The sequence below is a fragment of the Curtobacterium sp. ABR8 genome (genome assembly GCF_057812125.1).
In genome coordinates, this window is the sequence record NZ_CM173818.1 from 559,952 (window position 1) to 617,622 (window position 57,671).

General features: G+C 70.8%; 47 protein-coding genes (2 of these 47 running past the window's edge). 36 read left to right on the top strand and 11 right to left on the bottom strand.

Annotated features, from left to right (window positions below; translation table 11 throughout):
* The 3 genes in view from ACXKZB_RS02780 to ACXKZB_RS02790 are tightly spaced (at most 28 nt apart) and all read left to right on the top strand, a layout consistent with a single transcriptional unit that may run on beyond the window.
* Window positions 1-1,436: the 3' portion of an ABC transporter ATP-binding protein gene (locus tag ACXKZB_RS02780; RefSeq protein WP_488824612.1), read on the top strand. The gene continues 319 nt to the left of window position 1, outside the view; only the last 1,436 of its 1,755 coding nucleotides appear in the window; its start codon lies off the left edge, out of view; its stop codon occupies window positions 1,434-1,436.
* On the top strand, window positions 1,433-2,302 hold the full coding sequence (locus ACXKZB_RS02785; RefSeq protein WP_488824613.1) for an alpha/beta fold hydrolase: 870 nt from the start codon (window positions 1,433-1,435) through the stop codon (window positions 2,300-2,302). The genes ACXKZB_RS02780 and ACXKZB_RS02785 overlap by 4 nt, the downstream gene beginning before the upstream one ends.
* Before the next feature lie 28 nt (window positions 2,303-2,330).
* Window positions 2,331-3,521, top strand: a complete 1,191-nt coding sequence (locus ACXKZB_RS02790) for a glycoside hydrolase family 1 protein (protein WP_488825945.1) — start codon at window positions 2,331-2,333, stop codon at window positions 3,519-3,521.
* Between the two features lie 13 nt (window positions 3,522-3,534).
* Here ACXKZB_RS02790 and ACXKZB_RS02795 read toward each other — a convergent pair whose 3' ends face one another.
* Together ACXKZB_RS02795 and ACXKZB_RS02800 are read right to left on the bottom strand one after the other, a co-directional pair.
* The gene (locus ACXKZB_RS02795) at window positions 3,535-4,734 is read right to left on the bottom strand and encodes an ankyrin repeat domain-containing protein (protein WP_488824614.1); all 1,200 of its coding nucleotides are present in this window, start codon (window positions 4,732-4,734) and stop codon (window positions 3,535-3,537) included.
* A 9-nt stretch (window positions 4,735-4,743) separates the two neighbouring features.
* A complete protein-coding gene (locus tag ACXKZB_RS02800) occupies window positions 4,744-5,799 on the bottom strand; it encodes an acyltransferase family protein (RefSeq protein ID WP_488824615.1) in 1,056 nt (351 codons plus the stop codon).
* Between the two features lie 186 nt (window positions 5,800-5,985).
* Between ACXKZB_RS02800 and ACXKZB_RS02805 the strand changes: the two genes are divergently transcribed.
* Window positions 5,986-7,593 carry a GH39 family glycosyl hydrolase gene (locus tag ACXKZB_RS02805; RefSeq protein ID WP_488824616.1) on the top strand — a complete coding sequence of 536 codons (1,608 nt, stop codon included), beginning with the start codon at window positions 5,986-5,988 and terminating at the stop codon, window positions 7,591-7,593.
* A gap of 52 nt (window positions 7,594-7,645) precedes the next feature.
* On the opposite strand, the gene ACXKZB_RS02810 is transcribed toward ACXKZB_RS02805, so the two are convergent.
* From ACXKZB_RS02810 to ACXKZB_RS02820, 3 genes are read right to left on the bottom strand one after another with little or no spacing between them, the layout of a single operon-like run.
* A complete protein-coding gene (locus ACXKZB_RS02810) occupies window positions 7,646-8,563 on the bottom strand; it encodes a glycosyltransferase family 2 protein (RefSeq protein ID WP_488824617.1) in 918 nt (305 codons plus the stop codon).
* Window positions 8,560-9,639 carry a polysaccharide pyruvyl transferase family protein gene (locus ACXKZB_RS02815; protein ID WP_488824618.1) on the bottom strand — a complete coding sequence of 360 codons (1,080 nt, stop codon included), beginning with the start codon at window positions 9,637-9,639 and terminating at the stop codon, window positions 8,560-8,562. The genes ACXKZB_RS02810 and ACXKZB_RS02815 overlap by 4 nt, the downstream gene beginning before the upstream one ends.
* A complete protein-coding gene (locus tag ACXKZB_RS02820; RefSeq protein WP_488824619.1) occupies window positions 9,636-11,048 on the bottom strand; it encodes a tyrosine-protein kinase domain-containing protein in 1,413 nt (470 codons plus the stop codon). Before ACXKZB_RS02820 ends, ACXKZB_RS02815 begins: the two co-directional genes overlap by 4 nt.
* 90 nt (window positions 11,049-11,138) lie before the next feature.
* Between ACXKZB_RS02820 and ACXKZB_RS02825 the strand changes: the two genes are divergently transcribed.
* Genes ACXKZB_RS02825 through ACXKZB_RS02835 form a run of 3 tightly spaced genes read left to right on the top strand, consistent with a single transcriptional unit; the run spans window position 11,139 to window position 14,186 of the window.
* Window positions 11,139-12,494 carry a hypothetical protein gene (locus tag ACXKZB_RS02825; protein ID WP_488824620.1) on the top strand — a complete coding sequence of 452 codons (1,356 nt, stop codon included), beginning with the start codon at window positions 11,139-11,141 and terminating at the stop codon, window positions 12,492-12,494.
* The gene (locus ACXKZB_RS02830) at window positions 12,491-13,084 is read left to right on the top strand and encodes an arsenate reductase/protein-tyrosine-phosphatase family protein (protein WP_488824621.1); all 594 of its coding nucleotides are present in this window, start codon (window positions 12,491-12,493) and stop codon (window positions 13,082-13,084) included. Before ACXKZB_RS02825 ends, ACXKZB_RS02830 begins: the two co-directional genes overlap by 4 nt.
* Entirely contained in the window at window positions 13,062-14,186 is a 1,125-nt protein-coding gene (locus ACXKZB_RS02835) for a glycosyltransferase (protein ID WP_488824622.1), read from the top strand. The genes ACXKZB_RS02830 and ACXKZB_RS02835 overlap by 23 nt, the downstream gene beginning before the upstream one ends.
* Before the next feature lie 85 nt (window positions 14,187-14,271).
* Here the strand turns inward: ACXKZB_RS02835 and ACXKZB_RS02840 are convergent, their stop codons facing one another.
* A complete protein-coding gene (locus ACXKZB_RS02840; protein ID WP_488824623.1) occupies window positions 14,272-15,417 on the bottom strand; it encodes a glycosyltransferase in 1,146 nt (381 codons plus the stop codon).
* Window positions 15,418-15,515: 98 nt separating this feature from the next.
* Between ACXKZB_RS02840 and ACXKZB_RS02845 the strand changes: the two genes are divergently transcribed.
* A complete protein-coding gene (locus ACXKZB_RS02845) occupies window positions 15,516-15,983 on the top strand; it encodes a DUF3060 domain-containing protein (protein ID WP_488824624.1) in 468 nt (155 codons plus the stop codon).
* 132 nt (window positions 15,984-16,115) lie between these two features.
* Here the strand turns inward: ACXKZB_RS02845 and ACXKZB_RS02850 are convergent, their stop codons facing one another.
* The gene (locus tag ACXKZB_RS02850) at window positions 16,116-20,453 is read right to left on the bottom strand and encodes an Ig-like domain-containing protein (RefSeq protein ID WP_488824625.1); all 4,338 of its coding nucleotides are present in this window, start codon (window positions 20,451-20,453) and stop codon (window positions 16,116-16,118) included.
* 367 nt (window positions 20,454-20,820) lie between these two features.
* Between ACXKZB_RS02850 and ACXKZB_RS02855 the strand changes: the two genes are divergently transcribed.
* From ACXKZB_RS02855 to ACXKZB_RS02885, 7 genes are all read left to right on the top strand, one after another.
* On the top strand, window positions 20,821-21,048 hold the full coding sequence (locus ACXKZB_RS02855) for a hypothetical protein (protein WP_488824626.1): 228 nt from the start codon (window positions 20,821-20,823) through the stop codon (window positions 21,046-21,048).
* Window positions 21,049-21,307: 259 nt separating this feature from the next.
* On the top strand, window positions 21,308-23,170 hold the full coding sequence (gene dnaK, locus ACXKZB_RS02860; protein WP_488824627.1) for a molecular chaperone DnaK: 1,863 nt from the start codon (window positions 21,308-21,310) through the stop codon (window positions 23,168-23,170).
* A complete protein-coding gene (locus tag ACXKZB_RS02865) occupies window positions 23,171-23,812 on the top strand; it encodes a nucleotide exchange factor GrpE (RefSeq protein WP_488824628.1) in 642 nt (213 codons plus the stop codon).
* Between the two features lie 23 nt (window positions 23,813-23,835).
* The gene (locus ACXKZB_RS02870) at window positions 23,836-24,843 is read left to right on the top strand and encodes a DnaJ C-terminal domain-containing protein (RefSeq protein ID WP_488824629.1); all 1,008 of its coding nucleotides are present in this window, start codon (window positions 23,836-23,838) and stop codon (window positions 24,841-24,843) included.
* A gap of 184 nt (window positions 24,844-25,027) precedes the next feature.
* Complete coding sequence (locus tag ACXKZB_RS02875; RefSeq protein ID WP_488825947.1) at window positions 25,028-25,438, top strand: heat shock protein transcriptional repressor HspR; 411 nt, start codon at window positions 25,028-25,030, stop codon at window positions 25,436-25,438.
* A gap of 34 nt (window positions 25,439-25,472) precedes the next feature.
* Window positions 25,473-26,618 (top strand): class I SAM-dependent methyltransferase, encoded by a 1,146-nt coding sequence (locus ACXKZB_RS02880; RefSeq protein WP_488824630.1) that lies wholly within the window; start codon window positions 25,473-25,475, stop codon window positions 26,616-26,618.
* 156 nt (window positions 26,619-26,774) lie between these two features.
* Window positions 26,775-28,844: an Ig-like domain-containing protein gene (locus tag ACXKZB_RS02885; RefSeq protein ID WP_488824631.1), complete on the top strand. Its 2,070-nt coding sequence runs from the start codon at window positions 26,775-26,777 to the stop codon at window positions 28,842-28,844.
* Between the two features lie 64 nt (window positions 28,845-28,908).
* Here ACXKZB_RS02885 and ACXKZB_RS02890 read toward each other — a convergent pair whose 3' ends face one another.
* The 3 genes from ACXKZB_RS02890 to ACXKZB_RS02900 form a co-directional block, all read right to left on the bottom strand.
* Window positions 28,909-30,294: a GntR family transcriptional regulator gene (locus ACXKZB_RS02890; protein WP_488824632.1), complete on the bottom strand. Its 1,386-nt coding sequence runs from the start codon at window positions 30,292-30,294 to the stop codon at window positions 28,909-28,911.
* Window positions 30,295-30,405: 111 nt separating this feature from the next.
* Window positions 30,406-31,236, bottom strand: a complete 831-nt coding sequence (locus ACXKZB_RS02895) for an aldo/keto reductase (RefSeq protein WP_488824633.1) — start codon at window positions 31,234-31,236, stop codon at window positions 30,406-30,408.
* A 95-nt stretch (window positions 31,237-31,331) separates the two neighbouring features.
* On the bottom strand, window positions 31,332-31,751 hold the full coding sequence (locus ACXKZB_RS02900; RefSeq protein ID WP_488824634.1) for a pilus assembly protein CpaE: 420 nt from the start codon (window positions 31,749-31,751) through the stop codon (window positions 31,332-31,334).
* Window positions 31,752-31,988: 237 nt separating this feature from the next.
* Between ACXKZB_RS02900 and ACXKZB_RS02905 the strand changes: the two genes are divergently transcribed.
* The 19 genes from ACXKZB_RS02905 to ACXKZB_RS02995 all read left to right on the top strand — a co-directional run bounded on the left by ACXKZB_RS02905 (window position 31,989) and on the right by ACXKZB_RS02995 (window position 54,452).
* Window positions 31,989-34,742, top strand: a complete 2,754-nt coding sequence (locus tag ACXKZB_RS02905) for a glycoside hydrolase family 2 protein (protein WP_488824635.1) — start codon at window positions 31,989-31,991, stop codon at window positions 34,740-34,742.
* A gap of 112 nt (window positions 34,743-34,854) precedes the next feature.
* On the top strand, window positions 34,855-36,339 hold the full coding sequence (locus ACXKZB_RS02910; RefSeq protein WP_488824636.1) for a sugar transferase: 1,485 nt from the start codon (window positions 34,855-34,857) through the stop codon (window positions 36,337-36,339).
* 145 nt (window positions 36,340-36,484) lie between these two features.
* Entirely contained in the window at window positions 36,485-36,775 is a 291-nt protein-coding gene (tatA, locus tag ACXKZB_RS02915; protein ID WP_488824637.1) for a twin-arginine translocase TatA/TatE family subunit, read from the top strand.
* 149 nt (window positions 36,776-36,924) lie between these two features.
* Window positions 36,925-38,325: an MFS transporter gene (locus tag ACXKZB_RS02920; RefSeq protein ID WP_488824638.1), complete on the top strand. Its 1,401-nt coding sequence runs from the start codon at window positions 36,925-36,927 to the stop codon at window positions 38,323-38,325.
* Between the two features lie 53 nt (window positions 38,326-38,378).
* Window positions 38,379-40,547, top strand: coding sequence for an ATP-dependent Clp protease ATP-binding subunit (locus tag ACXKZB_RS02925; protein WP_488824639.1), 2,169 nt, complete (start codon window positions 38,379-38,381; stop codon window positions 40,545-40,547).
* An 82-nt stretch (window positions 40,548-40,629) separates the two neighbouring features.
* Window positions 40,630-41,190, top strand: a complete 561-nt coding sequence (locus ACXKZB_RS02930) for a DUF2231 domain-containing protein (RefSeq protein WP_488824640.1) — start codon at window positions 40,630-40,632, stop codon at window positions 41,188-41,190.
* Between the two features lie 41 nt (window positions 41,191-41,231).
* On the top strand, window positions 41,232-41,369 hold the full coding sequence (locus tag ACXKZB_RS02935; protein ID WP_488824641.1) for a hypothetical protein: 138 nt from the start codon (window positions 41,232-41,234) through the stop codon (window positions 41,367-41,369).
* A 7-nt stretch (window positions 41,370-41,376) separates the two neighbouring features.
* Window positions 41,377-42,030, top strand: coding sequence for a response regulator transcription factor (locus ACXKZB_RS02940; RefSeq protein WP_488824642.1), 654 nt, complete (start codon window positions 41,377-41,379; stop codon window positions 42,028-42,030).
* Between the two features lie 20 nt (window positions 42,031-42,050).
* Window positions 42,051-43,196: a sensor histidine kinase gene (locus ACXKZB_RS02945; RefSeq protein WP_488824643.1), complete on the top strand. Its 1,146-nt coding sequence runs from the start codon at window positions 42,051-42,053 to the stop codon at window positions 43,194-43,196.
* Window positions 43,197-43,213: 17 nt separating this feature from the next.
* On the top strand, window positions 43,214-43,732 hold the full coding sequence (locus tag ACXKZB_RS02950; RefSeq protein ID WP_488824644.1) for a hypothetical protein: 519 nt from the start codon (window positions 43,214-43,216) through the stop codon (window positions 43,730-43,732).
* Window positions 43,733-43,740: 8 nt separating this feature from the next.
* Window positions 43,741-44,811, top strand: coding sequence for a peptidoglycan-binding protein (locus ACXKZB_RS02955; RefSeq protein ID WP_488824645.1), 1,071 nt, complete (start codon window positions 43,741-43,743; stop codon window positions 44,809-44,811).
* Window positions 44,808-45,491 (top strand): ABC transporter ATP-binding protein, encoded by a 684-nt coding sequence (locus ACXKZB_RS02960; RefSeq protein ID WP_488824646.1) that lies wholly within the window; start codon window positions 44,808-44,810, stop codon window positions 45,489-45,491. The genes ACXKZB_RS02955 and ACXKZB_RS02960 overlap by 4 nt, the downstream gene beginning before the upstream one ends.
* Window positions 45,488-46,675, top strand: coding sequence for an ABC transporter permease (locus tag ACXKZB_RS02965; RefSeq protein WP_488824647.1), 1,188 nt, complete (start codon window positions 45,488-45,490; stop codon window positions 46,673-46,675). The genes ACXKZB_RS02960 and ACXKZB_RS02965 overlap by 4 nt, the downstream gene beginning before the upstream one ends.
* A 284-nt stretch (window positions 46,676-46,959) precedes the next feature.
* Window positions 46,960-48,285 carry a sugar ABC transporter substrate-binding protein gene (locus ACXKZB_RS02970; protein ID WP_488824648.1) on the top strand — a complete coding sequence of 442 codons (1,326 nt, stop codon included), beginning with the start codon at window positions 46,960-46,962 and terminating at the stop codon, window positions 48,283-48,285.
* A 3-nt stretch (window positions 48,286-48,288) separates the two neighbouring features.
* Window positions 48,289-49,320: a carbohydrate ABC transporter permease gene (locus ACXKZB_RS02975; RefSeq protein WP_488824649.1), complete on the top strand. Its 1,032-nt coding sequence runs from the start codon at window positions 48,289-48,291 to the stop codon at window positions 49,318-49,320.
* A complete protein-coding gene (locus tag ACXKZB_RS02980; protein WP_488824650.1) occupies window positions 49,317-50,183 on the top strand; it encodes a carbohydrate ABC transporter permease in 867 nt (288 codons plus the stop codon). The genes ACXKZB_RS02975 and ACXKZB_RS02980 overlap by 4 nt, the downstream gene beginning before the upstream one ends.
* A gap of 331 nt (window positions 50,184-50,514) precedes the next feature.
* Window positions 50,515-51,303 carry a DeoR/GlpR family DNA-binding transcription regulator gene (locus tag ACXKZB_RS02985; protein WP_488824651.1) on the top strand — a complete coding sequence of 263 codons (789 nt, stop codon included), beginning with the start codon at window positions 50,515-50,517 and terminating at the stop codon, window positions 51,301-51,303.
* On the top strand, window positions 51,300-52,295 hold the full coding sequence (locus tag ACXKZB_RS02990) for a 1-phosphofructokinase family hexose kinase (RefSeq protein ID WP_488824652.1): 996 nt from the start codon (window positions 51,300-51,302) through the stop codon (window positions 52,293-52,295). Before ACXKZB_RS02985 ends, ACXKZB_RS02990 begins: the two co-directional genes overlap by 4 nt.
* A gap of 90 nt (window positions 52,296-52,385) precedes the next feature.
* Window positions 52,386-54,452, top strand: coding sequence for a PTS fructose transporter subunit IIABC (locus ACXKZB_RS02995; RefSeq protein ID WP_488824653.1), 2,067 nt, complete (start codon window positions 52,386-52,388; stop codon window positions 54,450-54,452).
* A gap of 195 nt (window positions 54,453-54,647) precedes the next feature.
* On the opposite strand, the gene ACXKZB_RS03000 is transcribed toward ACXKZB_RS02995, so the two are convergent.
* Window positions 54,648-56,363 (bottom strand): beta-N-acetylhexosaminidase, encoded by a 1,716-nt coding sequence (locus ACXKZB_RS03000; protein ID WP_488824654.1) that lies wholly within the window; start codon window positions 56,361-56,363, stop codon window positions 54,648-54,650.
* A 36-nt stretch (window positions 56,364-56,399) separates the two neighbouring features.
* On the opposite strand from ACXKZB_RS03000, the gene ACXKZB_RS03005 reads away from it, so the two are divergent.
* Window positions 56,400-57,575, top strand: a complete 1,176-nt coding sequence (locus tag ACXKZB_RS03005; protein ID WP_488824655.1) for an ROK family transcriptional regulator — start codon at window positions 56,400-56,402, stop codon at window positions 57,573-57,575.
* Window positions 57,576-57,626: 51 nt separating this feature from the next.
* On the top strand, window positions 57,627-57,671 hold the 5' end (the start) of the coding sequence (locus tag ACXKZB_RS03010) for a DedA family protein (protein ID WP_488824656.1). Its footprint extends 708 nt past the window's final position; 45 of the gene's 753 nt are visible here — the first part of the coding sequence; the start codon lies at window positions 57,627-57,629; its stop codon lies off the right edge, out of view.

Sequence of the window (57,671 nt, forward strand, 5' to 3'; positions counted from 1 at the left end):
GCGGTTTCGCCATGGTGCTGCAGTCCGGCATGAACGCACTGAACCCGGTGCGCACCGTCCGGAACCACTTCATCGACATCTTCAAGGCGCACGGCCACGTGTCGCGCGACCGCTGGGACGCCCGGATGAAGGAGCTCATCGAGAAGGTGAAGCTGCCGACGTCGATGCTCGCCCGGTTCCCGGGGGAGCTCTCCGGCGGCATGCGGCAGCGCGTCTCGATCGCCCTGGCGTTGTCGCTCGAACCGCAGCTCATGGTGTTCGACGAGCCGACCACGGCGCTCGACGTGCTCGTGCAGCACGCCGTCATGGACACGATCATCGAGCTGCAGCAGTCCGAGGGCTTCACGGCCATCCTGATCAGCCACGACCTCGGCATCGTGCTCGAGGCCACCGAGCGCGTGCTCGTGATGCACGAGGGCCGCATCGTCGAGGACGGCGGCTCGAGGGAGCTCCTGCGAAACCCGCAGGACGCGTACACGCAGATGCTGTTGTCGCACTACGCCGACCCGCGGGCCGAGGTCGTGTCCCTGCCCGGGTTCCCGGACCGGTCGCAGCGTGCGACGTCGGGCGAGAAGCGGCAGGAGGCGACGTCGTCGTTCAGCACCGTCGGCTCGCGTGAGCGCTCGGCGGCGAAGAACCCGATCGTCGTCTCGAACATCGTGAAGACGTACCCGGCTCCGCGCCGCGGCGAGCAGCCCGTGCAGGCGGTGCGCGACGTGTCGTTCACGCTCGAACCGGGGCAGTCGCTCGCCCTGGTCGGCCAGTCCGGATCGGGCAAGTCGACGATCGCGAAGCTGCTGACCGGGGTCGAGAAGCCGACGACCGGTACCGTCCGGTTCGGCGACCTCGACGTCGCGCGGCTGGGCAAGCGCGGTCTGCGCGACCTCCGGTCCGAGGTGCAGATGGTCTTCCAGGACCCGTACGCGGCGCTCAACCCACTGCACACCGTGGAGTACACGCTGTCGCGCCCGATCGCGAACTACACGGACCTGAAGGGCAAGGACGCGCGGCACCGCGTGCTCGAGCTCCTCGAGACCGTGGGGCTGACCCCGGTCGAGCAGTTCGCGCAGAAGCTCCCGCACCAGCTCTCCGGCGGACAGCGGCAGCGCGTCGTCATCGCCAGGGCACTCGCGTCCGACCCGCAGGTGATCATCGCCGACGAGCCGGTCTCGATGCTCGACGTGACCCTGCGCGCCGGCGTGCTCGCCCTGCTCGAGGACCTGCGCGAGCAGTGGGGCGTCTCGCTCCTCTACATCACGCACGACCTGCTCAGCGCGCGGCTCATCACCGACGACATCATGGTGCTCCACGAGGGTGCCGTGGTCGAGCGCGGGCACACGGCCGAGGTGCTGCAGAACCCGCAGGACCCGTACACGATCGCCCTCCTCGACGCCGTGCCGAACCCCCGTCGCACGCTGGCGGAGGGGCGGCTGTGACCACGCTCCACGACTTCCCGGCGGTGCCGGCGTTCGGCCACCTGCCGACGCCGGACGGCGTGGACGTCGTCGGGATCGACCTGCCGGTCGGGCGGCTCACCGCGTACCGGATCGTGCCGTCCGGCCCCTCGAAGGGCACGGTCCTCATCGTCCCGGGATACACCGGCTCGAAGGAGGACTGGCGGACGTTCCTGCCGATCCTCCGCGACGCCGGGTGGTCGGCGGTGGCGATCAGTCGCCGCGGACAGGCGGACTCAGCGGCACCGGACGACCGCACGGCCTACTCGCTCGAGCACGAGGCCGCGGACGTCGTCCGCGTCGCCGGTCTGCTCGACGACGGGGCCCCGGTCCACCTCATCGGCCACTCGCTCGGCGGCGTGATCGTCCGCGCCGCGGCGATCGCGTCCCCGACGTCGTTCCGCGACGTGACGATGTTCTGCTCCGGCCCGCACGGCTGGCAGCACCGGAAGGCCGCCGAGAAGACCATCGTCGCCGACACGTGCTCCAACCGCGCGCTGTTCGACGCGCAGAACCCGCTCTGGGCCGGCCGTCCCGACGCGGAGCTGCCCGACGACGTCCGGATGGTCCGCGAACGCTTCGACCACACGAGCGTGCTCAGCGTGCTCGCCGGTGCGGCGATCCTCGAGGACCGCGCCGACACCACCGATGCTCTGCGTGCGACCGGGCTGCCGGTCCTCGTCGCGCACGGCGTCTGGGACGGCGCATGGCCGATCCCGTGGCAGGCGGACATGGCGGACCGGCTCGCCGCCGAGTACGCCGTCATCGCCGAGAGCTACCACGGCCCCCAGGTCGAGAACCCGCTCGGGACGGTCGCCGTCTTCGACACGTTCATGAGCAAGCACTGACACGAACGCCCACTGAAAGGACCCCGTCATCACCACGCTCGACTTCCCGAAGGGCTTCCTCTGGGGCGCCGCCACCGCCGCGCACCAGATCGAGGGCAACAACATCAACTCGAACTGGTGGGTGCACGAGCACGAGCCGGACACCACCATCGTCGAACCCTCCGGCGACGCCGCGGACAGCTACCACCGCTACCGCGACGACATCCGGATCGCCGCCGAGCTCGGCCTGAACTCGTACCGCTTCAGCATCGAGTGGGCGCGCATCGAGCCGGAGCGCGGGTTCGTCAGCCGTGCCGAGATCGACCACTACCGCCGCATGGTCGACGCTTGCCACGAGTTCGGCATCGAGCCGATCGTCACGCTCATGCACTTCACGGTGCCCCGCTGGTTCGAGCGCGACGGCTTCTGGCGCGCCCCTGACGCCGCCGACCTGTTCGCCCGGTACACGGAAGCGGCGCTCCCCGTGGTGTCCGACGGCGTCCGGTACGTCTGCACGATCAACGAGCCGAACATCGCGGCGATGCTCGCCGGCGGCGAGGACGCGTCGAACCTCGTTGCCTACGGCCTGCCGAACCCGGACCTCGGCGTCGCCGACGCCCTGCTGGCCAGCCACAAGCGGTCGCGCGAGGTGCTGGGACAGGTGTCGGGCCTCCAGTCCGGGTGGACCGTCGCGACCCAGGCCTTCACGTCGACCGGCGAGCCCGGCGCGGACGCGATGCTCCGCGAGTACGGGTACCCGCGCGACGACTGGTACCTCGAGAACGCTGCCGGCGACGACTTCCTCGGCGTGCAGGCGTACACCCGGACCTTCATCGGCGCTTCCGGTCCGTTGCCCGTGGCGGACGACGTCGAGACGACCCTGACCGGCTGGGAGTTCTACCCCGAGGCCTCAGCCGACGGGCTGCGCAGCGCGTGGGAGCTCTCCGGCGGCGTCCCGCTGATGATCACCGAGAACGGTATCGCCACCGCCGACGACACCCGTCGGCAGGCGTACACGCAGGGCGCCCTCGAGGGCATCCACCGCTGCATCGAGGACGGCATCGAGGTCCTCGGCTACCAGCACTGGTCGCTCCTCGACAACTACGAGTGGGCGTCCGGCTTCCGACCGACCTTCGGCCTGGTGTCGTGGGACCCGGAGACGTTCGAGCGCACACCGAAGGACTCGGCTCGCTGGTACGGGAAGGTCGCACAGGCGAACGCCCTCGAGACGGCGGAGTAGCCCGCGCGCTCGATCAGCTGCCCGAGTAGTAGTGCGCCAACTGCTCCGCGACCGCACGGTCGCGGAGCAGTTCTGCGCGCGCGGTGGCGGTCGAGCCCTCGTCGTCCTCGGCGTTCACGTCGACGTCGAGTGCGAGCACCGACCGCACGGTGTCCAGGTCGCCGGAGTCGACCGCGGCGATCAGCAGGGTCGCGCCCCGTGAGCCGAGCGCCCTGGTGTCCGCGCCCGCGGCGGCGAGCGACCGCACGATCGCGGCGTGGCCACCCCAGGCGGCGCGGACGATCGGCGGGTTGCCGTCGGTGTCCCGCGCCTCCAGGTCGGCACCCGCAGCGACGAGCACGTCGATCGCCCGACGTGCGTCGCGGTCGATCGCCAGCGTCAGCGGCGTCCGCCCCTCGGCGTCCGTGAGCTGCAGCGACGCACCGCGGTGGAGGAGCTCCTCGAGCATCTCGGGCCGGTCGAACCACGCGGCGGCGTGCAGCGGGGCGAACCCCCAGCGCGGGTCGACGTCGTCGACGTCGCTCGCGTCGTCGGCCAGGTGCAGCCCGCCCAGGTCGCCGTACGCGGCGGCACGCACCACCTCGGTGGCGTACTCGACCCAGCCGTCGGGCACCGGGCCGTGCCACCCACGGGCCGGCCGCGCGTCGAGCTCCGTGTAGACGGACTCGGGGACGCTCCGGATCGCGACCCGGACGCCACGGAAGCGGATCGCCACCTCGCCGACGGGGGAGACGAGCAGACGGAGCTCCCACTGGTCGAGCTCGTGCAGGTACTCCAACTCGCCGCGCACCACGTGGGCGTCCCCGGCGAGCAGCGCCGCGGGGTCGGTTCCCGGGGGATCGACGACCGCGTCACGAAGGCGGAGAGTGACCCTGGCGTGGTTCCACCGACGCCACAGGCCGTCGGGTGTGTCGAGCACCTCGTCGTTGCGGACGATCACCTCGGTGTGCACGACCACGGGGTCGGGAACGCCGTGGCCCGGCAGGTCGACGGTCGTCGCGGTGTCGTCGTCATCGTCGTCGTCCGGGTGCTCGAGGTCCGGGTGCTCGACGTCCCAGCGCGCGATGCGGGAGTCGGTCCACTTGACGGTCAGGAGCGCGGCGACGGCCGGGGGAGCGTCCTCGAGCACGCGGGCGACGTGTTCCCGCTGTCCGTCGAAGTCCTCGAGGGAGACGTAGCCCACGGACGGCCAGTTCACTCGACTCCATCGCACGGGTCGACACTACCCGGCGGACACCCGACGCCCACGGGCTCGCCGATCGGCGGGCCCGCGCTGCAGCAGTCGGGTGGCGGGGCGGTCGATCGTCCACCACACCACGACCGAGGCTGCAACCGCTGCGACCAGTGCTCCGATGGTGGCGACCACCGGCGCTGCCGCGCCCGAGACGCCCGCAGCGACGACGGCGACCGTGGCCGGAGCGACGATGGGGTGCGTCAGGTAGAGCGCGTACGAGGCGTCACCGAGCGTGCGTCCGACCGGGCCGACCCGAGGGCCCAGCAGGGGCTCGCTCGCCACCGTCACCAGCAGGACCACCGTGGCGAGCGGCAGCAGTGCGAGGCCCGGGAGCGATGCCCCCGCCACCGCGCCGACGGCCAGCCAGAGCGCGATGATCGCTGCGAGCCGGACCAGGAGCGCTCGGGTGGTCCGGTCGAGCGCCCAGGTCCCGACGGCCATCCCGACCAGGAAGCAGAGGACGAACCGGTTGGCGTGGAACTGCCACGTCGGCCATCCCTCGGGCCCGCGGAACGCCGAGGCGACCGCCAGGCCGGTGAACACGACGACGGCGAGTCGGAACGGGTCGGTGCGGGCGGCGAGGGCGATCGTCACGACCAGGTAGAAGAGCAGTTCGAACGAGAGCGTCCAGGTGACCGTGTAGAACGGCTCGACGACCGCGTCCGGACCGCGGCCCGGCAGGAACAGGTACGACAGCGCGATGTACGTCGGGGACGACGACGTGCGCTCGAGGGTCGCCGGAGCGACCACCATCATGAGCAGCTTCACCGTCATCACGGCCCACGCGAGCGGGAGGATCCTGACCAGGCGACGGCGCAGGAAGCCCCACGCGGTCGGCTGCGGAGTGCGTCGCGTGACCACGACGGCCACAAACCCGCTGATCGCGAAGAACACCGTGACGCCGATCTGCCCGGTCGGCACATCCGCCAGGGGTGTGTCGAGTCGCGCGTGCAGGTAGGTCGGCACGTGGGAGCAGACGACCAGGAGCGCGGCGACGAACCGCAGCACCTGGACGCCGGTGAACGTCGGTCGCGGGGTGGCCATGACCCCACACTGTGGCCAACGCCGTCTCGGAGGCCAGTTGTCCACATGTTGTATTCCACATGAGCATAGCTCGTAGGCCTCGCATCTGCCATGAATACCGAGGATTACTCCGAACGCCCGGACCTGTCGCAGGCTGGCCGGATGCACCTCACCGCACCTCCCCCTGGTACCACCGCGCGAGCTCGCGTGTCCCGTCGTCACCGCGGCTTCGCAGCCGCCGCGATCGCCGGGGTCGCGCTCGTCGCCGTCCTCTCGGATCCGACGGAGCCCCGCGCCGCCCGCGCCGCGGCTCCGACGGCCATCCCGACGATCCGCCCGGTCGGCGGCAGCGGTCTCTTCGGTCCGGACCAACAGCCCCGCTTCGCGATCGGAGGTGTCGAACGTGCCGCCGACGTCTCCTGGAAGATCAACGACACCACGGGGACCATCGTCGAGTCGGGCTCCGGGCGCTCAGCCGTCCAGTCGGTCGAGGTGCATCCCGCGCGCGACCTCCCCTCGGGCACCTACCGGCTCACCGTCAACGCTCCGGGCGGCGCCACCGCGTCGTACCGCTTCCTCCGGACCCTCGCCGGTCCCGCGGCCCAGGACCCGTACTTCGGCCTGGGCGTCAACCCGGTGTCGGGCGCGCTCCCCACGCTCGATGCCCTCGGCGCCGGCACCTACCGGCAGGACCTGCAGTGGAGCGCCGTCGAGAAGGTCGCCGGGACCTTCGACTTCGCCGCCGTCGACGCCCGGATCGACCCGATCGTGCGCGATCGCGGCGTCCGCCCGCTGTTCGTCCTCGACTACGGCCACGTCGCGTACACCGGCGGGGCGATGGTGCCGCCGGACATGGCCAAGCCGGCCCAAGCCGCGGCATGGAAGCGCTACGTCCGCGAGACCGTCACGCACATGCGGGCGCGGCACCCCGACGCCGACCTGTCGTACGAGGTCTGGAACGAGTGGACGAACAACCACGGAGCCCTCCCGGACACCCCGGCGGCGTACATCGCGCTCGCGAGCGTCACGGCAGCGGTCATCCGGGACGCCGACCCCACGGCCACGATCGTCGGACCGACCCAGAACTCGGTGTCCGCGAAGGAGCGTGCTTGGCTCGCCGACTGGTTCACCGCCGGCGGGGCCGACCACGTCGACGCCGTCAGCGTGCACCCGTACAGCAACCCGTGGGCGCCAGAGGCGTGCGCCGAGACCAGTCCGTGCATCGAGGACGCACTCGCGTGGCTCCGGAAGACGGCCGACCTGCACCCGCGCGCCGACGGGACGCCGCTGCCCATCTGGATCACCGAGGTCGGGTGGCCGACGCGGTTCGGTGGTGCCGGGTGGGTCCAACCCGAGGACCAGACCGCGTACATCCTGCGCACCTACGGCATCGCAGCGCGGTACGGCGTCGAACGGCTGTACCTGTTCGAGATGGCCGAACCCACACTCGCCGACCCGAACGGCCTCGCCCGGACCTTCGGGCTGACCGGCACCCCGGCCAGTGGGTACGAACCGAAGACCTCGGCCGCCGGTTGGGCGACCACGCAACGCGTCCTGGCCGGCAAGCGGTTCGTGGCGGAGCACCGGTCCGGTGCCGTGCGGCACATGCGGTTCACCTCGCCCGACGGCAAGCACCACACCCGTATCGTCTGGCAGTCGTCGTCGCAGTCCGGGTCGACGTCCGTCCGGGTCTCGCTCCGGGGGACCGGGCGGCTCGTGGAGCCCACCGGATCGGAGCGGCCGATCACCGGGTCCGGCGGCAAGCTCGACATGTCCGCCAAGTGGATCCCGCGCTTCGTCGTCTGGGACGAGTAACCCCGAACAGCCCCGCCGGGACTCCGGCGGGGCTGTCGTCCCGCACGTCGGGTCAGGCGACGCGCGGAGTCGTGGTCGGGTCGAACGGGTGCCGGACGCCGTGGTCGTCGAGTCCGTGCCAGCCTTGCCATCGCCCACGGAGCTGTGCCCGCTGGAACCGCAGACCATCGCGGTCTCGTCGCACCCGGGCCACGAACACGGCAGCCACCGACCGTGCGATCCAGTACGCGGCCTGTCCGCGGAGCCCGTGCTTCCGGAGGACCCGCCCGAAACCACGGTTGTACCGCAGGACCTTCGCCAGGGTCTCGTCCGTCATGCCGTCGAGGCGGAAGTCGCCGTGGCGGACCGTCGTGTCCGGCATGTAGTGGATCCGTGCGCCGTTCCGGAGTGCCCGGATGACGAGATCGTTCTCCTCCCCGGAGCCGAACGGGGTTGCCGAACCGGTGCCGAGCGCGACGTCGAACACCCCGTTCTGCTCGATCAGCTCCCGTCGCAGGAAGATGCCAGCCGCGACGATCGTCCGCGGGACACGCCAGCTCGTCACCCTGCTCGGACGGCGCTGCCAGCGGAGCATGGTGCCGCTGTCGTCGGCGGCACGGCAGGGGATCGCAGCGCCGTCGAGGTGTTGCTCGTCGAAGCGCTCGGAGAGCAGCTCGAGCACGCCGTCGTCGAACCAGCAGTCGTCGTCGGGGAACGCGACGATGTCCCCCCGCAGCACCGCGAGCCCTCGGTTGCGCCCGCGACTCACACCGCGGACCACCGGCTCGTGGACGTGTTCGGCGTGGCCGGCGTCGACGAGGTCCTGCAGGAACGGGAGCGCATCCGGTTCGGGGCGCTGTTCCACGACCGTCACGAAGACGGGCACGCTCGCGCGGCGGATGGACTCGAGGCACCGTTCGATGTGCTCGGGTGGGCGGATCGTCGAGATGACCAGGTGGAACCGGTGGGCTTTCTCCGTTGCGAGGGTCATGCCGGCACCCCGTCCGGGAACAGCAGATCAGCGGTGGAACGCAGACCACGCTTCCAGGCCAGCAGCTCGCGCCGGACGCCCTCGAGCCGTTCCTGCTGTGCGGACACGGCTCCGCGGGCTTCCGCCAGGGCCCTGTCCGCGTCGTGCATGGCGAGCGCCAGGTCGTCCGCGGTGTGCCCCACGGTGATCGGTGCCGGGTGGCCGGTCAGGCTGGCCCAGAAGTCGTCGCACTTCGAGGCGTACGACAGCGGCACGGTGGGGACGTCGAGCGCGACCGCAGCGACGGCACCGTGCAGACGCTCGGAGACGACGAGGTCGCAGCCCGCGATCACCGACATCGTCTCGGCGACGTCGGTGTACTCGTGGACGACCGACGGGGTCCGGAGTCGCTCGGACAGCGTTCGTGCGACTGCCCGGTCGGGGAGGGACAGGGCGAACACCACCACCTGGTCGGCTCCGGTGGCACGCGCGTGCGCGTCCACCGCGGCGGCCACGGTCTCGAGGTCGAACCGCGAGGTCGGGTCCGACCCGAGGCTCACGCCGATCCGGCGCTCGCCGGGGGCGCCGGCGGGCTGCACCGGCCGGACGAGCGGGTAGAGGAGCGCCGGATCGCCGCTGACCGAGACCGGACCGAGGTGCGTCGTGACCTGGTCCTCGGTGATCGGGCCGCGGACGCCGGCGATGCGCAGGCAGTCCAGGTCGCGCCAGGCGTCCCAGTGCTGGCGGTGGCCGCCGAGCGAGTGTGCGTCCGAGCTCGCTGCGGTCCCGAGACCGACGCCGATGATCCCTGCCGCGCCGTAGTTCCGGACCGCACGTCGCGCGTGGTGCGCCCAGGCCGCGAACCCGACGGTGGTACCGCCGCCGATCAGGACCACGCGCTCGGACCGGAGCATCCGCAGCCGATCGCGACCGAAGCGCGCCGCCCCGCGGAGGTAGTCGCGGGTGTTCAACGGGGCCTCGACCTCGAGCGGGTCGTCGAGGGCTGCGCGCCAGGTCTCGTGCAGCAGGTCGTCGCCGAAGTTCGCGTTCCCCTGCCAGCCCAGGTAGACGAGCGAACGGCGGTCGGATCGGGTCACAGTGGGTCCTTCGAGGAGAGGCGGGCTCGGGAAGCGCGGCGGGGGCTCTCGCTCACCGGCGCGGACGGCTCGTAGTTGTAGTAGGTCTTCGCCCGCCGCTGCACCGGGAGCCGGTTGACGACGAGGCCGAGCAGCCGGGCGCCGACCTGCTGCACCGTCCGCTCGGCCGCGGTGAAGTCGGCACGCTTCGTCTGGCCGTTCACGCTCACCACGAGCAGCACGCCGGAGCAGATCGCACCGAGCACGGCCGGGTCGGTCACCGGGAGCATCGGCGGCGCGTCGACGATCACGTACTCGTAGCGGGACTCGAGGTCGCGGACGAGGGCGACCATCCGGCTCGAGCTGAGGAGCTCGCTGGGGTTCGGCGGGACGCGGCCTGCGGCGAGGACGTGCAGCGGGTTGTCGGACCCGACTTCTTGGATGGCGTCGTCCAGATCGACTTGACGCGTCAGCACCGTGGAGAGCCCGACCCGACTCTCGATCCCCAGGTAGATCCCGGTGGTCGGGCGTCGGAGGTCGGCGTCGACGAGGATCACCTTCGAGCCGTTCTGCGCGAGCATGAGCGCCAGGTTGACGGCCGTTGACGACTTGCCCTCACCCGGGGTCGAGCTCGTGACGACGATGCTCTGCGCGTCGCCGTCGAGGTTCGTGTACGTCAGGTGCGTCCGGAGCTGCCGGAACGCCTCTGCACGCGTGCTGTAGCGGTTGTCCACGGAGACGAGCGGCTGCTTCGCGATCGTCTCGTCCACCGCGAACTCGCCGAGGACGCTCGCGTCGGTGAGTCGTCGGAGCGCCTCGAACGAGCGGAGCCGGGTGTCGAGGACTTCACGCAGCACGGCCTGTGCGACGCCGAGCGCGAGTCCGGCGAGGACGCCGATGGCGAGGTTCACCGCGAGCCGCGGTGCGAACGGCGCGCTCGGTGCGGTCGCGCGCTGGAAGACGCTGAGGTGCACGAGATCGCTCGCCGACGACGCGGACCGCTCGACCCGGTCGACGACCTTCACGAGCTGGTCGGTCACGGCGTTGGCGATCGCCGCGGCCTGCGTCGGGGACGAGTCGGTCGCGCTGATCGAGATGAGCACGGTGTCACGCTTCGACTCGGCCGTGACCACCCGGCCCAGCCCGGAGCCCGGGGGGAGTCCGAGCTGTTTCGCCGCCTGCCCGAGGACCTGCGGAGTGACGGCCAGCGCCTCGTACGACTTGACCCGCGCCGCCGAGAAGGTGTTGCCCTGGCTGAGGTCGGCGACCGAGGCGCCGCCGGCGACGGACACGAACACCTCGCTCGTCGCGCGGTACTGCGGGGGTTGGACGGCGGACCCGGCAGCGGCGACCCCGGTGGCCAGCACCAGCACGGCCGCGATCGAGAGCCAGCGGTGCCGGAGCACGTCGATGAACTGCGCGAGCGTCATCCAGGACCTTTCCTTCGTGCTGCCCGATGTGTGATACTCGATCGTACTCAATCTGAAATATCAAAACAACTGCGATGTGAAAGGCGCTTCATGACCGTGCTCGGGACCGCGCTCGTCGCAGCGCTCGGTGTCGCCCTGTCGATCCGCCGGGAGTGGCTGCCGGTCGTCATCGGTGTGGCGGCAGGGCTGCCGTACTCAGCGGGTGTCGTCGTCGGCGGCAACGGCGTTCCGCTCTTCACCGTGGCCGCCGCGGCGTCGGCCGTCGCGCTGCTCAGCACTCCGCGCCTCGGGACCGCGCACTGGAGCGCGAACGCGTTCGCGGTCTTCGTCGCCTGGGCCACGATCGTCACAGCACTCGCACCGTGGCTCTTCGCCGGCACCCGTGTGCTCGTCGCCCGCGGTGGGGTCGACCGTCAGGTGGCGGATCCCGGAGTGCTCGCGTACTCGGTCAGCAACGGCGCGCAGCTCGGGTACCTGCTGCTGGCGGCGTGCGCAGCGCTCTACCTCGTGCGGGTCCGCGGTGCCGTCGTCGCGGCCGGGGTCGCGCTGACCGTGGGCACGGTCCTGACGACCGTCCGCGGACTCCTGCTCGCGGTGCGCGCAGACGTCCTCGCGCCGGTCTTCGACACGCTGCCGAACGTCGCCTACGCCTGGACCACGCCGGACGACCGACTGCGCGGTGTGTTCAGCGAGCCCAGCGAGCTCGCGGCGTTCTCGCTGCCCGCGGCCGCGTTCTTCGTCGTGGCGGCGCTCCGTGCCCGGGGCCGGTCGCGCTTCCTGTGGTCCGTCGCGTGCGCCCTGGCGTGCTCCAACCTCCTGCAGGCATCGTCGGGGACCGCCGTGGTCGCGTCCGCCGTGGTCATCGGCCTCGGCGTCGTCGTGCTCGCCGTCCGGTACGTCCTCCGGGGCGGTGTCGGTACCCCGTGGCTCGTGATCGGCACGCTCACGGCCGCCGTCGTGGCCCTCGTCGCCGGTGACCACCTGCTGGCTCCGATCCAGGAGCTCGTGGCCGAGAAGGTGGACAGCAAGTCCTACGACTCCCGGACCGGCGCGGACGCGTTCAGCTGGGGCGTCCTGTCCGACACGCTCGGGATGGGGGCGGGGCTCGGCAGCAACCGCCCGTCGTCGTTCGGCATGTCGCTCCTCTCCACGGTCGGCATCCCCGGAGCAGCGGCCTTCGCCGTGATGGTGTCCGGGGTGCTCGTCACCGCGATCCGCACCCCGGCCACGGTCGCGCCCGCTGTCGCACTCGGGGCCCTGGTGGTCGCCAAGTTCGTCGGCACGCCGGACTTCTCGACGCCGATCCTCTGGGTACTGGTCGCGGCCTGCGCCGTGCCGACCTGGACCAGGCACCGGGAGCACTCGGCCCCCGTGCCCATCCGGATCCCACCGGGCGCTCCGACCACGACCACACCCGCCCTCGTCTCGTCAGGAGTCCGACCGTGACCGCCATCCTCATCGTCTGCGAGGGGAACGTCTGCCGTTCCCCGTACGTCGAACGTGTGCTGCGGGCACGCCTCGATGCCGTCGCACCTGGCCGGTTCAGCGTGTCGAGTGCCGGCACCGCCGCGGTGGCCGACAGCACGATGTTCCCGCGCTCCGCAGATGCCGTTCGGTGCGGGGGTGGCGATCCCGAGGGCTTCGCCGCGACACCGCTGACCGCAGCCGTGCTCACCGACCACGCGCTCGTGCTCACCCTCGAGCGCGAGCACCGCGCCGCCGTCCTCGACCTCGCGCCGGCGTTGCTCCGACGCACGTTCACCCTCCGCGAGTTCGCTCGCCTCGCTCGCCCCCTGCTGGTGCAGAACGAGGTCCACCCGGGCTTCTGGGACGACTTCCCGCGCCTCGTCGCGCGATCGCGGCTCGCCACCGCCCCGGCCGAGCCCGCAGACGACGACATCACCGATCCGGTCCGTGGCGACGCGGCCGACCACGAGCGCATGTGCGAGCTGGCGAACGAAGCGATCGCCGTCCTCGTCGCCTGTGCCGAGCGAGCAACGGAAGGAGCGGACCATGCGCGGACTGTTGGTGCATGAGTGGATCGAGGCCGTCGGTGGCGCCGAGCGGGTCCTCGACGCGATGGCGGACGAGTACCCCGACGCCGACCTCTTCGGGCTCTGGAACGACGCCCCGGACCGATACGTCGGCCGCCGGGTGATCGAGAGCGCGATCGCAGGGACGGCGCTCCGGGGTCGGAAAGCGCTGGCCGTCCCGTTCCTGCCGGCACTCTGGTCACACGGCCTCCGGCACCTGGACGAGTACGACTGGGCCCTCGTCAGCTCGCACCTGTTCGCGCACCAGGCCCGCGTCCCTGGCGTCGACCCGGCGCAGCAGTTCACCTACGTCCACACCCCGGCCCGGTACCTCTGGAACCCGGAGCTGGACGCTCGTGGCGCGTCGGCCGCCGCGAGCATCGCAGGGCCGATCCTCCGGGCGGTCGACCGCGGTCGCGCTCGCGGTCTGCGCAACGTCGCTGCGAACAGCCGGTTCGTGCAGCAGCGCATCCGCGACAGCTGGGGCGTCGACTCGGTGGTCATCCACCCGCCGGTCGGTGTCGAACGACTCACCGCCGTCGACGACTGGTCGGACGTGCTGGGCGACTGTGATCGGGCCGTGCTCGAAACCCTGCCGGTGGGCTTCGTGCTCGGCGCTTCGCGGTTCGTGCCCTACAAGCGGCTCGACCTCGTCATCGAGGCTGGTCGCGCGTCGGGGCGTCCGGTGGTGCTCGCGGGCGACGGGCCCGACCTCGAGCGACTGCAGGACCTCGCGCAGTCGTCCGGTGCGGATGTCCGGTTCGTCGTCCGTCCGTCGGACGCACTCCTCGCCGCCCTGCTGCAGCGCGCCGCCGTCTACGTCTTCCCGCCGGTCGAGGACTTCGGGATCATGCCCGTCGAGGCCATGGCGGTCGGCACCCCGGTCGTCGTGAACGCCGCAGGTGGCGCGTGCGACTCCGTCGAGCCCGGCCGCAGTGGCATCGTGCTCGACGACTTCGCGGACGCCAGCCTGCGATGGGCCGTCGACGCGGCGGCCGGGCTCGACCCTTCCGCGTGCCGACGGCGCTCCGAGGCCTTCTCGACGGCGCGCTTCCAGCGCGAGATCGCCGCGTGGACGGGTATCCGCAGCGCGTCGCGCGTGTGACGGCGCAGCGGCCAGGAGGCCCGGCACGGGTTCCGCAGATCGGCTGACGGGGCGACGCACGAACGTCCAGTGCCGTCGCCGTGCGTCATTGCGCGGCGGCGAGCAGGACGTCCTCGATCTGGGCGACCACATGGGGCAGTGCGAACCGCGTGACGGTCTGACGGCCGTTCTCCGCGAGCCGGGCACGGGCCTCCCGGTCGGCCGTCAGCCGCACCAAGGCGGACGCGAGCGCCTCGACGTCGCCGGGCGGGACGAGCAGGCCGTCGTGGCCGTCCGTGACGACCTCGGCGGGGCCGCCCGCGTCGGCGGCGATCACGGGTCGACCGAGTGCCATCGCCTCGATGACGACCTGGCCGAACGGTTCCGGGCGGGTGCTGGCGTGGACGACGACGTCGCACGCGGCGATCTCGGCGACCACGTCGCTCTGGTGGCCGCGGAAGTCCACCATGTCGGCGATGCCGAGCTCAGTGGCGAGCCCGCGGAGCACACGCTCGAACGCCTCGTCAGCCCCGAAGTGGGCCGCACCGACGAGCCGCAGGCGGGTCGAGGGTGCGAGGCCGGCTGCCCGAGCAGCGGCGAACGCGCGGAGCACGACGTCCTGCCCCTTCCACGGGGTCAGGCGCCCGACCATGCCGATCGTGGGCTCCGTGTCGGCCCGTGGTGGGACGGCGTCCGGCACCGCTGTCGGGCAACCGATGACGGTCACTTGCCGCCTCGGACGTCCGAGTGACCGCGCGGTGGTCCGTGAGTTCGCGATCACGGTGCGGGGGAGCAGCGCGAGGGCTGTGCGGAGCAGCGCTGTGTTGGCTCGCGATGACCCCGTGCTGCCGACGACGTCGTGCGCATGGGCGACGACCGGGATCCCCGCGAGTCGTCCGGCGATGCCGCCGTAGACGTGCGCCTTCGCGGAATGCGTCGTGATGACGTCGACGCCCGAACGCTGCAGGGTGCGGACGAGTTCGCGGGTCGTGCGCATGGTCGACGCGGCCTTCGTGAGCAGCCCGCTCGAGGCATCGACGCCGTGGTGGCGGACAGCGGCGTCCAGCGCGACCACCTCGTACCGGACCCCCGCGCTCGCCAGTACCTGTTCGAGTGGACCGTGCTCTCCGAGGACGACGACCGGTTCGATCCGGATGCTCGCGGCCGTCACGCGGGCGACGAAGAGCTCGGCGCCTGAGCGAGCCGCACTGTGGCTGAGGAAGGCCACCACGGGCCGCGGGTTGCTTGTCACACATGCAGCATATCGCGTATTGTATAGAACGTGACATACGAATGTCATGGGCTCGACGGAGTGCCCGCAACCGCCCACACCACGAGAACGGAACCGTCATGATGACGACCCCCATCCCCCCGATCCGCCGCTTGCTCGTCACCGGGCTCGCCGTCGTCGGCGTCCTCGGCGCACTGACTGCCTGCTCCGGGGACGGCGCCGACAAGACAACGGCCAAGCCGAGCGCGAGTGCGAGCACGAAGGCGAAGGCGGACAGCGAGCAGTTCAGCAACCCGCCCGCCGACATCGAGAAGACGAAGGCCGAGTGCACGGACGGCAAGGCCGTCATCGACCAGGCGAACAAGGACGTCACCCTCGGCGACTGCGCGTCGGTGGAGATCACGGCGGGCAACGCCGTGGTGCACCTCGGCAACGTCGAGAAGCTGGTCGTCTCGGGTTCGATCAACGACGTCTCTGCGAAGACCGTCGGTTCGGTGCGCGTCGAGACCGACGGCAACCGCGTCACCTCGGACAACAAGCCGAAGGTCGACGACCAGGGCACGGCGAACGTCTTCGTCACCCGCTGACCCGCTCCTCTGCAGAAGCCGCCGGCCTTGAGGCCGGCGGCTTCTGCGTTGCCCCGACCGAACGTGCACGCGGGGATGTGGGAAGGGCGCCCCTCCTGGTGGAGGGGCGCCCTTCGGTGTTGCTGGTCGGTGTTACTGCGTCACTGTGATGGTGCGCTGATCGGCGGGGCCGTTGAGGTTGCCCTTCGTGATCTGCTTGGTGAACAGGGTGTAGTCCTGCGGGCGCAGGGTCCGGTCGACGGTGATCGACCAGGAACCCTCGTCGTTCACCGTGGCGGAGCCGAGGCGGCTGACAGTGCCGTTGAGGACCACCTTCGCGTCGGGCTCACCGGTGCCGGTGAACACGATCTGGTTCCCCGGAACGATCCCGCCGTTCAGGGGAGAGGTGATCGTGAGCGCGGCGGGGGTGCCGTAGTCCAGGGTCACGGTCTTCGGAGCGGACTCCTTGCCCTTGACGGTCTGGGTGACGGTGAAGGTGCGCTCACCGGAGACGGTCGCGGGGACCTGGACGGTGTAGGTGCTGTCGACGGCCTTGACGCTCTCGATGACGGTGGAGCCCTCCTTCACGATGACGTCGGCACCGTTCTGCGCCGCGCCCGTGATGAACGCCTCCTGCTCGACCTCGTCCGGGAACTTGCCCGCCGCGGTCAGCTCCGTGATCTGCTCGTTCCGCACCACAACGGTGATGTCGGCTCGCTGGGTCAGTCCGCCCTTGCTGGTCTGGAGTGCGTGGAGGGCGTAGAGGTTGGGGTTGAGCTGGCGGGTGACGTTCACGGTCCACGCGCCGTCGGTGATCTTGGTGTCACCGATGGAGGACGTGTTGCCGCGCATATCGAGCTTCGCGCCGGTCGCGCCGGTGCCGGTGAAGCGGATCGAGCCGTTGGTGACGGTCGCGCCGTTCTCCGGGGACGTGATCACGGGGGCTGCGGGGTTGCCGTAGTCCAGGGAACGCTCCAGTGCGGGCGAGACGGTGCCCTTCACAGTCTGGGTGACGGTGAACTCGTTGACACCGAAGTGCGCCTTGTTCGCCGGGATCGTGATCGTGTAGCTGCCGTTGATCGCGACCGTGGAGCCGACCAGCTGGCCGTCCTTGGTCTTGACCGTGACGGTCGCGCCGGGGTTCGCGGTGCCCGTCATCGTGGCCGGCAGGTTCTCGTCCGTTGTGTTGAACGCGGCGGTCGCGGTCAGCGGAGCAACCGGCGCCTCGTTCTTGACGGTGACGGTGATGTCGGCTCGCTGGGTGAGGCCGCCCTTGCTGGTCTGGAGTGCGTGGAGGGCGTAGAGGTTGGGGTTGAGCTGGCGGGTGACGTCCACGGTCCACGCGCCGTCGGTGATCTTGGTGTCACCGATGGAGGACGTGTTGCCGCGCATATCGAGCTTCGCGCCGGTCGCGCCGGTGCCGGTGAAGCGGATCGAGCCGTTGGTGACGGTCGCGCCGTTCTCCGGGGACGTGATCACGGGGGCTGCGGGGTTGCCGTAGTCCAGGGAACGCTCCAGTGCGGGCGAGACGGTGCCCTTCACAGTCTGGGTGACGGTGAACTCGTTGACACCGAAGTGCGCCTTGTTCGCGGGGATCGTGATCGTGTAGCTGCCGTTGATCGCGACCGTGGAGCCGACCAGCTGGCCGTCCTTGGTCTTGACCGTGACGGTCGCGCCGGGGTTCGCGGTGCCCGTCATCGTGGCCGGCAGGTTCTCGTCCGTTGTGTTGAACGCGGCGGTCGCGGTCAGCGGAGCAACCGGCGCCTCGTTCTTGACGGTGACGGTGATGTCGGCTCGCTGGGTGAGGCCGCCCTTGCTGGTCTGGAGTGCGTGGAGGGCGTAGAGGTTGGGGTTGAGCTGGCGGGTGACGTTCACGGTCCACGCGCCGTCGGTGATCTTGGTGTCACCGATGGAGGACGTGTTGCCGCGCATATCGAGCTTCGCGCCGGTCGCGCCGGTGCCGGTGAAGCGGATCGAGCCGTTGGTGACGGTCGCGCCGTTCTCCGGGGACGTGATCACGGGGGCTGCGGGGTTGCCGTAGTCCAGGGAACGCTCCAGTGCGGGCGAGACGGTGCCCTTCACAGTCTGGGTGACGGTGAACTCGTTGACACCGAAGTGCGCCTTGTTCGCGGGGATCGTGATCGTGTAGCTGCCGTTGATCGCGACCGTGGAGCCGACCAGCTGGCCGTCCTTGGTCTTGACCGTGACGGTCGCGCCGGGGTTCGCGGTGCCCGTCATCGTGGCCGGCAGGTTCTCGTCCGTTGTGTTGAACGCGGCGGTCGCGGTCAGCGGAGCAACCGGCGCCTCGTCGGTGATCGTGATCGTGATCGGCGCCTGGGTGGTGAGGCCACCCTTGGTGGTCTGCACCGCGCGGAGGTTGTAAACGTTGTTCGACAGGTCCACGGTCACCGGAGCAGTCCAGCGACCGTCCTTGACGGTACCGGTCGCGATTGCGCGGACACTGCCACGGACATCGATGCGGGCATCCTCGTCACCGGTACCGGTGAAGGTCAGCCCGTTCTTGTTGACGGTCGCACCGTTCGCGGGGCTGGTGATCCGGATGGGCTGCGGGGTTCCGTAGTCCAGGGACACGTTCTCTGCGGGGGACGTGGTGCCGTCCTTGGTCTGCGTGACCGTGAAGTCGTTCACACCCGGACGGGCGAACGAGGGGGGAACCGGGATGACGTACTTGCCGTCCACAGCCTCGGTGCGGCCGACCTCGTTGTTCAGACTGTCCCGCACGATGACGGTCGCGCCGGTGGTCGCGTCGCCGAAGATCTCGGCAGGCTTGGTGTAGTCCGGCAGGAATCGACCGTCCGCGGTCAGCTCCGTCGTCAGCGGGTTCGTCGCGACGATGAAGGACACGGGCGCCGTCGACGACTCGCCCTGCAGCGGCTTCTGCGTGACGACGAAGTCGTGCGGGCCATCAGCGATGTCCGTGTTCGCGGGGACAGACCAGGTGCCGTCGGTGACGGTCGTGGTCCCGATCAGGGTGTCGTCCTCGTCGCGCACCTCGATCGTCGCGCCCTCGTCACCGGTGCCGGAGAACACCGGACGCTTCTGGTCGACCGTCGAGCCGTCCGCGGGCGTGGTGACGACCAGCGGCGCCGGAGCAGGCGCTTCCGCCGACTCGATCGTGGTCCGCGTGCTGCTGGAAGTGTTGAAGGACCCCTCCACAGCGGTGCCCTCGAGCTTCGTGGTCATCGAGGACGTGCCCTCGGCAGCATCCGCAGGGGTCACGACGTCGATGTCCCACCGCAGCAGGGACGCGTCCGGGAGCGTCCAGGTGCCGCTGGTCGGCTTGAACGTGTAGGTGTACGTCTTGCCGTCCATCGACAGATCCCCACCGGTGAGGGTCGCAGAACGGTTCGCCCAGTCCTCGCCAAGCTTCTTGTAGGAGCCCTCGATGGTGTTCTGCCCTTCGGCGAACGTGGTGCCCTCGGGCGCGGTGAACGTCACCTGCGCATCCGGACGCGAGACGTCACCCTTGGTCTCGAACAGTGCTTGCACCTTGGTTCGCTCACCACGCTCGAGCGTTGCGGCGGGGCCGTCCTGCCCGACGATCGCAGCGTCGTTGATCGTGACCGTGACCGGCTTCGAATCAACGGTCTCGTTGCCGAGCTTCTGCTCCACGAGCAGGCTGTTCGGGCCCGACTCCAGGCCGGTGACCTCGAGGCTCCAGTCGCCGTCGTCGTTCGCGGTCGTGCTCTGCTCGCCGACGGCGATGGTCGCGCCCGGCGTCGCCGTGCCCTTGAGGACCGCGCTGCCGGCAGCGTGGTCGACCGAGTCAACCGCAGCCGTCAGCTCACGCTGCGCGACCTCGAGGTTCGTGGTCGTCTTCCCCTGGGCGCGGAAGTCCCCCTTGGAGCTGTTGCCGGCGAACACGAAGCCCATCTGGCCCGCGCCCGCAGCGGCGTCCTGGTCCGCGGTGACGTTCACCATGTACCGGTACTGCTCCGGCGCTCCGTGGTTCTCGGTCCACTTCGCGTCGAACGTGATCGTCTTGTCATTGTTGGACAAGCGGCCGTTCGTCAGCGGCATCGAGGTGATCGGACTCCACGCGGCGCCCCCGACAGGACGCCAGCTCGCGTCGATGCGGGTCTGCCCATCGAACGTGGTGCCCTCCGGCGCGTTCAGGACGACGGTGCCGTCCCAGTTCGCGCGGGACTCGTTGTTCTGCACGATCATCGGCAGCCGCGTGCTCTCGCTGCGCGTCAACTCGACCGGGCCCTGGTCGACACCGACGACGGTGCCACCCTCCACGATCGTTACTGTGAGGGGCTTTTCGTCAATCTTGACGTTGTCGACCTTCTGCACCGCAGTGAGCGAGTTCGAACCAGCGGACAGTCCTTCGACCGTCATCGACCAGACTCCGCTGTCCGCTACGTTCACGGTCTTGCTGCCGATCGTGACGGTACCCTTCGGCGTCGCCGTGCCCGACACCACCGCCGTCCTCGCCAAGTTGTTGATCTTCTCGATGCGAGCGGCCAAGGGTGTTTGCAAATCTACAAGCCGACCTGCGTCGTCCGGATTCGTTGTCAATCGCGGCGCGACGTGTGAGTCCCCATTGACGGGGTCGATGTAGGGGACAATATCCTTTCCAGTGTAGTAGCGCGTCCCATTCTTTGTGAAGTACAACTTCCCTTCTGTAGTCATCGACCACCTGTCCGTGTAGTAGGCGCCGCCGTTGCACAAGTCGGAATAGATGATTGAGAAGATCATTGTTTGTGGCGCCCCGCACAAGGCAACTCCAGAGCTTTTGACCTGGGTGGTTTCCCCGGGCTCAGGGAAGGGCATCTCGATCGTGGCAAAGTTACGGTCCGACGTGTACTGCCATGCGCGGTAGCCCGGTTTGCTCATGTACATGTACTTCCCGTTACCGCTGTCGAACAAAGCGCGTACCGCGCGGCTCGAGGGCGCCGCTTGCTTAGAGCTGCCTTCGAGTATCGAACCTTCGGGTCTTTCAGATGAGATCGGGGCGGACGCTCTTGCGGGCGAGCCGAACGACAACCCCGAGACGATGGTGGCGGCGGCCAGCCCGGCCGCACCGATGGACTTGAAGGCCGTCGAGGCCCTCTTCTTGTGAGACATGTGCATCTTTCAGGACAGGCCGCGCGACGGCGGCTGTGCGGGAGGGAAGCACGCGGGCGACGGCGACCGTCGCGGCATGTGTATTCAGAATATCACGTGAGATACATAGGTCCGCGCAACGTTGCTCGCTGGGAGTTGAGTGGGATCGACGCAACTTCTGCCTCCCTGGGTTGACGCCGCCGCGGTCCCGAGTAGAGTTGAGTCCATCGGACGCAAGTCCAACGACTTACCTCGAGCAAGAAGGAGCACCACACATGGGACGTGCAGTAGGCATCGACCTCGGAACCACCAACTCGGTCGTCAGCGTTCTCGAGGGCGGCGAGCCCACCGTCATCGCCAACGCCGAGGGCCTCCGGACCACCCCGTCGATCGTCGCGTTCACGAAGGACGGCGAGGTGCTGGTCGGCGAGACCGCGAAGCGCCAGGCCGTGACCAACGTCGACCGCACCATCGCGTCGGTCAAGCGCCACATCGGTACTGACTGGACCGTCGAGATCGACGGCAAGAAGTACACGCCGCAGGAGATCTCGGCCCGTACCCTCGGCAAGCTCAAGCGCGACGCCGAGCAGTACCTCGGTGAGGACGTCACCGACGCGGTGATCACCGTGCCGGCGTACTTCAACGACGCCGAGCGCCAGGCCACGAAGGACGCCGGTGAGATCGCCGGCCTCAACGTCCTGCGCATCATCAACGAGCCGACCGCTGCCGCGCTTGCCTACGGCCTCGACAAGGGCAAGGAAGACGAGCTCATCCTTGTCTTCGACCTCGGTGGCGGCACGTTCGACGTCTCCCTGCTCGAGGTGGGCAAGGACGACGACTTCTCGACGATCCAGGTGCGCGCGACCTCCGGTGACAACCGCCTCGGTGGCGACGACTGGGACCAGCGCATCGTCGACTACCTGATCAAGAAGTTCAAGGACGAGCACGGCGTCGACCTGTCCACGGACAAGATCGCCAAGCAGCGTCTGAAGGAAGCCGCCGAGCAGGCGAAGAAGGAACTGTCGTCGCAGATGTCGGCGAACATCCAGCTCCCGTACCTGACGCTCACGGCCGAGGGTCCGCTCAACCTCGACGAGACCATCTCTCGCGCGCAGTTCGAGCAGATGACCTCCGACCTGCTCGACCGCACGAAGAAGCCGTTCAACGACGTCATCAAGGAAGCCGGTGTCTCGGTCAACGAGATCGCGCACGTCGTGCTCGTCGGTGGCTCGACCCGCATGCCCGCTGTGGCCGAGGTCGTCAAGCAGCTCACCGGTGGCAAGTCGCCGAACCAGGGCGTCAACCCGGACGAGGTCGTCGCCGTCGGCGCCGCACTGCAGGCTGGCGTGCTGAAGGGCGAGCGCAAGGACGTCCTGCTCATCGACGTCACGCCGCTGTCGCTCGGCATCGAGACCAAGGGCGGCCTGATGACGAAGCTCATCGACCGCAACACCGCGATCCCGACCAAGCGGAGCGAGACCTTCACGACCGCTGACGACAACCAGCCGTCGGTCGCGATCCAGGTCTTCCAGGGCGAGCGCGAGTTCACCCGCGACAACAAGCCGCTCGGCACGTTCGAGCTCACCGGCATCGCGCCGGCTCCCCGTGGCGTGCCCCAGGTCGAGGTCACGTTCGACATCGACGCCAACGGCATCGTGCACGTGTCCGCGAAGGACAAGGGCACCGGCAAGGAGCAGTCGATGGTCATCTCCGGCGGCTCGTCGCTGCCGAAGGAGGACATCGAGCGCATGGTCCGTGAGGCCGAGGAGCACGCGGCCGAGGACAAGGCTCGCCGTGAGGCGAACGAGCGTCGCAACCAGGCCGAGCAGCTCGTCTACTCGATCGAGAAGCTCATCAAGGAGAACGACGACAAGCTCCCCGAGGACGTCAAGTCCGAGGTGCAGGCCGACGTCGACGCGCTGAAGTCCGCGCTCGCGGGTGAGGACGACGAGGCCGTGAAGACCGCGTTCGACAAGCTCAACGAGTCGCAGGGCAAGCTCGGTCAGGCGATCTACTCCCAGCAGGACGCTGGCGCCCCGACTGGCGAGCAGCCCACCGCCGACCAGGCAGCGCAGGACGACGAGGACATCGTCGACGCCGAGGTCGTGGACGACGAGGACGACAAGGACAAGAAGTAGATGACGGACCCGAAGGACAACGTCCCCAACGAGGACGAACCCCAGGTCGAAGGGGACGCCACCAACGCGGAGCAGCCGGAGGACCTCATCGAGGCCGAAGGCCCCGACGTCGAGGTCCCGACGGACGCGCCGGCAGGGGGTGCCACCGACCTCTCCCCCGAGGACGAGGCACTCCTGGCCGACGCCGCTCGCGGCATCGCCGAGGACAACCTGTCCTCCGCGGACCGCGACCTCGTGGCCGAGATGCGTGCCGACATGCTCCGTGCGCAGGCCGAGCTGGTGAACTTCCGGAAGCGCGTCGAGCGCGACCGCGAGGCGAACCGCGAGGTCGCCATCGCCGAAGTGGTGCGGGCCCTGCTGCCGGCGCTCGACGACCTCACCCGGGCCGAGGCCCACGGTGACCTCGCCGAGGGGCCGATGCAGGTCATCGGCCAGAAGATCCGCGGGGGCTTCGAGAAGTTCAAGCTCGTGCAGATCGGCGAGAAGGGTGAGACCTTCGACCCGAACATCCACGAGGCCATCGTCCAGCTCCCGACCCCGGGTGCCACCGGCCAGACCGTGGCGGACGTCGTCGAGCCGGGCTACAAGCTCGGCGAGCGCGTGCTCCGTGCGGCCAAGGTCGCGGTGGCGGTCCCGGCCTGAGCCGGAACGGAAGGTAGGTACCAGTGGCCAGTCAGGACTGGTTCGACAAGGACTTCTACAAGGTCCTCGGAGTGTCGAAGGACGCGTCGGAGGCCGAGCTGAAGAAGACCTACCGGAAGCTCGCTCGGCAGTTCCACCCGGACTCCAACCCGGGTGACGCCGCGGCGGAGAACCGCTTCAAGGAGATCAGCGAGGCCTACTCGGTGCTCTCCGACAAGGAGCAGCGCCAGGAGTACGACCAGGTCCGCGCCATGGGCTCCGGCGCCCGCTTCACAGCGGGCGGCGGGGGACAGGGCGGTGGCTTCGAGGACGTCTTCGGCGGCATGTTCGGGCAGCAGGGCGGTGGCGGACAGCGTGTCCGCTTCGGCCAGGGCGGCCCGGGCGGGGCCAGCGGCTTCGAGGACATCCTCGGCGGGATGTTCGGCGGCGGTGGTGGCTTCGGCCAGACCTCCGGCGGGTACCGCGGTTTCGGTGGGCCGACGAAGGGTCGCGACGTCACGGCGTCGACGACGCTCGACTTCACCACCGCGATCGCCGGCGACACCGTCAAGCTGTCGCAGGGCAACGGTCGTCCGGTGAACGTCCGGATCCCCGCCGGGGTCGCGGACGGCCAGAAGATCCGGTTGCGTGGTCGCGGGGAACCCTCGCCCGACGGCGGCGAGGCCGGTGACCTGGTGGTCGCCGTCTCGGTCCGCAAGCACCCGGTGTTCGAGCGCGACGGGCTCAACCTGCGACTGGACGTCCCCGTGACGTTCGTCGAGGCAGCCCTCGGCGCGACGATCGAGGTCCCGACGCTCGGCGGTTCGACCGTCAAGCTCAAGGTCGCTCCCGGCACGCCCTCGGGTCGTGTCCTGCGCGTCAAGGGCCGCGGCGTCGCGACGAAGAACGGCACGGGCGACCTGCTCGCGACCGTCCAGGTCGCGGTGCCGTCGCACCTGTCGGACAAGCAGCGCGAGGCCGTCGAGGCGCTCGCGGCCGCGCTGCCCGACGAGAACCCGCGCGAGGACCTCCTCGCCAAAGCGCGCGACTAGCGTCACGCGAGCACAGCAGTAGACCCGGCCGGGCCCACGCCGCCGGTACCGGCCCGTCGCGAAGCGGCGGGCCGGCCGTGCCGGTGGGGAGAGGCACGGCGCGGCTCCGTCAGGAAGCCGCACCGGGCCTCCAGGGTGGTTTCCACCACTACGCGACCGAGGGAAGGAACACGCCATGACCGACATGGACGAGAACTCGCCCGTCTTCGCGATCGCGAGCGCGGCGGAACTCGCGGAGATGCACCCGCAGACGCTGCGCCAGTACGACCGACTCGGCCTGGTCGTACCGGGCCGGACCCGCGGCGGGTCCCGCCGCTACTCCATGCGCGACGTCGCGCAGCTGCGCGAGATCGCGCGCCTCGGCTCCGAGGGGGTGTCGCTGGAGGGGATCCGGCGGGTGCTCGACCTGGAGAACGAGAACAAGGAACTCCGCGACCGGGTCCGCGAGCTCGAGTCGGCGCTGGCCGACCAGCTCATCAACCGTCCCGGCGCACGCGTGTTCGCGGCGACGACCACGGGTGCCGCGGTGTCGTTGCGCGCTGGGATGCGGCCGCAGCGGAACACCCAGATCGTGCTGTACCGCGGGCCGCACTGACCGGAACCCGGACCGTCATCGGTACGCTGACGCGGTGCCAGACTTCGCCGACCTCTTCCGCCGCCGTGACGACTCCGCTCCGGACCTCATCGCGATCGACGGCACCGACCGGTTCCTCATCGACGAGGCACCGCACGTGCACGGCGATGCGCTCCGACAGCCCGGCGAGGTCGCGGTCGTCGACGATCGCCTCGGAGTCCTGACGCTCGGGCTCATCACGCAGTACGGCGCCTCGGACATCCGGGTCGTGCAGGACTCCCTCGTGGGAGAGCGGGCGCTCGAGGCGAACGCCGGGACGTTCGGCCTGCGTGGGTTCCACCACCCGGACTCGCTCGAGGACGCGTTCCGCAACGTCCGACTCGTGGTCCTGCGGCTGTCGAAGTCGCACGACCGGCTCGACGAGATCGCCCGCGCGGTGGCGCGGTTCGCGGCTCCCGACGTCGTCCTGCTGTGCGGCGGCAACGTGAAGTACATGAACCTGTCGCAGAACGACGTGCTGCGCCGCTCGTTCGGCGAGGTCACGGCCTCGCGCGGGCGGGGGAAGTCGCGCTTGCTCATCGCGCAGGATCCGTTGCGCGCCCAGGCGAACCGCGCGGCTGCGACGAACCCGTGGCCGCGGTCGGTGCACGTCGACGACCTCGGCATGACGCTCGTCGCGCACGGCGGCGTGTTCGCGGGGACGTCGCTCGACCAGGGGACCAGGGTGCTGCTCGGCGCGATGGACGATGCGGTGCCGACGGCGCGCACCGTCGTCGACCTCGGGAGCGGCAACGGTGTCATCGCCGCGGCCGTCGCCCTGCGTCGACCGAACGTCCGGGTCATCGCGACGGACGTGTCGCGGATCGCGGTGGCGTCGACGCGCGCGACGGCCGAGGCGAACGGGGTCGGCGACCGGGTGACCGCGGTGCGGACCGACGCCGGCGACGAGCTCGCCAGCGGGTCCGCCCAGCTGGTGCTCTGCAACCCGCCGTTCCACGCCGACACGACGGTGACCACGGACGCGGCCGAGGCGATGTTCCGGAACGCGGCCACGATCCTCCAGGCCGGCGGTGAGCTGTGGTGCGTCTGGAACGGACACCTGCGCTACCGACCCGTGCTGGAGCGCCTGGTCGGGCCGACGCGGCAGGTCTTGCGGACCCCGAAGTTCACGGTCACGGCGTCCGTGGCGGCATCGCACTGACCTCCGACATACCGAACTCGGGATATCGTACGGATAATACTTGCGGGTCAGTCCGTCGCCCGTGCACAGTCGTCTCCTGCACTGTCAGAGAGGACTCCCATGCACACTCGTCCGCCCCGTGTCCGCCCACCCCGGACGCGACCGCCGCACACGATCGTGACCATCGCACTCGTGCCGATCGTCGCGTTCGGAGCGCTCATCGCCGGCGCCGGCGTGGTGACCGATGCCGCACCGGCGCACGCGGTCGACCCGTTCCCGATCCGTGACCCGTTCGTCGACCTGCCCGTCGGCACCACGATGCCGCCGGGATGGGCACGCATCGCATCGAACGACCAGCAGGCGGCGATCGTCGAGAACGGTTCGGCCGGCAAGTGGCTCCGGATGACCGACAACGTCAAGTACATGGCCTCGGCCGTGTACAACGAGGTGCCGTACGACTCCAGCCACGGGCTGACCGTCGAGTTCGACCAGCGGATGTGGAGCCCGGAGGACACCGGCTACGCGGACGGGATCGGGTTCTTCCTGCAGGATGCGTCGGTGCCGCTCGACTCGATCGGACCGGTGGGCGGCGGCCTCGGCTACTTCGACGGCCGATCGGCGTGCTCGGCCGGACTCGACGGCGGGGTCGTCGGCGTCGGGTTCGACCGGTTCGGCAACTTCGCGTTGCCCGACTTCGTCCAGAACGCCGTCACCGTCCGCGGCGCCGAAGCCCAGTGCTACCCGGTCCTGGGGACAACGGGGAACCGCGGGGACGGGTTCCTCGAGGACCGTGGCGTCACTGCGGAGACCGCGACGTACCGGCACGTCAAGGTCGACGTCGTGCCACGAGATGCGGGCGGGATCACGGCGATCGTCACGATGTCGGACCCCACACCGGTCGGCTCGGAGCCGGCAGAACTGCACCACCTCATCTCGACTGACCTGCCGGCGACGGCGCTGCCCGACCGGATGCGGTTCGGGTTCAGCGCGTCGACGGGCGGGCGAGCCGAGTTCCACGAGATCCGCAACGTCCGGGCCACGCAGCCCACGGACGTCGTGACCACGGCATCGGTCGACACCGAGGGACCGGTGACCGCGGGTGACGAGGTGTCGTTCCGCGTTCGCTCGGTCAACAACGGCCCGGCCACGATCGGCGGCCCCGCCGACGCCGTGGCGCGGACGACGGCGCTGACCGGCGATCTGCCGCTCGAGGACATCACCTGGTCGTGCGAGGCCACTGACGGCGCGACGTGCGGTTCGACGCAGGGCGAGGGCACCGTTGCGACCGACTGGACGGCGCCGCCCGGCGGGCAGGTCGTCCTGCTGGCGCGCGGGACCGTGCCGGTGACGACCCGGACCGGGAAGTACTCGGCGCCGGCGGAGAGCGTCACCGACTTCACCTCCGGCCGCTTCGACGAGGGGCTGGCAGCCGTGGCGCGTGACGGCTCCGTGAGTGACGTCGACCTGACGAACAACTCCGACGTGATCGCGTTCGACGTGGTGCTGCCGGACGCCGTCGCCGCGGACGACTCGGTGACCGGACAGCAGGGCGAACCCGTGGTCGTGGACGTCGTGGGGAACGACGCGCTCGACGGCAGCGGTGCCGACCTCGGGTCGCTGCGGCTGACCGACGACGGGATCGAGGGGGCCGAGCTCTCCGAGGACGGCAAGCGGCTGCGGGTCCCCGGCGAGGGCACGTACGTCGCCGACGACCAGGGGCGGGTGACCTTCACGCCGGAGGACGGCTTCAGCGGGGTGGCGAAGCCGGTGCGGTACGAGGTCACGACGAACGCCGGGCAGGTCGCCTCGGCGTTCGTGCGGGTGGAGATCGAGCCGGACCCGGACCCGGACCCGGACCCGGACCCGACGCCGTCCGCGGCGCCGACGCCCGACCCGGACCCGACGCCGACCGCGTCGCCGACGCCCGACCCGGACCCGACGCCGACCGCGTCGCCGACGCCGACGCCGGGTCCGACCAGGACCCCGGTCCCGACGCCGGAGCCGACCGACGCCGCCGAGCCGACACCGTCCGCCGTGGCGGGTGCGGCAACGGGGGCGGGTCCTGGCGACGCAGGGCTGACCGTCGGGGGGACCCCGCACGGTCCGTCGGCCGACGGACCGGCACGACTTGCCTGGACCGGCGCGGACGGGGTGCTCGTCGCGGCCGTGCTCGGGCTCGGACTCGCCTCGCTGGGGACGGTCCTGTTGCTCGCGCGTCGGCGGCGGGACGCTGGGACGGACGTCTGACCCGACGACCGGGCTGCACGGCGCGCGTCGTGCAGCCCGGTCCGACGCGCGTGCGCCGTGGCTCTCAGGGTGCTGATGTGTCCATGCGGCCGGTGACCTCGACGATGTGCATGTCGTACCGGATGCCCAGCGCGTGCATCGCCTCGGTCGCGGACACGGCGTCACCGGTCGCGATCGCCTGGTCGAGCAATGCGAAGACGTCGTCGACGTCCCACTGCCGGAAGGGCGGGGCCTCGTCGAAGACGAACGCGAGGCGGCTGAGCGCCACGCGGAGGTTCCCGGCGATCCACCGGTTCGGCGTGTACGTGCTCAGGACGCGGGACAGCTCGACCATGGTCACCGTGTAGCCGTAGTCGCGGATCCGAGCCTGTCGCCGGAGCACGGCGACCACACCACGCACCTCGGCCCGCGCATCGGCATCCAGGGTGGGGATGCACCACCGCGCGCACATCTCCGCGAGTGTCGAGCAGAGCTGCAGCGAGTCGACCCAGTGCTGCACGCCGGGGCGCGTGAGCCGGATGCCCTCTGGATCGTCCGGGCGGGTCGTGACGAGGCCCATCAGTTCGAGCCGCCGGAACAGGGGCATCAGTGTCCGGACGGGCTGCCGCAGCCGTGCGGCGATCTCGGGTGCGCGGTACGTCCGGTCGCGCTCGAGCGTGCCGTCGCGCACCAACGCGAGCAGGTCCCACCACAGGTCGTCCGGCGTCCAGGTCGCCCAGTCCGGAGCTCCGTCCGCCGCGCTCGCCGCGCTCGCCGCCTCCGCCGCGGCGAGCGGTCCTCCTGGCCAGCCGCTGAGATCGGTCGCTGCGGCGACGAGCTGGGCCTCCCACAGTCGAGCGAGCACGTGCGCGGCGCGTTCGGCCGAGGCGGGTTCGCGGTAGCGCACGGCCTGCTGCGCGCTCGCGACCCACGCGTCGACGTCGGTGGCTCGGAAGGGCACGGTCCGCACGGTCCCGAAACGGACCCGCTCCAGGGCGCGGGCGCTGAGGCGTGCGAGCACTCGGTTGGGGGTGCGGTCGATCCAGAATCGCAGGGAGGCCCAGAACGCTCCGTCGAGCTCCGGCGTCCGGAGACTCGCAGCACGGCGGAGCGCTTCGCCGACGGCGGCCTGGTCGGCGGCGTCCGCCTCGATCAGCGCCGGCAGCGCGGAGCGCATCACGCCTTCCATCAGACCGATGAGCAGCCACCCGTTGTCGATCCACGCGGACTCGGAGAGCGCGCCGAACCGGACCGCTGAGTCGGCGACGAACTCGACGATGCCGAGGTCGGCCAGGCGCTCGAGGGCGCCGTGCATGACGGTCGGGTCGAGGTCGAGACGGCCGGACACCGCCAACTCGTCGTGGTCGACGTCGCGAGCGAGGGAGCCGTCGCGGATCGCGCCGAGCACGGTCCGGTACGCGTCGCCGAACGCCGGCGTCCAGCCGTCGTCGTGCGGACCGTCTGTCGGCATGGGCACCCCTCCGCTCAGCAGCGTATCCGTCCGACGGCGACCAGGCCGCCGGTCCGGCCACGACGAAGCCGCCCGGGCGGACCGAGCGGCTTCGTCGTGTGGGACCGGTGATCAGGCCGGCACGTAGTCGAACGTGTCGGGGTCCGGACCGGTGCGGTGGCCCTTGTCGAGCGTCGTGATGTCCGTCATGTCCTCGTCGGAGAGCTCGAAGTCGAAGATCGCGAAGTTCTCCTCGACACGGGCACGCGTGACCGACTTCGGGAACACGATGTCGCCGCGCTGGATGTGCCAGCGGAGGACGACCTGCGCCGGGCTCTTGCCGACGGCGCCGGCGATGCGGGTGATGGTCTCGTCGTCGAGCACGAGGCCCTGGGCGATCGGGGACCACGCCTCGGTCGCGATGCCGAGTTCGCTGTTCACGGCGCGGAGCTCGTCTTGGGCGAGGTACGGGTGCACCTCGATCTGGTTCACGGCCGGCGGGACGTCCGTCTCGGCTCGCAGGCGGCGCAGGTGGTGTGCCTGGAAGTTGCTCACGCCGATGCTGCGGGCGGTGCCGGCAGCGTAGAGCTGCTCGAACGCCTTCCACGTCGGCACGAAGTCCGAGACGGTGGGCAGCGGCCAGTGGATGAGGAACAGGTCGGTGTAGCCACCGAGCAGGTCCGCCGACTTCTTGCCGTTCTCCAGCGCGGCCTCGGGCGCGTGGAAACCGTTGTTCAGCTTCGAGGTGACGAAGATCTCCTCGCGCGGGATCCCGGACTCGGCGATGGCCTCGCCGACCTCTTTCTCGTTGCCGTACATCTCGGCGGTGTCGATGTGGCGGTAGCCGACCTCGAGCGCAGCCAGCGTGGCGGCCTTCGTTTCGGAGGGGTCGATCTGGAAGACACCGAAGCCGAGCTGCGGGATGGTCTTGCCGTCGTTCAGGGTGATGTTCGGAACGGTCATGGTGTCATGCAACCAAACGCCCCTCAGCGCGCATTCCGGCAACGTCCAGGATCGGCGACCCCGGGCGTGCCGCTCGGGACGAGCGGGTCCGCCGCTCAGGACAGCGCGGCCGCGATGTACGCCTGCAACGCCTGGCCGTAGGCGATCGCGGGGGTCTCCGAGGCGAAGCTCCGGTCGACACCGCCGATCGTCGCGGTCACCGTGAACACCACTCGTCCTCCCGCCGCCACCCGCGTCAACCCGATGAACGACGGCCCGAGGAGTTCGCGCAGCTGGTCTTCGCGCGGCAGCCAGAGCGACTCCGACGCGGTCACGGAGTCGAGCGCCCACTCGGTGGTCCCGTTGAAGCCGAGGATCGTGCCGGAGGGGGAGTCGTGGCGTTCGACGGTCATCTCGGAGACCGTGTAGACGTCCTCGTCCACCTCGGGCTTGTCGATGACGAACCGGTCGCCCGTCTCGGGGTGCCAGCGGAGGCCGGCGTCGCGGAGGGACCTGGCGAGTGCAACGGTGATCACGTTCCCACCCTGCACGCGCGGCCCCACGCTGTCACCACATAGGTTGCCGAAAGCATCCCGTACTAGCATCGCCGAGCACCCCCACGCGCGAGCGCCACCCGATCGCGCGCGCGACGTGACGACGCCCGGACAACCGGTGCCGCGCCTCCAGGCCGACCAACCGGCCGCGGGGCGGGCCGCCGGCCGGCGTCCCGACCGAGGCGACGGACACCCCGTCCGCCGAAGAGAAGGACCCGCATGACCCTCGAACGCGAGGAACTCCGCGACGGCTGGACCGTGACCATGGCCGGAGGAACCGGTGCGCCGGACGGCGTCGCGGGCCGCACCATCCCGGCGACGGTGCCGGGCCAGGTGCACACCGACCTGGAACGGGAGGGCCTGCTGCCGGACCCGACCTTCGACCGGAACGAGCAGGCCGCCAAGTGGGTCGGCCGGGCCGACTGGTCCTACCGCACCTCGGTCGACGTCGACCCCCGCGGCCACGAACGCGTGGACCTCGTCTGCGACGGCCTGGACACCGTCTCCGAGCTCAGCCTGGACGGCGTCGTCGTGGGCACGACCCGCAACATGCACCGGCGCTACCGCTTCGACGCGCGCGTGCAGACCGGGTCCGGGGCGACGACGAAGGACCTCGAGATCCTGTTCGAGTCGCCGTACCGTGAGGCCGGCCGCGTCGCCGCGAAGGCCGGCAGCATGCCGGGCCCGTACGACGAGCCGTTCCCGTACATCCGCAAGATGGCCTCGAACTTCGGCTGGGACTGGGGCCTCACCGCCGTCACGAGCGGTCCCTGGCGACCGGTCGCGATCGAGCGGTGGTCCACCGCGCGGCTGCGCGAGGTCCGACCGCTCGTCGACGTCGAGGCCGGCGAGGGCGTGCTCGACGCACACATCACCGTCGAGCGCTCGGGCCTGAACGACCTGGACCAGGACGGCGAGGACGACGACCTGGTGCTCGTCGTGACCGTCAGCGGTCTCAAGGAGGACGGCACGCCCACGCGGCAGCGGTCGCGGGCGCAGCTGACGCCGAAGGACGACGAAACCGTCGTCACGGTGCGCGTGCCCGAGGCGCTGCGCTGGTGGCCCCGCGGCTACGGAGCGCAGGCGCAGTACGACGTGGTCGTGGAACTGCAGACGGTCGAGGGCGAGGTCCTGGACCGCGACACGTTCCGCACCGGCTTCCGGTCGACGCGGATCGACACGCAGGTCGACGACATGGGCCGCCCGTTCGCCATCCACGTCAACGGGACGCTCATCGATGTCCGGGGCGTGAACTGGATCCCGGACGACGTGATCATCTCGCGCGTCGACCGCGCGCGCCTGCAGTCCCGTCTGACCGCGGCGGCGTCGCTCGGCACCAACCTCGTGCGCGTGTGGGGCGGCGGTGTGTACGAGTCGCGTGACTTCTACGAGGTGTGCGACGAACTCGGGCTGCTCGTCTGGCAGGACTTCCCGTTCGCCTGCTCGGCGTACCCCGAGGTCGAACCCATCCGCAGCGAGGTCATCGCCGAGGCACGCGACAACGTCGCCCGGCTCGCGCGGCACCCCTCGCTGGTGCTGTGGAACGGGAACAACGAGAACATCTGGCTGCACGACGTGGACGGCTGGGCGGACTCGCTCGGCGACCGCGGCTGGGGCCTCGACTACTACCTCGACCTGCTGCCGACGATCGTCGACGCGGTCGACCCGTCGCGCTTCTACACCGTGGCGTCGCCGTGGTCGGGGGCCGAGTCGCTGCCCGCGAACGACGTCGACCACGAGACCCACCACTCGTGGGACGTGTGGAACCGCCTCCCCGACACCGCGTACCGCGGATCCGTGCCGCGGTTCGTGTCCGAGTTCGGCTGGCAGGCACCGCCCGCCTGGCGGACGCTGCGGGACGGCGTCGCGGACGAGGTGCTGTCGCAGGACGCACCCGGGGTGGTCCACCACCAAAAGGCGGCCGACGGGATGGGCAAGCTGGCCCGCGGCTTGGAGCCGCGGTTCGGCACGGGGCCCTTCTCGTTCGATGCGTGGCACTACCTGACGCAGCTGCAGCAGGCCCGGGCGATCGCGACGGGCATCGAGCACTGGCGGACGCACTGGCCGCGCAACACCGGCGTGGTGATGTGGCAGCTCAACGACCTGTGGCCGGTGTCGTCGTGGTCGGCGATCGACTCGGCGGGGCGGTCGAAGCCGCTCGCGCACGAGCTGCGGCGGCTGTACGACGACGTCCTGCTGACGATCCGTCCGGTGTCACGGGAGGCGGTCGTGCCGTCCGCCGTGTCCGGGCCGGCGGCGTCGCCTGCGGCCGCATCCGCGGCGTCCCCGGCGTCGCCGGTCTCCGGAACGGTCGCGTCCGACTCGCCGGACGCGTCCGGCGCTGGTCGGACGGGAGGCCCGGATCACCCAGGCAGTTCGGCTTCTGTCAGCGAGACGGCTGAGCTGAGTGACGTGGCGGACACGCTCTCGCTCGGCGTCTCGCCCGGAGCGTTCGGGTCGTCGCCCGTCGAGGTCGCCGTCCGGTCCACGAGGGGCGGCCACGACAGCGTGGTGCGGGTGCGACGGATCACCACCGCCGGCGCGATCCTGGCCGAGGTCTCCCTGCCCGTCCGGTTGCCGTCCGCCGGGGTCGCCGTCGTCGCCCTGCCCGAGTCCGTGGGTGTGGTCGACGACCCCGCGGGCGAGCTCATCGTGGCGGACATGGACTGGCGCCGAGCGGTCTGGACGCCGGGCCCCGACGTCGCCGTTCGCTGGGAGCCCGCGCGGTACCGCACCTCCTTCACGCCCGTCGACGGCGGACTCGACCTGACCGTCGAGGCCGAGTCGCTCGTGCGGGACCTGCTCGTGCAACCCGACCGGGTGAGCTCGACCGGTGCGGTGGACCGCGGCTTCATGACCCTGCTGCCCGGGGAGCGGGTGACCTTCCGGATCACCGGCGTGACAGAGGCGGACATCCCGGCGCTCCGCGCGGAACCCGTCCTGTGGAGCCTGGACCACGTGCTCGGCCGTTGATATGCAGAACGACACAGTGATATATTCACTGGTGCGCCGCTCGCTGTTGTGACCCGAGCGACTCCGGCGTCCGGTCGACCTCCCGTCGGCCAGGTCGACAGGAGGTCCCACCATGTCGCTCGCGATGCGTCCGCCCACGGCAGCACTCGCCGTCCCCCCGAGGGCTCCGCTGGTGTCGGCGCCAGCTGGTGCCCGCCATGGGTTCGCCCCCTCTGTCGCCCTGCTGGACGTCGGTCTGCTGGGCGTGGCGTTCGCGGTCGCCCACGTGGCCCGGTTCCCCTGGGAGCTGTCGGCCGTTCGACCCCAGGCCGGCTGGGTGGAGTTCGCGACTGCCCCGGCGATCATCCTGATCTGGATGGTCCTGCTGTCGACGTTCCGAACTCGCGACCCGCGGATCGCCGGCATCGGCGGCGACGAGTACCGCAGGCTCGTGACCGCGAGCCTGCTGACCGTCGCGGTGGTGGCGGTCGTGGCCTACGCGGCGCAGCTCGACCTCGCCCGTGGCTACGTCGCGATCGCCTTCCCGCTCGGCCTCGTGTTCCTGGCGGCCGGGCGGAAAGCCGTGAGGAGCGCGTTGGCGCGGACCCGCGCCCGTGGCGAGCGGCTGCAGGACGTGCTGCTCGTCGGGGACGCGGACGACGTCCGGTACGTCGGGCGGCGGATCGCGGCGACGCCCAGCGCCGGGTACCGGGTCCGTGCGGTCGTGACCGACTGTCAGCCCGTGGGAACGATGATCGACCTCGGGCCGGTGGCCGCTCCGGTGGTCAGCGGGATCGACGACGTCCTCGCGCTGGCTCGATCCGAGGGCGTCTCGGCGGTCGTCGTCGCCGGGGCCGTCCGTGGCGGGCACGAGCGACTGCGCCGCCTCGGGTGGCAACTCGAGGAGCACGGCGTCGAGCTCGTCGTGTCCTCACCCCTGTCCGACATCGCCGCGGGGCGCGTGCACGAACGGCCGGTCGACGGCCTGCCGCTGATGCACGTCGAGACGCCCGACTACCGGCGCCGTGGTGGCAAGCGGCTGCTCGACGTCTTCGGAGCGGGCTTCGGACTGGTGCTGCTGGCGCCGGTCCTGGCCGCGATCGCGCTGGCCGTCCGACTCGACGACGGCGGCCCGGTGTTCTTCCGGCAGACCCGAGTGGGCCGTGGCGGCGCGGAGTTCCCGATCCTCAAGTTCCGCACGATGTGCGTCGACGCCGAAGCCCGGATGGCGACGTTGCACGCGGCGAACGAGGGCGCCGGACCGTTGTTCAAGATGAAGGACGACCCGAGGGTCACCCGGGTCGGCGGCTTCCTGCGCAGGACCTCGCTCGACGAACTGCCGCAGCTGTGGAACGTGCTCACCGGGTCGATGAGTCTCGTCGGCCCTCGTCCGGCACTGCCGCGCGAGGTCGCCCTCTACGAGGACTTTGCCGATCGCCGACTCCTGGTCACCCCCGGCATCACCGGCCTCTGGCAGGTCAGCGGGCGATCGGACCTGGACTGGGCCGAGGGTGTGCGGCTCGACCTGCACTACGTCGAGAACTGGTCGTTCATCCACGACCTGGTGATCCTGGCGCGGACGATCCCGTCGGTGATCCGATCCCGTGGGGCCTACTGATCGCGTTCCCTGTGCGATCGGTGTCCGTTCCGGTGCCCGGCCTGGGCATCAGGGAGCGGGGGAGTTACGATGGGGGGAACACGGACTTCCGCCGCGTGGGTCGAAGAAGACCTCCGGACGGCGACCAGTTCCAGATCAAGGAGTCATGATGCTCGGAAACCTCGGCGGCGTACACCTGCTGATCATCCTCGGGATCGTCATCCTGCTGTTCGGCGCGACGAAGCTCCCGGCGCTCGCCAAGGGCCTCGGGCAGTCGATCAACATCTTCAAGAAGGAGATGAGCGACGACGAGAAGAAGGCACAGGCCGGTGACACCACGGTGCAGAACACCGCGGCGACGAACACCACCGTGCCGACCGCTCCCGCCGAGCCCGCTGCCGGTCCGGTCCTGAACCCCGGCTCGAGCGCGCAGCCGAACACCGACTCACGGCGCTAGCCACACAGCTCAGGACACCCAGCCCCGTCCTGTCGGCAGCCCCCGCGACCACTCCGGTCGCGGGGGCTTCGTCGTGCACGGGGTCCGTCGTGCGCGGGTGGTCCTGTCGGGGACTGCCCGGTGGGCGGCACCGGGAGCAGGATGAGCACATGACCACTGCCGCGCCACACGCCACCGCGCCGCTCCGGGACGACCGGCGCACCGTGCTGGTGGTGGCGATCCTGTCGTCGTTCGTCGTCGGGTTGGACTCGAGCGTGGTGAACGTGGCGCTCCCCGCGATCCGGCAGGAGCTCGGCGGTGGGCTCGTCGTGCAGCAGTGGACCGTCGACGCGTACCTGGTGACGCTCGGCTCGCTCATCCTCGTCGCCGGCTCGCTGTCGGACGTGTTCGGCCGGGTCCGGATCATCACGTGGGGTCTCGTCGTCTTCGGGATCGCCTCGATCGCCTGCGCCATCGCCCCGACGGGGGAGTTCCTGATCGTCTCGCGGGCGTTCCAGGGCGTCGGCGGAGCCCTGGTGACCCCGAGTGCGCTCGCCCTCATCGTGGCGGCGTTCCGCGGGGCCGCGCAGTCGAAGGCGATCGGCACGTGGACGGCCTGGTCGAGCGCCGCGACGATCCTCGGCCCCGTGGTCGGCGGGCTGGTGGTCGACAGCATCGGCTGGCGGTGGATCTTCGTGCTGACCGCCGTGCCGATCGCAGTGACGATCCCGCTCGTGCTGCGGATCACCGGCGACGTGCACCCAGCTGTCCGGCCACGCATCGACGTGGTCGGCGCCGTGCTCGCGGTCGTCGGGGTCGGTGGGGCGGTGCTCGGACTCATCGAGCAGGAGCGGCTCGGGTGGGGTGCTCCGGTGGTGGTCGCCGCGCTCGTGCTCGGCGCACTGGCGCTCGGGGCCTTCGTGCCGTGGGAGCTCCACGTGACCCGCACGACCGGTTCGCCGCTGGTGCCGCTCGCGCTGTTCCGGGCTCGCAACTTCGCGGTGGGCAACCTCGCCACCCTGTCGATCTACGGCGCGCTGAGCATGGTCTTCTTCGTGGTCACCCTGTTCCTGCAGGAGGTCTGGGGGTTCCCCGCCTGGCTCGCCGGCCTGGCGACGCTGCCGCCGACGGTGGTCCTGCTGCTGGTGTCCTCGGCGGTGGGTGGACTGGCGGGGCGGTTCGGACCGCGCTGGTTCATGGCGGCGGGGCCAGCGGTGGCGGCGGTCGGTGCGCTCCTGATGCTGTTGGTCGGTGCGCGGCCGGACGGCTACTGGGTCGCCGTGTTCCCCGGACTCGTGCTCATCGGGTTCGGGATCGCGCTCATGGTGACGCCGCTGACCAGTGCCGTGCTCGGGTCGGTGCCGCAGTCCGAGGCCGGCGTCGGGTCGGCCGTGAACAACGCGATCGCGCGGATCGCCGGTCTGGTGATGGTGGCGCTCGCGGGCGTGGTCCTCGGCGGGGAGATGAGCGTCGCCGGTCTGCACCGGGCGGTCGTCGTGATGGCGGTCCTGCTCCTCGCCGGCGCCGTGGTCAGCGCCGTCGGGATCCGGAATGTGCCTGCGCCGACGTAAGTTGAGTGGAGTAGACTCAAGTACAACACCACCGCAACGAAAGGACGGAACGCATGGCGAACCTCCAGGGTGCTCCTGATTCGCAAGAGCGACAGAAGACCGCCCTCGAGCAGTACGGCGTCGACCTGACGGCGATCGCTCGCAGCGGCAAGCTCGACCCGGTGATCGGACGCGACTCCGAGATCCGACGCGTCAGTCAGGTGCTCACCCGCCGCACCAAGAACAACCCCGTGCTCATCGGCGAGCCCGGCGTCGGCAAGACCGCCGTCGTCGAGGGGCTCGCGCAGCGCATCGTCGCCGGCGACGTCGCCGACTCGCTGAAGGACAAGCGACTCGTCTCGCTCGACATCTCCTCGCTCATCGCCGGTGCGAAGTACCGCGGTGAGTTCGAGGAACGCCTCAAGGCCGTGCTCAAGGAGATCAACGACTCCGACGGGCAGGTCATCACGTTCATCGACGAGCTGCACACGCTGATGGGGGCCGGTGGTGGCGAAGGGTCCGTCGCGGCCTCGAACATGCTCAAGCCGATGCTCGCGCGCGGGGAACTGCGGCTCATCGGGGCGACGACGCTCGACGAGTACCGCGAGTACATCGAGAAGGACGCCGCCCTCGAGCGCCGTTTCCAGCAGGTCTACGTGGGGGAGCCCAGCGTCGAGGACGCCGTGGCGATCCTCCGCGGGCTCAAGGAGCGCTACGAGGCGCACCACAAGGTCACGATCAACGACTCCGCCCTCGTCGCTGCGGCCAGCCTGTCGAACCGGTACATCTCCGGCCGTCAACTGCCCGACAAGGCGATCGACCTGATCGACGAGGCCGCCAGTCGGCTCCGCATGGAGATCGACTCCAGCCCGGTCGAGATCGACGAACTGAAGCGGAACGTGGACCGGCTGCGTGTCGAGGAGTTCGCGCTCAAGCAGGAGAAGGACGACGCCTCGAAGGCGCGGCTCGAGACCCTGCGGAACGAACTGCACACGCGTGAGGAGCGGCTGGCCGAGCTCGAGCAGCGCTGGCAGGCCGAGCGCGCGAGCCTGAACCGCATCGGTGAGCTGAAGCAGCAGCTCGACGACCTGAACATGCGCAGCCAGCGCGCGCAGCGCGAGGCCGACTACGCGACGGTCTCACGCCTCGAGTACGCCGAGAAGCCCCGGATCGAAGCGGAGCTCGCCGCCGCCGAGCAGGCCGAGTCCGCCGACCGCATGGTGAACGACAGCGTCACCGACGAGGACATCGCCGCCGTGATCGCCCAGTGGACGGGCATCCCGCTCGGCCGGCTGCTGCAGGGCGAGACCGAGAAGCTCCTGCACCTGGAGAACGAACTCGGCCGCCGGATCATCGGGCAACGCACCGCCGTGAACACCGTGTCCGAGGCCGTCCGCCGCACCCGCGCCGGCATCTCCGACCCGGACCGTCCGACCGGCTCCTTCCTGTTCCTCGGGCCGACCGGCGTCGGCAAGACCGAGTTGGCGAAGGCGCTCGCGGAGTTCCTGTTCGACGACGAGAAGGCCCTCGTCCGCATCGACATGAGCGAGTACGGCGAGAAGCACTCGGTCTCGCGGCTGATCGGTGCCCCTCCCGGGTACGTCGGCTACGAGTCCGGCGGCCAGCTCACCGAGGCCGTCCGACGTCGTCCGTACTCGGTGATCCTGCTCGACGAGATCGAGAAGGCCCACCCCGAGGTGTTCGACGTGCTGCTCCAGGTGCTCGACGACGGCCGTCTGACGGACGGTCAGGGGCGCACGGTCGACTTCCGGAACACGATCCTGGTGCTCACGTCGAACCTCGGCTCGCAGTTCATGACCGACCTGACGCTGACGGACGACCAGCGGGAGACAGCCGTGCGTGAACTCGTGCAGCAGGCGTTCCGGCCGGAGTTCATCAACCGCCTCGACGACATCGTGGTGTTCCAGGCCCTGACGGCCGACGACCTCGGCCAGATCGTGTCGCTCTACGTCGACCGGCTCGCCCGCCGGCTGACCGACCGCCGGCTCGAGCTGGCGGTCACACCGGAGGCGCGCGGATGGCTGGCGGAGCGCGGGTACGACCCGCTCTACGGCGCCCGGCCGCTCCGCCGCCTCATGCAGCGGCAGATCGACGACAAGCTGGCACGGGCGATCCTGTCCGGTGACGTCCGCGACGGCGACACCGTGCGGGTGGACGTCGCCGAGGACGGCGACGGCCTGACCGTCGAGCCCTTCGAACTGGCGGAGATCGTCGAGGAGTAGTCGGCGCCCTGGATGCATCAGACGGGAGGCTCGGGGCCGGTTCCTGGGACCCGGCACGGGCCTCCCGGGTTGGCTGCAGGGCATGCCTGAGATCCGCGCGTTCCGTCGCCTCACCGACACCGTCGAGCACGCGAGCGTGCTCGACAAAGCCGTCGACGTCGACCGAGCGGTGGTGAACGCGCTCGCGAAGCCGAAGGCCCTGCGGCAACTGCTGCACGGGGTGCCGTTCGGGCATCCGCTGCACCCGCTCATGGTGCAGGTGCCGCTCGGGGCGTGGATCTCGGCCGCGGTGCTCGACGTCTTCGGTGGGAAGGGCAACGCGAAGGCCGCGAAGACGCTCGTCGGCGTCGGGCTCGTGTCCTCCGGGAGCGCTTCGCTCGCCGGGTACGTCGACTGGTCCGAGCTGGACCGCGAACAGCTGCGCACCGGATGGGTGCACCAGGCCGTGAACTGGGTCGGCATCTCGTTGTACGGGCTGTCGTGGTGGCAGCGGAAGAACGGCAACCACGGGGCCGGCAAGCTCCTCGGGTTCGCTGCGCTCTCGGTGGTCGGGGTCGGCGGGTACCTCGGTGGGCACCTGGCCTACCGACAGCGCGCCGGCGTGAGCGACCACGGCGAAGTGCCGTTCGACGCGTCGCGCTGACCGTTACGGCGGCGAAACAGTCGCCACCCCAGGCTGGGCACATGGACCCCCTGACGATCGACACCGTCCCGCTCACGTTCGCTCCTGCCGCCCGCGGCACCGGATTCGTGGTGCACGTCGACGAGGACGCCGGCATCGTCCGGGTCGACCCAGTCAATCCACAGGAATATCGCATGTGATGTCGGGATGCGTGTACTCGTGGTGGACGACGAACCGGCCCTCGCCGACCTCGTCGCGAAGGGGCTGACCCGGCAGGACATGGCCGTGGACGTGGCGTACCGCGGCGACCACGCGGACGAGCTGCTCAGCGTGAACGACTACGACGTCGTCGTGCTCGACCGGGACCTCCCCGGCATGCACGGCGACGAGGTGGCCCGGCGGCTCGCGGCGCGCGGGAGCCTGACCCGCATCCTCATGCTCACAGCCGCGACGACCCTCGTCGACCGGGTGAACGGGCTCGAACTCGGCGCGGACGACTACCTGACGAAGCCCTTCGAGTACCCGGAACTCGTCGCCAGGGTGCGCGCCCTCGGCCGGCGGAGCGTCGCACCGGTCGCCCCCGTCCTCGAGCGTGCCGGGCTGCTCGTCGACACGAACCGGCGGATGGCCACCCGCGACGGGCGCCCGCTCGACCTGACGTCGAAGGAGCTCGGGGTGCTCGAGACCCTGCTCCGTGCCGACGGCCGGATCGTCTCCGCCGAGGAGCTGCTCGAGAAGGTCTGGGACATGAACATCGACCCGTTCACCGCCGCCGTCCGGGTGACCATGTCGAAACTCCGCCGCAAGCTCGGTGACCCCGACCCGATCCGGACGGTGCCCGGGCAGGGGTACGCCCTGTGATGCGGACGCTCACGATCCGCGTGCGCACGGCCCTCGCCTTCGCCGGGGCCTCGATGGTGCTGACCGCCGCCGTGCTGGTGTTCGTGAACCTCGCGTCGCAGCAGTCGTTCGCCCGGACGCTCCCCGTGGTCGGTCAGGACGGTGGGGAGACGGCTCGGGTCCAGTGGGCCGTCCCGATCGCCCCCGAACAGCTCGGGGGATCGCAGACCCTGCGCGTCGTCACCGAGGCCAACTCGCTGCAGTGGCAGTGGTCGGCAGTCGGGGTCGTCGTCGCCGGGGTGCTCGCAGGTGGTGTCGGGTGGTTGGTCAGCAGGCGGATGCTCCGTCCCATCGACCGGATCACCGCTACGGCGAACCGCATCACCGCCTCGAACCTGCACGAGCGGATCGCCCTCGTCGGCCCCGACGACGAGCTCCGGCGGCTGTCCCGCACCGTCGACGACCTGCTCGACCGGCTCGAGACGGCGTTCGAGAGTCAACGAAGGTTCGTCGCGCAGGCCTCGCACGAACTCCGGACGCCGCTCGCGGTGCAGCGGGCAGCCGTCCAGATCGGACTGCACGACGACCTGGGCACCGAGGACGTCCGGGCCGTCCGTGGTGAGCTCCTCGAGCAGAACCGGCGCACCGAGCACCTGGTCGAGTCGCTGCTCGTGCTCGCCGAGGCCGACCGCGGGCTCGACGGCACGACGCAGGCGATCCACGTGGACGACGTGACCGCCGAGGTGCTCGCGGGGGCGGCCCGGACCGCGACCGACGCCGGGGTCGCGCTGACCTGCGCGACGCGCACCGGGCCTCCCGGTCTGGTCGTCGACGGTGAGCCGACGCTGTTCCGGCAGCTCCTCGTCAACCTGGTCGGCAACGCCGTCGAGTACAACGAACCCGGCGGGTTCGTCCGGGTGACCACCGCGTCGGACGGGATCGTCGTCGAGAACTCCGGACCGGTGGTGCCGGCGGACGAGGCGCCGCGTCTGATCGAGCCGTTCCGGCGGTGCCCGTCCGGCCGCGCCGGCGACCGGCACAGCGGCCTCGGGCTGTCGATCGTGGCGTCCATCGTGCAGGCACACGGGTGGTGCCTGACCATCGACGCCCGACCGGCCGGCGGACTCGTCGTCCGCATCGCTGTTTCGTCGGTGCAACGCCAGGGGGACACGGGGCGAAACAGCTGATCCGGTGTCCTGGATGCATGAACACGACATCCACCACCAGCCGCCGGACCCGTTCCTCCCTCGCCGCCGCCGCGGCGACGCTCGTGCTGCTGCCCGCGTTGCTCGCGGGCTGCTCGAGCCGCGACGACAGTGGTGCCGCTGGCCCCGCGACCGGGTCGGCGCGCCAGGGCGCGACGCTCGCCGAGTGCATGCGCGGGAAGGGCTACGACATGCCGGACCCGTCGAGCGGCGGGCAGAGCATGCAGTTCGGCGCGCCGGACGACGTCGACCCGGACCAGTACCAGAGCGACCTCACGGCGTGCATCGGTGACGGCGGGGGTGCCGGCGATGCGCAAGCGGCGAAGCCGATGCCGGGACTCGACGAGCAGATGCAGCAGGCGGCCGAGTGCATCCGCGAGGGCGGGTTCTCCGACTACCCCGACGATCAGGAGGCGCAGCGGACCTACCGACCGGACGACGCATCCGCCTTCGACGAGGTCGCGCGGGCGTGTGACGAGGAAGCGCTCGGGTCCGCGATGACCGGTGTCGGCGAATGAGTCGTTCCGTGCGCCGACGGGCATTGGTCGTCGGTGCGTGCCTCGTCGCGGCCGTCGGGGTCGGCTCCGGCACGTGGGCGGTCGTCAGTGCGGGATCGGGGACGTCGGCGACGGCATCGGCCGCATCCGAGGAGGCCTCCGCCGGGACCACCGCGACCGTCACGAAGGGCGACCTGACCGACTCGAAGGTCTTCGCCGGCACGCTCGGCTACGGCACCCCGACCGGCGTGCCGGCCGCGGCCGCGGGGACCATCACCTGGCTGCCCCGTCCCGGCGACGTCATCCAGCGCGACGAGTACCTGTACGCGGTGGACGAGCGAGGCGTGCGGTCGATGTACGGCACGGTGCCGCTCTGGCGGGACCTCTCCCGCGGGCTGCACGGCACCGACATCCGGCAACTCAACGAGAACCTGGCGGCCCTGGGCTACGACGTATCCGTCGACGACGAGTTCGGGCCGCGCACGCAGGCCGGCGTGCGCCAGTGGCAGGCGGACCGCGGACACGAGCGGACCGGAGTCCTGACAGCCGACGACGTCGCGTTCGTGGACGGTGCGGTGCGGGTCGCCTCGGTGGACGGGAAGCTCGGCCAGGCGACCGGTGCGGCGGGAGCGGAGGGCGCCGCCGGCGGGGACGTGCTGCAGGTCACGAGCACGAAGCGCATCGTCGCGGCGACCGTGTCCCAGCGCGACGCCGAACGGCTGGCGGTCGGGACGAAGGTCGACGTCCGGGTGAACGGCACCGGGGAGCCCCTGCACGGCGAGGTCTCGGACGTGCAGCCGAACACGAGCGAGGACGGCGGTACCAAGGTCGACGTCTCGGTGTCCTTCGACCCCGGCGACCGGAAGCTGCCCGCGGCGGCGTCCGCCCAGATCGACGCGAAGGGCACCACCGAGCGCGGTGTGCTCTCCGTCCCGGTGTCGGCGCTGGTCGCGGGTTCCGAGGGGGAGTACGCCGTCGACGTGGTGCGGCGGGGCGGGGCGACCGAGCGGGTGCCGGTCGACCCGGGCTTCACCGCCGGTGGCCGCGTGGCGATCACCGGCGACGTCGCCGAAGGTGATCGTGTGGTGGTGCCCGGATGAGCGGCGCGGTCCTCTCGCTCGACGACGTGGTGAAGACCTACGGGGACGTCGGCGCCCTCCGCGGGGTCGCACTCGAGGTCGCCGCCGGTGAGCTCGTCGCCGTGGTCGGCCCCTCGGGATCGGGCAAGTCGACGATGCTCAACATCATCGGGACGCTCGACCGGCCGACGTCGGGCACCGTGACGATCGCCGGCAACGACGTCGCCACGATGTCCGACGACGCCTTGTCGCGACTGCGAGCCGACCACATCGGCTTCGTGTTCCAGCACTTCCACCTGCAGGCCGGGGCGACGGCCGCCGAGAACGTCGCGGACGGCGTGCTCTACGCCGGCGTCCCCCGCCGGGAGCGCCACCGCCGGGCCGTCGAGGCGTTGCGCCGGGTCGGACTCGGGCACCGCGTCGACCACCGGCCGCACGAGCTGTCCGGTGGTGAGAAGCAGCGGGTCGCGATCGCGCGGGCGATCATCGGCGAACCGACGATCCTGCTGGCGGACGAACCGACCGGCGCGCTCGACACCGCGTCGGGCGCTGCGGTCCTGGCGTTGCTGCGGGAGCTCAACGAGGCCGGGACGACGGTCCTCGTGATCACCCACGACCTGGAACTCGCCGCGTCGCTGCCCCGGCGGATCCGGATGCGCGACGGCCTGGTCTCGCAGGACGACCGGGCGGGCACTCGATGAGCGCCCGCGGAACCGTCGGCGCCGCGGACCTGCTCCGGCTCGGGGTGTTCGGTCTGCGGACCCGGCCCGGCCGTGTCGTCCTGTCGGCCCTCGGCATCGCCATCGGCATCGCGGCGATGATCGCGGTCGTCGGCATCTCCTCGTCGAGCAAGGCGAAGGTCGACCAGGTCCTCGACGCCCTCGGCACGAACGTGCTCACCGTCACCGAGGCGCAGGGGTTCGGTGAGACACCGCCGCTGCCAGCCACCGCCCTCGAATCGGTGCAACGGCAGGACGACGTCGAGTCCGCCGCCGCGGTCGGGACCGTGCCGGACACCGGGGTCTACCGCAACGGGTTCGTCCCGGCGCCGGAGACGAAGGGCATCGGTGTGCTCGCTGCCTGGGGCGACGTGCCGGAGGTCCTCGGCGGACAGCTCGCATCCGGACGGTGGATCGACGACGCGCCCGGAGCCGCGCCGCAGGTCGTCCTCGGAGCAGGAGCCGCCACCGCACTGGGCATCGACCGGGTCCGGGCCGACAGCCGCGTCTGGTCGGGCGGCCAGTGGGTGCAGGTGGTCGGGGTCCTGCGGCCGCTCGCGCTCGCCGAGGACCTCGACAACAGCGTGTTCGTGCCGCGTGCCCTCGCGGCGCAGCTCGGGTTCGACGGCGCGCCGACCGCGGTGTACACGCGGGTCGACCCGGCGCGGGTCGAGCAGGCCCGCGACGTCCTCGCCGGTGCGGTCCGCCCCGGAGCACCGCAGGACGTCGGCGTGACGCGGCCGTCCGATGCACTCGCCGCGAAGAACGCCACCGACGACTCGTTCACCGGCCTGCTCGTCGGCATCGGCGGTGTCGCCCTGCTCGTCGGTGGCATCGGCGTCGCGAACACGATGGTGATCACGGTGTTGGAACGTCGTGCCGAGGTCGGCGTGCGTCGAGCGCTCGGGGCACGGCGGCGGAACATCCGCGACCAGTTCCTGGTCGAGTCACTGCTGCTGTCGTTCCTCGGCGGCGTCGCGGGTGTGGCGATCGGCGTCGGGGTGACGATCGCCTTCACCCTGGCGCAGGGGTGGCCGGTGGCGATCCCGCTGTGGGCCGTCGGCGGCGGACTCGGCGCGACGGTCGTGATCGGCGGCGTGTCCGGGTTGTACCCGGCGGCGCGCGCAGCGCGCATCCCACCCACTTCCGCCCTGGTGGCCGTCTGACGGGGGTGGTGGTGATCCGGGAGGCCCGGTGCCGGTCTGCGAGACCGGCACCGGGCCTCCCGGTCGTCGCGTCCACCCCGGCGACGCGCGGCGCAGATCATGCCTGGTCATGACCAGTGGCGTCAAGCATCGGCGACCATCTGTTCGCCATCCGTGATCCCCCGGAAACACGGGGATCGAACCTGCTCACAGGGACCGATCCAACGGTTGACAAGGGCTCTCGGAAGGTCTTCTATTGCGAATACGCAACGTCCTTTCATAAAGGTCGGACCAAGGGAGTCAACGTGACACGCACGCGTTTCGCCGCACTCGGTGCGCTCGGCCTGGCGGCCGCGCTCGCCCTCACCGGGTGCTCCGCCGGAAGCAACGGAGCTTCCGACGGCGGCACGAAGTCCATCGGCACACCCGATGGCAAGGGCAAGACCATCACCGTCTGGATGATGAACGGCGACCTCAGCGACAAGGTCCTGGACGCCGCCGAGGAGCAGTTCACGAAGGACACCGGGGCGAAGGTGAAGATCCAGACCCAGCAGTGGGACGGGATCACCACGAAGCTCACCACGGCGCTCGCCCAGGACGACGCCCCGGACGTCGTCGACCTCGGCAACACGCAGGTGCCGGTCTACGCGGCGGCCGGTGGTCTCATGGACCTGACGCCGTACCGCGACGAACTGAAGGACGGCCAGACCTGGCTGACCGGGCTCGAGGGGCCGGCCACCGTCGACGACAAGCTCTACGGCGCTCCGCTCTTCGCGGGCAACCGGGCCGTCGTCTACAACAAGAAGGTCTGGAAGGACGCCGGCGTCACCGACGTACCGACCACGTACGAGGAGCTCACCGCCGACCTGGACAAGGTCAAGGCCGCCAACACGGCGAGCGACTTCTCCGCCTTCTACATGCCCGGGCAGTACTGGTACGGCGGGTTGCAGTGGGTGTGGGACGCCGGCGGCGAGATCGCGTCCGACAAGGACGGCAAGTGGACCGGCACGCTCGACTCCGACGACGCGGTCAAGGGGCTGACAGCGTGGAAGGAGTTCCAGAACGACTACTCCGCGAAGTCGACGCAGGACATCAACACCGACAAGCCCTCGCAGAGCGACGTCTTCGCGCAGGGCAACACCTCGGCGTTCCTCGGCTCGGCGTGGGAGATCGGCTCGATCACCACCGCGAAGCCGGCGCTCGCCGACCAGATCGGCACGTTCCCGATGCCGTCGCAGACGGACGGGAAGACGCAGCCGGTGTTCCTCGGCGGGTCCGACCTCGGCATCCCGGCGAAGGCCGCGAACCAGGACCTCGCGCTGTACTACCTGAAGATCCTGACCTCGAAGGAGTTCCAGCAGGACCAGGTGTTCGGCGTCGACGGCTGGGAGCCGAACTCGACCGAGCTGCTCGACGCGGTGGCCGACGACGTCGACACCCTCCACAAGCCGTACTTCGAGGCTGCGGGCACGAGCCGCCCCACCCCGGCGACTCCGGGCTGGGCGACCATCGAGGGCGACGCGTCGTTCCAGTCGATGTTCGCGGACATCGCGACGGGGCGGAAGTCGCCGGAGCAGGCCGCCGAGGGCTTCTCGAAGCACCTCACGACCGCGCTCAACGCGCAGCCGTAGTCGATGACCTCCACTGCAGAGCAGGCGACCGGTTCGGAGCAGTCCGAGCCGGTCGCCGGCGGGCAGGGCGTCGGCGGTCTGGTCCAGGGGTCGTCGCGGGGTCCGGACGAGCGGGGCCGGAGCGGTCCGCGGCGCCGGTCGCCCGTGACGTCGCGGGCTCCCCTCGTCCTGCTGGCCCCCGCGGCGATCCTGCTGCTGGCGCTCGTCGTGTACCCGCTCGTCCGGCTCGTCGTCATCTCGTTCCAGGACTACGGCCTCCGGGCGATCTTCACCGGGGAAGCCGGGTTCGCCGGCCTGTCGAACTACACGAACGTCCTGACCGACGCCAGCTTCTGGCCGGTCATCCTGCGCACCGTCCTGGTCACCGGAGCGATGGTGCTCGGCACCATCGTCATCGGGATGGGCGTCGCGCAACTGCTCACCCGGCTCGGCGTCGCCATGCGCACCGTGGTCAGCGTCGTGCTCGTGCTGGCCTGGGCGATGCCGAACGTGGCGTCGAGCCTGGTCTGGCAGTGGCTGTTCCAGCCGTTCTACGGCGTGCTCAACTGGCTCATCACGCAGCTGCGGGTGTTCGGCGACCACACGCAGGACAACTGGGCGTCGCACCCCGGGCAGGCGTACACGATCGTGCTCACGCTCGTGATCTGGCAGGCCGTGCCGTTCGTCGCGTTGACGCTGTACGCCGCGCAGTCGCAGATCGCGCCCGAGTACTACGAGGCCGGAGCGCTCGACGGCGCCTCGACCTGGACGATGTACCGCGCGATCACGCTGCCGGCACTCGCCCCGACCCTGCTGCTCGTGTCGATCCTGTCGGTGATCTGGGACTTCAACGTCTTCAACCAGATCTGGTTGCTCACCCGGGGTGGTCCGGAAGAGGCCACTCTGACGCTCGGCATCTGGACCTTCGTGAAGTCGTTCGTCTCCAACGCCTACGGCCAGGGCGCCGCGATCGCCGTCATCTCGACCGTGATCCTCGGCGCGCTCACCAGCTACTACATCCGCCGGCTCGTCCGCAGCGGTGAGGAGGACCTGTGACCACGTCAGCCCACGTCGGCGACCGTGCCGTGCACGTCCGGAAACGGAAGCCGCGCATCGTCGCGAACACGATCGCGATCGTCTTCTGCCTGGTGTGGGTGTTCCCGATCTACTGGATGGTGAACACCGCCTTCAAGCCGGCGGACGAGGTCACCACCATGACCCCGATCTGGGTACCGCTGCACCCGACGCTCGACAACTTCACCCGGGCGCTCACACAGGAGGGCTTCCTGGTCTACCTGCGGAACTCGACCATCGTCGTGGTGGCCGCCGTGCTGCTGTCGATCGTGGTCGGGTTCCTGGCCTCGGCGGCGCTGTCGCGGTTCCGCTTCAGAGGGCGGCGAGCGATCCTGGTCGGCATCCTGTTCGTGCAGATGATCCCGTCCGGCGCCCTGCTCATCCCGCTGTTCCTGTCGTTCCAGACGCTCGGGCTGCTCAACAGCTACGTCGGACTGATCCTGGCGTACGTGGCGAGCGTGCTGCCCTTCTCGATCTGGGTGATGCGCGGGTTCTTCGTGGCCGTGCCCGTCGAGATCGAAGAGGCCGCGAAGGTCGACGGCGCCGGCACCTTCCGGATCCTGTGGAGCGTGCTGTTCCCGCTCGTGATGCCCGGGGTCATCGCCACGAGTGTCTTCGCGTTCATCGCGGCGTGGAACGACTACCTGATCGCGTACGTGATGCTCAAGGACCAGGGCATGTACACGCTGCCCGTGTGGCTGGCCGGGTTCTCGACGAACAAGGGCACGGACTTCGGCGGACTGATGGCGGCGAGCGTGCTGTTCTCGATCCCCGTGGTCGTCTTCTTCCTCATCGTGCAACGCCGGCTGGTCAGCGGCATGACGGCAGGGGCTGTCAAGGGCTGACCCGCCGGACCGGACGCCCCGTCGTGCACGTGCACGGCGGGGCGTTCGTGCGTGTGGGCGATGCGCCGGTGCTCGTCCGGAGGAAGGGGCGTGCTGGCTGGTGGCCGCGCAGACACACCCGGCCCCGCCCGCCGAGGTTCCACGACTCGCCGCGTGCGGGGCGCCGAGGTTCCACGAACGAGCTGTGCGGGGCGCGAGATGCCGAGATTTCGGAACCTCGGGGGAGGGAGCGGGGGAGGGAGCGAGGAAGACGCGGGCGGACGGGTAGTTGTGTTTGTGTGGGTTTGTGGCTTATGGTTCCTGAAACCCACGGGAACGAAGGAGTTCGGGCATGTACGCAACCGAGCGGCACGACGCGATCGCAGCAGCGCTGCAGGACGCCGGCCGGGTCTCCGTCGCCGACCTGGCCGAGCACTTCGACGTCACCACCGAGACCGTCCGCCGCGACCTCGACGCCCTCGAGTCCGCCGGGGTGCTGCGCCGCGTGCACGGAGGAGCGGTCCCGATCGGCCGCTCGAGTGTCGTCGAACTCTCCGTCGCCGAGCGCGAGGGCCAGCACGGCTCCGCGAAGTCCGCCATCGCCCGCGCTGCGATGCGCCTGGTGCCGTCGACCTTCACCGGCTCGATCGCGATCGACGCCGGCACCACGTGCGCCGCCGTCGCCGCCGAACTCGCACGGTGGGAACCCGCCACCGCCGGCGCGACCCTCACGGTCATCACGAACTCCGTGCCGATCGCCGCGACCCTGCAGCACAGCGAGCACGTCGAGCTGCACCTGCTCGGCGGCCGGGTGCGTGGGGTCACGAGCGCCGCGGTCGGCACCGCCACCGTCGAGCAGATCGGCGCGCTGCGGCCCGACATCGCCTTCGTGGGCACGAACGGTCTGTCCGCCGGGTTCGGGCTGAGCACGCCGGACGAGTACGAAGCCGCGGTCAAGGGCGCCTACGTCCTCGCGGCCCGCCGTGCCGTCGTGCTCGCCGATGCCGCGAAGCACGGGGTCGAGGCCCTCATGCGCTTCGCCCGCCTCGACGAGATCGACACGCTCGTCACCGACCAGGCGCCGCCGGCCGACCTCGCCGGCGCCCTGACCGACGCCGACGTCGAGGTGGTCGTCGCATGAACCGCCGCATCGTCACCGTCACCCCGAACCCGAGCCTCGACCGCACCATCGAGCTCTCCGGCGAACTGCAGCGCGGGGCCGTCCAACGCGCCACCCGCTCCACCGCGGAGCCCGGCGGCAAGGGCGTCAACGTGTCCCGGGTGGTCGTCGCGAGCGGCGGGGACACCATCGCCGTGCTGCCCGGCGACGACCTCGACCCGGTGCTGCTCGGCCTGGCCACACGAGGCATCCCGACCGCCGCACTGCCGATCGGCGCGCCGCTCCGCTCGAACGTCACCGTGACCGAGCCGACCGGCACCACCACGAAGCTCAACGAGCCCGGCCCCTCGCTCGCCGGCCGCCTGGACGACCTCGCCACCCTGGTCGCAGACACCGCGGCAGCGACGGCCACCGGCCCCGCCGCCCGCTGGGTGGTCTTCGCCGGATCGCTGCCGCCGGGGCTCCCCGACGATGCGCTCGCGGTCCTCGTCCGCGCCGTCCGCGTACGCCACGGCGAGGACGTCCGGATCGCCGTCGACTCGTCCGGCGTCCCGTTCACCGCCCTGCTGCAGTCCGGCGAGCGGATCGACCTGGTCAAGCCGAACGCCGAGGAACTCGCCGAGGTCGTCGGCGGCGACCCGGACACCTACGAGCAGGACCTCGACGCCGCCGTGGCCGCCGCGCAGCGCCTGCGTGACCGGAACGTCGACACCGTCCTGCTCACCCTCGGCAGCGCCGGCGCCGTCCTCGTCTCCGGCGAAGGGGCCTTCGCCGCCGCCGCGCCGCGGATCGTCGCCCGCTCCACGGTCGGCGCGGGGGACTCCTCGCTCGCCGGCTACCTGCTCGCCGAGGTGGCCGGAGCGTCACCCGAGCAGCGCCTCGCCCAGGCCGTCGCGACCGGAGCCGCCGCCGCAGCCCTGCCCGGCAGCGACGTGCCCGCCCTCGACCACACCGACCCGACGGTGATCTCGGTTCGGGTGCTCACGACGCACCCGGCACCCGAGCCCGCCTGACGCCCAGCCCGAACACCCCGCAGCCAGCCCCCCACTCCCCGAACACCCGCACGACCCGCGCGACCAGCGCCATTGCGAAGGAGCAAGCACATGTCCGCAGACTCGAGTCCGCGCCTCATCAGCGCCCAGCTCGTCGGCCTCGACGAGGACCTCGGCGCCACCTCGGCCGACGTCATCCGCGTCCTGGCCGACCGCGTCGCCGCGACCGGCCGCGCCGCCGACGGCCGGGTCCTGGCCGAGGACGCCATCAAACGCGAGGCCAGCGTCGGCACCGGCGTGCCCGGTGGCATCGCGATCCCGCACGCCCGTTCGGCGTCGGTGTCCGAACCGACCCTGGCGTTCTCGCGTCTCGCCCGGAAGGTGTCGTTCGGCGCCCCGGACGGCGACGCCGACATCGTGTTCATGATCGCGGTGCCCGAGGGGGCCGACAAGGACCACCTGACGGTCTTGTCGACCCTGGCCCGCGCGCTCATCCGCGACGACTTCACCGCCGCCCTGCGCGCCGCAGCCACCCCGGACGAGATCGTCCAGCTCGTCGACCGCGAGGTGAGCGGCGAGGTGTCCGAAGCCGGCGTCGGGACGGCGAGCAGTGCCTCCAGTCCGGCCGCCGCACCCGAGGCGGGCCGCAAGGTCTTCGTCGGCGTCACCGCCTGCCCGACCGGCATCGCGCACACCTACATGGCGGCCGACGCCCTCGTCGCCGCGGCGCAGCGCGCCGGCGCCGAGATGCACGTCGAGACCCAGGGCTCCTCGCAGGTCGAGCCCCTCGACCCCGCCCTGATCGCCCGCGCCGACGCCGTCGTCTTCGCGGTCGACGTCGACGTCCGCGACCGCGGTCGCTTCGCCGGCAAGCCGCTCGTCTCCGGCCCCGTCAAGCGCGGCGTCGACGAGCCCGACAAGATGATCGCCGAGGCCATCCGCGCCTCGGACGACCCGAACGCCGCACGCGTGCAGGGCGGAGCGTCCGCCGAGGGCGAGTCCACCGCCAAGAACGAGCACTTCGGGCAGGCGCTCAAGCGCTGGCTGCTCACCGGCGTCAGCTACATGATCCCGTTCGTCGCGGGCGGCGGGCTGCTCATCGCGCTCGGCTTCCTGCTCGCCGGCTACGGCATCGCGCTGGACCACGGGGACGACGGCGTGAACAACGCCGTCTGGACGCTGCAGCACTCGACGCTGCTCGACCTCCCGTCGGGTGGCCTCCGGTACTACCTCGGCGCCGCCGCGTTCCAGATCGGCTCCGTGTCGCTCGGGTTCCTGGTCGCAGCGCTCGCCGGGTACATCGCCTACGCCATGGCCGACCGACCCGGCATCGCGCCCGGCTTCGTCGCCGGTTCCATCGCCGTCTTCATGAACGCCGGGTTCCTCGGTGGTCTGATCGGTGGCCTCATCGCCGGCGCCGCCGCGTACTGGATCGGGCGCATCCCGACCTGGCGCTGGCTGCGTGGCCTGATGCCCGTCGTGATCATCCCGCTCTTCGCCTCGATCATCGCCTCCGGCCTCATGCTGCTCGTGCTCGGCGGCCCGATCGCCTGGCTCATGACGCAGCTGACCGAGTTCCTCAACTCGCTGTCCGGCGCCTCCGCGATCCTGCTCGGCATCATCCTCGGCCTGATGATGGCCTTCGACCTCGGTGGCCCGGTCAACAAGGTCGCCTACGCGTTCGCCGTCGCGGGGCTCGGTGCCGGGACCGCCACCAACGTCGTGCCGTTCGAGATCATGGCCGCCGTGATGGCTGCCGGCATGGTGCCGCCGCTCGCCCTGGCCCTCGCCTCGACCGTCCTGTACCGCAAGGGGTTCACGAAGCCCGAGCGCGAGAACGGCAAGGCCGCCTGGCTGCTCGGAGCGTCCTTCATCTCCGAGGGCGCGATCCCGTTCGCCGCCGCCGACCCGCTGCGCGTCATCCCGGCGTCGATGGTCGGGGCCGCGGTGACGGGTGCGATCTCGATGGCGGCCGGTGTGACCTCGCGGGCGCCGCACGGCGGGATCTTCGTGTTCTTCGCCATCGGCGACGTCGCGATGTTCATCGTCGCGATCCTGGCCGGCACGATCGTGTCCGCGCTGGTCCTGGTCGGGCTGAAGAAGTTCGTGCGCCGGGCCCCGGCGGCGGACGCCGCCGTGTCCGAGACGGCCGACGACCGCGTGGCCGTCGCCGTGTAGTCGACGTCACCGTGTGACGGACGGGAGGCCCGGTACCAGCTGGCACCGGGCCTCCCGTCCGTCCGTGGTCGCGCCCACCCCGTGAGGTTCCGAGATCTCGGAACCTCACGGGCGCACGCGGGCCCCTGTGGAACCCCGACGGAAGTGAGCGGCGAGTCGTGGAACCTCGACGCGAGCGCCCGCCCGCGGCGCTCCCTACTCGGCGATGTTCGCCGTGATCGCGTCGATGTAGGCGGCGCGGTCCTCGCGGGAGTGCGGCCGCCCCGGAACGCCCGGGCGCTGCTCCCACGGGAAGGGCCCCGCCTCGTGCCGGTACTCGATGCCCATCGCCTCGAGCCGAGCGGTGTGCTCGGCCAGTCGCCCGCGGAACTCGGCCACGTCGCGCGGACCGGTGACGTCCGCCGACCAGAGGGCCTCGGCCAGTGCCGCGACCCGCGGGAACAGCTGGTAGTCGAGTTTGCGCGCGGTGTCGACGTGCTCCGTCCACATGTTGCCCTGGCCGCCGATGACGTGGGCCCGCTCGGACTCGGTCAGGCCGGACGGCACCGGGTCGAAGGCGAACACGTCGTCGACCGTGAGCACGATCGACACCGGGATCGGCTCGGTCGCCAGGTCGCTCTGCCGGTAGTCCAGGTAAGCCTGGTCGTCCGGCGAGGAGATGACGTCGTGCCCGCGCTTCGCCGCCGTCCGCGCACCGGTCAGACCGCGCCAGGACACGATCGTCGCCGACGGGTCGAGCGTGCCGCCCTCGAGGATCTCGTCCCAGCCGAACGCCCGCCGCCCGTGCGAGGCGACGTGCGCCGCGAGCTGCCCGATGATCCAGGCCTGCAACTGCTCTTCGTCCTCGAGGCCGAGGGAGCGCATACGCTCCTGGGTGCGGGGGTCCTCGACCCACTGCACCTTCGGGCACTCGTCACCTCCGATGCCGATGTAGCGCGAGGGGAACAGTGCGATGACCTCGTCGAGGACGTCCTTGAAGAACTCGATCGTCGAGTCGTCGGCGTTCAGGACGTCGTCGGCGATGCCCCACTCGGTCCAGACCTCGACGGGTGTCTCGGGGTGCACGCCGAGCGACGGGTACGCGGCCAGTGCGGCGCGGACGTGTCCGGGCGTCTCGATCTCGGGGACGACGGTGACGAACCGGTCCGCCGCGTAGGCGACGATCTCGCGGATGTCGTCCTGCGTGTAGTATCCGCCGTGCGGTCGGCCGTCGAACCCTGCTGGGTGCAGGACGCCGTCGGCATCGGGGACGTGCGCGCCGACCTGCGACTCGCGTCGCCACGACCCGACCTCGGTCAGTCGCGGGTACTTGCGGATCTCGATGCGCCAGCCCTGGTCCTCCGTCAGGTGGAAGTGCAGGCGGTTGATCCGGTGCGCCGCGAGCTGGTCGACGACGCGCATGACCTCGTGCTTGGTGCGGAAGTGCCGGGCGACGTCGAGCATGACGCCGCGCCAGGCGAAGGCCGGCGCGTCCTCGACGACGGTGGCGGGGAGCGTCCACGGCCCGGTGCCGACGCGGCCGCTGCGGTGGACGTCGGCGGGCAGCAACTGGAGGAGCGCCTGGACGCCGTAGAAGACGCCGGCGGCCGAGCCGCCGACGACGTCCACGCCGTCGGTCGTGACGGTCAGGCGGAAGGACTCGGCGCGTTCGCCCTCGGGCGACGGTGGGCCGGCGGGCAGCGAGGGGTCGTCCGAGACGCGCAGCGAGATGACCCCGGCGTCGGTGGTTGCGCCGTCGAGCGCGTCACGGACCGGCTGGCCGGTCGACGCCCGCAGCGTCTGCTGCAGGTACAGTCGGACCGATTCGCTCGCTGCGTCCGCTGCGATGCGGGTCGACGGGGTGATCTCGAAGGCGCCGGTGCCGGGCACGGCTCGGCGCGGTCGTGGGATGAGCATGTCGGAGTCCACCATTCCTCAATGATCTTTCGTAATGTGGAGGCTATGGCCGTGGACGAGACCGTGTCAACGATCCCGAGTGTCGTGGGGACGACGCCGGGGGTGCTCCGACTCATGAACTCCCGCGCCATCCTCGACGAGCTCCTGCGCGACGACGCGTCGCGGACCGTGACCGAGCTGAGCCGCACCGTCGGGCTCTCCCGTCCCACGGTCGAGGCGGCGCTGGCGGACCTGGTCGACGAGGGCTGGGTGACCGAGGCCGAGGCGATCGCCACCCCGAACAAGGCGGGTCGTCGGGCCAAGCGCTTCGCAGCGGACGCCACCGCCGGTTCCGTGCTCGGCGTCGACCTCGGGCTGCACGGCATCGTGGGCATCCGCGCCGACCTGCGCGGCGTCACCCTCACCCGGGTCGAGGAGCGCTACGCGGACCTCGCCGACGCGGAGCAGGCGTGGACGAGCGTGCAGGACGTGGTCCGCCGCCTGACCGCCGACTCGGATGCGTCGCCGGTCCTCGCCGCCACGTTCGGCGTCCCCGCCGTCGTCGACCGCTCCGGCGAGATCGACTACACGGTCGCCGTGCCGGAGTGGGTCGAGCGCCGCGTGCCCGGCAGGATCCAGGACCTCTTCCCCGGGGTCGCGACCTTCTTCGACAACGACGCCAAGCTCGCCGCCACCGCCGAGGCGATGTGGGGCCGCTTCCGCGGCGTCCAGGACGGCCTCTACCTGGTGATGGGTCGCCAGATCGGCGCGGCCTACGTCATCGACGGGGCGTTGGCGCGCGGAGCGCGCGGTGCGGCCGGCGAGATGGGCGGCCTGGCCTCGACGGGATGGCCTGGTGCGCCGGCCCGTCTGGAGGCCCGGATCGCGTCCGACACCGACCTCGAGTCCGTCTTCGCCGCGGCCGGGCGCGGGGGCGCTGCGCCGGGCCAGGGCGGTGCGGACGGCCCCGACCCCGCGGCGGTCTCGGTCGTCCGCGCCTTCGCGGACGACGTGGCGCCGGGTGTCGTGCAGCTCGTCACGACCATCGACCCCGAGGTCGTGGTCATCGGGGGTGAGGTCCTGCCGGCGGCACCGGTGTTCACCGAGGCGCTCGCCGCGGTGGTCACGCCGCAGCTCCGACACCCCGTGGAGATCGTGCCGTCGACGGTCGGGCGGGACGCCGTTGCCCGGGGCGCCCTCGCGCGGTCGCTGACCCACGTCCGGACCTCGCACATGGGACTCGGCTGACGTTCAGGTTCCGTGCTGGGTCCTGACAGGGCGTTCAGGGATGCTGGGGGCATGACGACTGCCGTGACCGCCCGTGCCATGACCGTCGCCAGCGGC

What these genes read in the sequence shown, in the direction of transcription:
- ACXKZB_RS02930 (WP_488824640.1), top strand. Translation starts at nt 40,630, where the DNA reads ATGCCTGAGATCCGCGCGTTCCGTCGCCTCACCGACACCGTCGAGCAC.
- ACXKZB_RS02985 (WP_488824651.1), top strand. Translation starts at nt 50,515, where the DNA reads ATGTACGCAACCGAGCGGCACGACGCGATCGCAGCAGCGCTGCAGGAC.
- ACXKZB_RS03000 (WP_488824654.1), bottom strand. Translation starts at nt 56,363, where the DNA reads ATGGTGGACTCCGACATGCTCATCCCACGACCGCGCCGAGCCGTGCCC.
- ACXKZB_RS02935 (WP_488824641.1), top strand. Translation starts at nt 41,232, where the DNA reads ATGGACCCCCTGACGATCGACACCGTCCCGCTCACGTTCGCTCCTGCC.
- ACXKZB_RS02965 (WP_488824647.1), top strand. Translation starts at nt 45,488, where the DNA reads ATGAGCGCCCGCGGAACCGTCGGCGCCGCGGACCTGCTCCGGCTCGGG.
- ACXKZB_RS02995 (WP_488824653.1), top strand. Translation starts at nt 52,386, where the DNA reads ATGTCCGCAGACTCGAGTCCGCGCCTCATCAGCGCCCAGCTCGTCGGC.
- ACXKZB_RS02890 (WP_488824632.1), bottom strand. Translation starts at nt 30,294, where the DNA reads ATGCCGACAGACGGTCCGCACGACGACGGCTGGACGCCGGCGTTCGGC.
- ACXKZB_RS02920 (WP_488824638.1), top strand. Translation starts at nt 36,925, where the DNA reads ATGACCACTGCCGCGCCACACGCCACCGCGCCGCTCCGGGACGACCGG.
- ACXKZB_RS02835 (WP_488824622.1), top strand. Translation starts at nt 13,062, where the DNA reads ATGCGCGGACTGTTGGTGCATGAGTGGATCGAGGCCGTCGGTGGCGCC.
- ACXKZB_RS02845 (WP_488824624.1), top strand. Translation starts at nt 15,516, where the DNA reads ATGATGACGACCCCCATCCCCCCGATCCGCCGCTTGCTCGTCACCGGG.
- ACXKZB_RS02875 (WP_488825947.1), top strand. Translation starts at nt 25,028, where the DNA reads ATGGACGAGAACTCGCCCGTCTTCGCGATCGCGAGCGCGGCGGAACTC.
- tatA (WP_488824637.1), top strand. Translation starts at nt 36,485, where the DNA reads ATGATGCTCGGAAACCTCGGCGGCGTACACCTGCTGATCATCCTCGGG.
- ACXKZB_RS02820 (WP_488824619.1), bottom strand. Translation starts at nt 11,048, where the DNA reads ATGACGCTCGCGCAGTTCATCGACGTGCTCCGGCACCGCTGGCTCTCG.
- ACXKZB_RS02975 (WP_488824649.1), top strand. Translation starts at nt 48,289, where the DNA reads ATGACCTCCACTGCAGAGCAGGCGACCGGTTCGGAGCAGTCCGAGCCG.
- dnaK (WP_488824627.1), top strand. Translation starts at nt 21,308, where the DNA reads ATGGGACGTGCAGTAGGCATCGACCTCGGAACCACCAACTCGGTCGTC.
- ACXKZB_RS02990 (WP_488824652.1), top strand. Translation starts at nt 51,300, where the DNA reads ATGAACCGCCGCATCGTCACCGTCACCCCGAACCCGAGCCTCGACCGC.
- ACXKZB_RS02865 (WP_488824628.1), top strand. Translation starts at nt 23,171, where the DNA reads ATGACGGACCCGAAGGACAACGTCCCCAACGAGGACGAACCCCAGGTC.
- ACXKZB_RS02905 (WP_488824635.1), top strand. Translation starts at nt 31,989, where the DNA reads ATGACCCTCGAACGCGAGGAACTCCGCGACGGCTGGACCGTGACCATG.
- ACXKZB_RS02960 (WP_488824646.1), top strand. Translation starts at nt 44,808, where the DNA reads ATGAGCGGCGCGGTCCTCTCGCTCGACGACGTGGTGAAGACCTACGGG.
- ACXKZB_RS02855 (WP_488824626.1), top strand. Translation starts at nt 20,821, where the DNA reads ATGTACATGTACTTCCCGTTACCGCTGTCGAACAAAGCGCGTACCGCG.
- ACXKZB_RS02825 (WP_488824620.1), top strand. Translation starts at nt 11,139, where the DNA reads ATGACCGTGCTCGGGACCGCGCTCGTCGCAGCGCTCGGTGTCGCCCTG.
- ACXKZB_RS02940 (WP_488824642.1), top strand. Translation starts at nt 41,377, where the DNA reads ATGCGTGTACTCGTGGTGGACGACGAACCGGCCCTCGCCGACCTCGTC.
- ACXKZB_RS02895 (WP_488824633.1), bottom strand. Translation starts at nt 31,236, where the DNA reads ATGACCGTTCCGAACATCACCCTGAACGACGGCAAGACCATCCCGCAG.
- ACXKZB_RS02950 (WP_488824644.1), top strand. Translation starts at nt 43,214, where the DNA reads ATGAACACGACATCCACCACCAGCCGCCGGACCCGTTCCTCCCTCGCC.
- ACXKZB_RS02925 (WP_488824639.1), top strand. Translation starts at nt 38,379, where the DNA reads ATGGCGAACCTCCAGGGTGCTCCTGATTCGCAAGAGCGACAGAAGACC.
- ACXKZB_RS02810 (WP_488824617.1), bottom strand. Translation starts at nt 8,563, where the DNA reads ATGACCCTCGCAACGGAGAAAGCCCACCGGTTCCACCTGGTCATCTCG.
- ACXKZB_RS02910 (WP_488824636.1), top strand. Translation starts at nt 34,855, where the DNA reads ATGTCGCTCGCGATGCGTCCGCCCACGGCAGCACTCGCCGTCCCCCCG.
- ACXKZB_RS02800 (WP_488824615.1), bottom strand. Translation starts at nt 5,799, where the DNA reads ATGGCCACCCCGCGACCGACGTTCACCGGCGTCCAGGTGCTGCGGTTC.